Raw genomic sequence first — 57671 nt, 5'->3', positions numbered from 1 at the left:
CATTACAAACTAAAATCCCTCTTTGAGACTTATCTCTTAGAAAACGCAAAGCTTCAACCCTAGAAAAAATCTTTTCCTGAGATGATACCAAAAATTCGACCATTGGTGAATCATCTACTAGAAATGGATAAACCAGATCCGAACCTAGTATGGAGATTAGATCATTGACCAGACGATCAGCCTCTCCATATGTAGAAGTCATCACTAAAATCTTATCCTGACTCTTCATACTACTAGCAATCGCTAAAGATTTTGCTGAGCCAGAAAGACCTAGCAATAATTGTCTTTGTTTCTGTGGTAGGTTCTCATGCCAAGATAGGATTTGTTTATTCTCTAAAAAGAAATCTAATAAATTCATTGGTCTACCCATTGTATTTCTGCATTGTTTTTTCAAATTTTTTCTCTTGTAAATAATAATTTACAGCATCGTCAACCTTGTCAATAGATTGTAAAATACCTATATAGTCATCCTTGTCAAATTTACTCAAAACGTGGTGAACAACAGACATTCCTTTTTTAGGTCTACCGATACCAATCTTTACACGATTGAAAACCTGTGTACCAATATGTTGGATAATTGACTTGATACCATTATGACCGCCAGCTGATCCTTTAGCGCGAAGTCGAATTTTTCCGACTTCCATGTCAAGATCATCGTAAATAATCAGTAAATCTTCAATATCTAAACCATAGTAGGTTAACAATGCATGAACAGCTTTTCCACTTTCATTCATAAAAGTCATCGGTTTCACCAGATAAATTTTTTCACCGTTAAGAAAAAATGAGGCTAACTCAGCTTGGAATATCTTATCGTGTGTAAAGGTAACATTCTGTTTTTTTGCTAGTTGGTCAATCAGCATAAAGCCAACATTATGTTTAGTTTCAAAATATTTATCCCCTGGATTTCCCAATCCTACAAGTAATTTCGTCATTTATATTTCCTTTCAAAAGTCAAAAGGGTTGGAATTTTTTTCCAACCTAATTGACATTATTTTAAATATTGATTAAACGTTAAAGCGGAATTCCATAATATCGCCATCTTGCACGACATATTCTTTTCCTTCTTCACGCAAACGTCCAGCTTCTTTTACAGCCTTTTCAGAGCCATATTTTACCAAATCGTCATAAGACATGGTCACTGCACGAATAAATCCTTTTTCAAAGTCAGAGTGGATGATACCAGCTGCTTGAGGAGCTTTCATGCCACGTTTAAAGGTCCATGCACGAACCTCCTTTTCACCAGCTGTGAAGTAAGTTCCAAGTCCAAGCAAGTGATAAGCCGCTCGAGTCAATTTGTCAACGCCTGATTCTGTCAAACCAATGGCTTCAAGAAACTCTTTTTTATCTTCATCGTCCAATTCAGAAATTTCTTCTTCAGCACGCGCTGAAATTACTACTACCTCTGCATTTTCTGTCGCTGCAAATTCACGAATTTGCTTCACATAATCGATAGATTCTGGGTCGCCAACCACATCCTCATCAACGTTAGCTACATAAAGAACTGGTTTCGTGGTCAAAAGGAAGAGGCCTTTAACTACTTTTTGTTCTTCATCAGTAAATTCAATGGTACGTGCTGATTTACCGTCTTCAAGAACTGGTTTAATCTTTTGAAGAACGTTAAATTCTGCAACTGATTCCTTATCTTTTTGAGTACGTGCCATCTTTTCCACACGTGCATAGCGTTTATTGACTGATTCTAAGTCAGCAAGAATCAACTCTAGGTTAATAGTGTCAATATCTGCTAGAGGATCCACAAAGGCATCTTCACGACCTTGCTCACGCATGACATTTTCATCATCAAAGGCACGAACCACATGAACAATGGCATCAACTTCACGAATGTTAGCCAAGAATTTATTCCCCAGACCTTCTCCTCTTGATGCTCCTTTTACAATCCCCGCAATATCTGTAAATTCAAAGGTTGTTGGAACTGTCTTTTTAGGAGTGATCATTTCAGTCAATTTTTGTAGGCGTTCATCTGGTACTTCTACCATTCCAACGTTTGGATCAATGGTTGCAAATGGATAGTTTGCAGCCTCTGCTCCTGCTTTTGTAATTGCATTAAATAGGGTTGATTTACCGACGTTTGGCAAACCCACAATACCTGCTGTTAAAGCCATAATTTCTCATTCTCCGTTCACATTTCAATCCCTAATATTATAACACAAAAAGGGAAAACTTGCTAACCCTCTAACCAAGGGTTCTTAGTCGATAATTTTACTCATTTTTCTTTCAAAATCATAGCGACTCATCATAACTACATGTTCACAATTACTGCATTTTATCTTGATATCTGCCCCAACACGGGTAATTTCCCAGCAATTTGCTTTTTTGCCTGTTGACTTTATCGTACAAGCATGTGGTTTTTTCATTTCAACAAAATTTCCAACTTGATACATGGTTAGTCTCCTTTTTCTTTTTCGATTATATCATAAAAGAGGCGAGCTAGGCTCAACCTCTTTCCATTAATTTGTACGAACTGGCGTGATGAGCTGCATGAAATCTTCATCAATGTCTGCTGGAACAAGGGTGAAAGGACGAACTGCAGAGATAAAACTGATTGTAACTTTTTCGCTATTCAAAGCTTTCAGTGCTTCAATCAAATAAGTTGGGTTGAAACTTATTGTCAAATCAGCACCACTTACATTTTCAGTATCAATTTCTTCATGTACTTTCCCTACTTCTGGAGAGTGAACATGGGCACTTACAATTCCTTCTTTGATTTCTAATTTAACAGTACCATTTTGTGTTGCACTTGATAAGAGGCGAGCACGTTCCATAGATTGACGTAGTTTAGCAACGTCAAAAGTCACTGTTGTATTGAAATCTGTTGGAATCAAACGATCTGTATCTGGATAATTCCCTTCTAAGAGACGTGTGTAGAAGCTAATATTTTCACTTCTAAAGAGAATTTGATTATTGGCGAAGAAAATCTCTACTGTTTCGATATCATCCGTAAAAACAGCTGAAAATTCTCGTAGCGAGCGACTCGGGATGACAACATCAAAATCATCACTATTTTTTTCAAGAGTCAATTTCTTCTGACTGAGACGGTGAGAGTCTGTTGCAACTGTTTTTAATTCTTTGTGGTTGCTTAAAACAAAGTGGACACCCGTCAAAATAGGACGACTTTCTTGAGTGCTAGCTGCGAAAGCAGTTTCGTTGATAATCTTTTTAAGAAGTTTTGTTTCAAGAACTAAAGGATTGCTTGCAGAAATTTCCTGAATACGTGGATATTGCTCGCTATCTTTTCCTTTAAGAGTAATCTCTGATTTTCCACTAGTTAAGACAATTTGCTTTTGTTCAATCTCTTTAAAATCAAGTGTTACATCTGGAAGACTTGAAACAACATTTATAAAGAAAGAGGCTTCCAGTAGAACTGAACCTAAAGAATTAATCAAGAGACCTGCATTTTCATTTTTTTGCGAAATGAAATTTTCAATTGAGATTTGACCATTTGATCCAATCAAGGTAATTCCTTCATTGGTAACATCAATTTTTACAGTTGATAAAATAGGAATAGCATTTTTTGAGCTAATAGCTCTTTTTGTTGTATTTAAAGCTTGTAAAAATAAATTTTTATTAATTGAAAAATGAATCATGGATTCTCCTTTATTCTTTTTATTATTAGAAGGATAATAGTAATAATAGAGCGTGTGAAATGTGTGGAAAACAGATGTTAATCAAGAAAACTCAAGGACAGAGCCTTGTTTAAAAAGTGTGGATAAATAAAGAAATTTTTCTAAAGTTATCCACAAGTTATTTAATTTTCTTTTTGATTGCTTCGATTTCTAAACGTAAATTATCATCTGTTTCAAGCATGGATTTGATTTTTCCATGGGCATGAATGACCGTTGTGTGGTCTTTGCCACCAAACTCTTTTCCAATTTTAGGAAGGCTATTATCTGTCATTTCTCTGGCTAGGTACATGGCAACTTGACGGGCTAAAACGATATTTTGAACACGTCTAGTTCCCTTCATTTCCTTGACACTAACACCATAAAAGTTTCCAACTTCTGTTTGGATTTTATCAATTGGAATCACAATCATTTTGCTGACGTCTTGTTTACGAGCACGAATAGCTTCAGCGGCAATGTCAACTGTGATATCGTTAATCTTTTTGACTTTGGCCATTAGGCTGATATCATTGAGTGCACCCTCGAGTTCTCGCACGTTAGAGTCAAATTGTCCAGCCAAATATTCGAGTGTATCATTCTGAAAATGATAATTGAGACGTTCAGTCTTACTCTGTAAAATCGCAATACGTGTTTCAAAATCAGGTGGTGTGATATCTGTTGTTAATCCCCACGAGAAGCGCGTGACCAGACGTTCAGGAAGACTCTCTAAATGTTCAGGTCTACGGTCGCTTGTCAAAACAATCTGCTTATTATTATTGTGAAGGGCGTTAAATGTATTGAAAAACTCTTCCTGAGTCTGAACTTTCTTTCCACTAAGAGATTGAATATCATCAATGAGTAGGAGGTCTAAACTACGATAAGTTTTTTTGAATTTTTCCATATCATTGAGTCTCAAATGCTCTAGGAATTCATTAATGAAGCTTTCAGCAGGTATATATTTAACACGCGCATTAGGACTTTTTTTTAGAATTTCATTACCAAGGGCATTTAGTAGGTGGGTTTTTCCAAGACCAGGCCCTCCATAGATAAATAGAGGATTATAAGTTAGTCCAGGATCTTCAGAAACTGCTAAAGCTGCGGACTTAGCCCAAACATTACCATTTCCTTGGACAAAATTATCGAAAGTATACTTTTCCTTGAGTCCTGTTTCAGAATATGGAATAGTGGACGGACTTGTCTGATAATCATTAATAGAATCAGGTTCTATAGCTATTTGAGAGGCAGTTTCTTCAACTTTCGTGAAGACATAATGCGCCTTTATTTCAGTATCATAGATTTCAAAACCTGCTGTTAAAAGGATTCCATTGATATTTCTTTCCCAAAATATCTGCATCTCATCTCGGGGTAAGAAAATCGTTGCAGTGGCATTTTCTACTTTAACTAGGGTGGCATCTAAGATGTAAAAATCATAAACTGATTGAGTCAACCGATCATGCGCAAGTTCTAAAATACGATTCCAAAATTGTTTTTCTTTCAATGACTTTCTCCTCCTTTACTATAAAATTTTAAAGTTTTATTGATAGAATCATTTTACCATAGATAAGATTATTTTTCCACAAGTTGTGGAAAACAATTAACAATGTTTTTAGTTTTTATCCACAAGATGTGGATAACTAAGGAGAAATCTGAAATATAAGGCTTTTTAAAAAGATAAATCGGTGGATAACCATGTTAGTTAAGAATAATAAAATAACAGCCTTATTTCAGGCTGTTAATAAATTGTTGATATTCATCTTGGTTATGGAAGGAAATTGAAATTTTACCGCTATCTTTTTTTTGAAGGCTAATCTGAACATCTAATCCGAGTATTTTTTTCAATTTTTGCTCTTCCTCTTTGACAAAGTGGTCTTTTTCTTTTTTACTACTCTTCTTATTTTTTTGTAGTATTTGTTCAACTTGTCTAACTGAAAGATTTTCTGTTTGAATACGATTCAAGAGTTTATCTTGTTTATCACTTGATAATTGAATGAGGAGTCTAGCATGAGCCTGGGAAAGCTTCCCACTTTCGACTTCTGTCAGGATATGTTTAGGTAGCCCTAACAATCGAACTAGATTTGTAATATAAGGTCTAGATTTCCCCATTTTTTCAGCAATTTCTGTGTGGGTAAAACCTTTATCGATTAAGGATTGATATGCTTTAGCTTCCTCGATAGGATTTAAATTTTCGCGTTGGAGATTTTCAATGATAGAATGAAGCATCATATCTTGATCAGAAAGTTGCTTAACAATGACTGGAACTTCTGAAAGTCCAGCAGCTATTGAAGCACGATACCGCCTTTCTCCAGCTAGGATTTCATATCCAAGTACTGGAGATTTTCTAACGATAATAGGCTGAATCAAGCCGTTTTCCTTAATAGATTGTGCCAGTTCTTGTATTTTTTCTTCTGAAAATTCCTTCCGAGGTTGATAGGGATTTTTTTGAATATCTTTTATTTGAACAATTTTAAATTCTTCCATAATTCTACATTAACACAACTTAGATATTCTGTAAAGCAACTTTACATATCTGTAAACTATTGTTCCAAATCACTAGTACTCTTATCTAATTTAATGGTAGTTGTTTCTTCCTTGCCATTACGGTAGTATGTAATGGTCATGCTATCTCCGATAGAATGGCTATATAGAGCACTTTGTAATTCAGTAGTTGAAGAAATAGCTTTATCATCCACTTTTGTAATGACGTCATATTGTTGTAGATGTCCATTGGCAGGCATACTAGTTATAACAGAACGAACAACTACTCCTGCAGTGACACTTGATGGTACATTCAATCTTTGTAAATCAGTGCTACTAAGATTTGAAAGGTTTACCATTTGAATGCCCAAGGCTGGTCGAGTGACTTTTCCATTCTTTTCCAATTGATTGATAATATTGATGGCATCGTTTGAAGGAATGGCAAAACCAAGTCCTTCCACAGACGTTCCACCGTTTGTGGCGATTTTACTAGATGTAATTCCGATTACTTGTCCCTGAATATTGATTAAGGGACCGCCAGAGTTTCCAGGGTTGATGGCTGTATCTGTTTGGATAGCCTTTGTAGAGATAGCTTGTCCATCTTCAGATTTTAAAGAAACATTTCTATTCAAACTTGACACGATGCCTTGTGTCACGGTATTGGCATATTCAGAACCTAGAGGGCTTCCGATTGCAATAGCTGTTTCTCCAACTGTTAGTTGATCAGAATCTCCAAATTCGGCTACTGTAGTCACCTTATCTGCAGCAATTTTTACAACTGCAATGTCAGAATAAGTATCAGAACCAACAATTTCACCTGGAACTTTAGTCCCATCTGCTAAACGAATATCAACTTTTTTAGCGCCATTAATAACGTGAGTATTGGTTACGAGGTAAGCAAAGTTACCTTCTTTTTTATAAATAACTCCAGAACCTTCACTAGATACTTGCTCAGTATTTGTATCTGTATCAGTCTCTGTAGATCCAAATAAACTATTTTGGGAGTTTGCGGAGTAAGTAATGACAGATACCACAGCATCTTTAACTTTATCGACTGCCTGTGTGGTTGAGTTTTCATTTTTTACAGCTGTTTTGCTGACAGTGGTTGTATTTGTTGGACTAGTGTTTTGTTTTTGACTGAGCTGCAATGTTGTAAAAGTACCTAAAACACCACTAAAAAAGCTAATGAGAATGACTAATAAAAGTTGTCCCCATTTTTTGGAACTAGTTTGTAAGTTTTTCATAGAAGCCTCCATGTTTTTTTAATCAATGAAAGTATAAAATAGCTAGCTTAATCCAAGCTTAAAGACAAAAAAGTTTTTCACAATCTGTGGATAACTTTCAAAAACCTGTGAATTTATTGAAGTTTTTCAAAATCTTATCTGTGAATAAGATGTGAAATTGAGTGTGAATATGTTAGAATAGAAGAATGAAAATTAAAGTGGTAACAGTTGGAAAACTGAAAGAAAAATATCTCAAAGATGGCATAGCAGAATACTCTAAGAGAATTTCACGCTTTGCTAATTTAGAAATGATTGAGTTGTCAGATGAAAAAACACCAGATCGGGCCAGCGAATCTGAAAATCAAAAGATTTTGGAGTTGGAAGGGAACCGCATTCTTTCTAAAGTAGGAGATCGTGATTTTGTAGTTGTTTTAGCTATTGAAGGAACAACTTTTTCTTCTGAAGAATTCAGCAAGCAGCTTGAAAGAGCCTCCATTAATGGATTTTCGACAATCACTTTTATCATTGGTGGGAGTTTAGGACTCTCTCCAGAGGTGAAAAAGAGAGCCAATCTCTCTGTTAGTTTTGGGAGATTAACGCTTCCTCATCAACTGATGAGACTAGTCTTAGTAGAACAAATCTATAGAGCATTTTCGATTCAACAAGGCTCACCCTATCACAAATAGATGATTGACTAAGCTAGCTTTTTTTGATAAGATAGATAGGTAAGGTCTCATAGCTCAGCTGGATAGAGCATTCGCCTTCTAAGCGAACGGTCGCAGGTTCGAATCCTGCTGGGATCAGTTAAATCGTAAGCTGGGAAAAAATCCCAGCTTTTTTTGTAAAAATTTGACATTTCAGAATAAAATTTGAGCATTTGAGAAATAATTCTCTATAGGTATCGTAGATTTTATATAATATTTTTGTAAGTTAATTTACAAGAAAAACATTATAGGAGTTTATATTATGAAAAAGAATACAGATTTTGCTCAAATGAAAGATTTCCAAGAATTGAATGAAAAAGAACTGCAGGAAATTAGAGGTGGGGAATGGAGACCTATGTATACAATAAATAATTTTCTTTTTTCAAAAAGTAAGTAAGTAAAAATAAAGGTGGGAAATAATGGATTTATTCGGATTAGTAATTGCTATTGTTTATGTTTTTATTATTAGTAAAATTCATGAATGGGTTTGTAAAGCAACTAGAAAAGACCAATATTTTTTTAGTCTTTATATCTTTCTACTACCATTAGTATTAGAAGTAACTCTCCATTTCTTGAACTTAGATAGTTTTGGTTTGTCTAAATTGTTATTTCCTTTCCTCCTATTTGGTTACTTTGTTGGATTTAAGAAGTATGAGAAATCTAAGGGAATTTTTATCAGTCTATTATTTTCTCTTTTATATAATAGTACTAATAACTTTTTATCAGTAACCTTATCATCTATTACAGGAGATGAGTTTGCATTGAAGTATAACAATTATTTTTCTCTATTTATCCTGATCTTAACTTATTTGGTTATTAAAGTTGTTGTTTCTTATTTCCATCTCGAATTTAAATATTTTGATAAAGACTATCTATATCCTTTTCTGAAAAAAGTGCTCTTTACATTTATTTTTCTACACGTTGTCTCTTTCACTTCAGATATTGTGAGTACGATTCGTCACTTAAATGGTTTTGGAAGTATTTTATCATCCATTATTTTTGTTGGCCTACTTTTGACTTTCTTTTCTATGAATTCTCACAAGGTTCAAATAGAAAAAGAGATTGAATTGGAACAAAAGAAGTTTGAGCAAAAACATTTACAAACTTACACGGATGAGATTGTTACTTTATATAATGAAATTCGTGGTTTTCGCCATGATTATACAGGCATGCTTGTCAGCTTAAGAATGGCGATCGAAAGTAAAGATTTACAAGAAATTGACAGAGTTTACAGTGAAGTTCTTGTAAAGGCGAATCAAAAATTACGTTCAGACAAGTATACCTATTTCGATTTGAACAATATTGAGGATTCAGCACTTCGTAGTTTGATTGCTCAATCTATTGTCAATGCGAAAACGAATGATGTAGAGTACACATTAGAGGTAAAAGATATCATCACACCTTTGTCTATGGAATTATTAGACTTGGTGCGCGTGATGAGCGTTCTGCTCAATAATGCTGTTGAAGGGGCAGTTGAAAGCTATCAAAAACAACTAGAGGTAGCTATCATCAAATTGGATCTTGAAACCCTAGTTGTTATCCAAAACTCTTGTAAAAAAAGAAAGGTAAAATCCGAAGATTTATTTGAATTAGGATTTTCAACTAAAGGAAGACATAGAGGACTTGGACTCAATAATGTTAAAGAAATTTTAGGAAAATATGACAATGTTATTTTAGAAACAGAAATTGATAATGATGTATTTAAACAAGTGATTAGATTTAAGAGGGAACTGATATGAAAGTATTAATTTTAGAAGATATTATAGAACACCAAGTAAGGTTGGAAACAACTTTGAATAAAATCTCTAAGGAAACAAATATTCCTATCTCCTATAAAACAACAGGAAAAGTGAGAGAGTTTATGGAATATGTAGAGCATGATGAAGTTAATCAGCTTTATTTTCTAGATATTGATATCAATGGGATTGAGAGAAAAGGATTTGAGGTTGCTCAATTTATTCGTCATCGCAATCCTTATGCCATTATTGTTTTTATTACAAGTCGATCTGAATTTGCTACCTTGACTTATAAATACAAAGTTTCAGCATTGGATTTCATTGATAAAGAAACCAGTGATCAAGTTTTTAAAAATAGAGTTGCCGACTGTGTGCTTTACACTAAAACTACTTTACTTGAAAACCAATCAGTCGTTGATTATTTTGATTATAGTTATAAAGGAAATGATCTTTGTATTCCTTATCATGATATTCTCTACATTGAGACAACTGGAACTTCTCATAAATTACGAATTGTAGGTAAGAATTTTGCAAAAGAATTTTATGGAACAATGACAGATATTCAAGAAAAGGATAAGGAAACCCAACGTTTTTATCTAGCTCATAAGTCATTTTTAGTCAATATCGGTAATGTGAGAGAAATTGATCGTAAAAAAATGGAAGTTGTATTTTATGAAGATCATCGTTGTCCTATCTCTCGCCTAAAAACTAAAAAATTGAGAGAACTAATGGCTAAAAACCAAAAAAAGTAATTGACAATTTTTGATAAATTGATATAATGGTTATATCTGCTACAGGTAGAGGGTCCGTTGGTTAAGAAATCGTCTTTTCATAGCGGTAACACGGGTTCTAATTCCGTACGGACTATTTAATCCGCCATAGCTCAGTTGGTAGTAGCGCATGACTGTTAATCATGATGTCGTAGGTTCGAGTCCTACTGGCGGAGTCAGATGAAAGGAACACTAATTTGGTGTTCCTTTTTTTGATTCTTTGTTCGATGTAATGAGGGGAGGCATACCTAACATACGGAGAGATAATGATTTTTGTCCTAAAATAAAACTAAGAAAATTGTATTGCCTTAGCCTAATAAGAACAACAAAATAGGCTCCATAATATCCATAGGGGTTTGATTCCCTATAACTATTATAGAGCTTTTTATTAATTTGTATCCCCTAACATTTTCATTAAAAAGTCCGTGATTTCTTGTGGACTTTCTTTTTTTCCGTGGGCAATCCAGGTTTGACAGACTCCAAAGAGAGCATTTGTTAAGTAGACGCTACTGTATTCTAATTCTATTTCATTTAGTTTGAGTTGCATAAAACGTTTTTGAAGGTCCGTGCTCAGTAGGATGTGAAGCTTATTTCGCAGGAAATTTTGAATTTCCTTGGTTCCATTTTCAGATAAAAGAGCTGCTAGGAGTGGTTCTGATTCTAAGTATTCAAATACTTCTAGAATAGCATCTCGTTTGTGATTAGCATGTTTTTGAAAGATATATTCGAAGGTATGAAATAGTTTACTTTGGTAATGTTCAATCATGTCGTATTTATCTTTGTAATGAGTATAGAAACTGGAGCGGCTAATTCCAGCTTTTTGCGCTAATTTAACAGTTGTAATCTGATCGAATGGTTGTTCCATCAATAATTCTACCATAGCATTTTCGATAATGCGCTTGGTTTTTAATCGTTTATTACTTTCTTGCATGTTCCCTCCAGATGAACATTTTTAGACAATATGTTCAAAAATAGATTTTTTATCTTGTCTTTTTAATTTTTTTATGTATAATCTATTATATCAGAAATTTAGACAAGTAGTTTAAAAAAAGGAGACAATATGTTTAAAGAATGGAAAGCAATCTTTAAAAAACCGACATTTATTATTGTCATGATAGGAATTTCCTTAATTCCAGCTCTTTACAATATCATTTTCTTATCATCAATGTGGGATCCATACGGTAAACTTTCGGAGTTACCTGTAGCAATTGTTAATAAGGATCAAGCTGCTACTTATAACGATGAAAAACTCACTATTGGTGAAGACATGGTGTCTAATTTAAAAGATAGTGATAGTCTGGATTTTCATTTTGTAGATGAAGGTGAGGGAGAAAGAGGACTGCGGGATGGAGATTATTACATGGTTGTAACGTTGCCAAGTAATCTTTCTGAGAAAGCTTCTTCTATTCTTACAAATCATCCTGAACAGATGACGATTGACTATCAGACATCAAGTGGTCATAGTTTTATTGCAAGCAAGATGAGTGATTCTGCCATGACACAAATCAAACAGACTGTGGCTACTAATGTTACTCAATCTTATACCAAAGCTTTATTTGAGAAGATGGGTGATTTAAAACTTGGTTTATCTCAAGCGGCAAATGCAAGTTTACAGTTGGCTGATGGTTCTAATAAGCTTTCTGATGGTAGTCAAACCTTATCAACCAATCTTCAAACCCTAGCTCAATCAAGTCTCATATTTTCTAATGGTGCTGATCAATTATCTACAGGATTAGGAAGCTATACAGCTGGCGTAAATCAGTTAAATCTTGGTCTTGGTAATTTTAATACTGGTTTAAATCAATATACAGGCGCTATTTCACAAATCGATAATGGATTAAAACAACTGAACTCAAAGACACCAGCTCTGGTATCAGGATTGACTCAACTTGATGCAGGCACACAAGCCTATACAGGTGGTGTTTCTCAACTTAATTCAGGATTAAATCAATTTTCACTTGGTATTGATACTTATACAAATAGAGTTCAAAGTCTATCATCAGGTGCAAATCAGATTTCTAAACAATCAGAGACTCTACGTACAGGATTAACACAACTTAATCAAGGAATTCAAGAACTGTCTAGTCAATTAAGTTTATCAACTCAACAAAGAGATCAGATTCATCAATTAGTTTCTGGCTTGGAGCAACTGAATCATGATATTCAAACGTCAGACACAGGAGAAATAACAGAGTTAACAAATCAGCTTTCTAGTAGTCTATCAACGATTGCAAATTCAGCACAAAGCATCGTTACTTCAAATCAATCTGAAAAAGAAACTACTTTATCAGCTATTCAATCTACGAGTGCTTATCAAAGCTTAACTCCTGACCAACAGGCAGAGATAACTTCTGTGGTTTCTAATCAATCATCTTCTACTAGTGAGTCAGCACGAACAATTTTAACTACAGTTCAAACGTTACAATCTTCTTTAGAGAATGTAAATAATCAAGCAAATAGCCTTAGTCGCTTAAAAACAAGTTCAGCGAAATTGTTGCCAACTACTACTGCTACCTTGACAAGTTTGTCAAGTGGATTAACACAGATTCAAACAGCAATTGATGGTCAGTTATTGCCAGCTCGTCAAACTCTATCTGGTATTGACAGCTATACAAAATCTGTAGACCAAGTAGCTTTAGGAGCAAGTCAGTTGAGTTCGAAAAATTCGAACTTGACAGGAAGTTTCAATAAGTTGCTACAAGGCTCTAATCAGTTGACAGAAAAATCTTCTACATTGACAGGTGCAACTGCTAAGTTAGCAGCGAATGGGCCAGAATTAGCAACAGGAATTGATAAACTTGCATCAGGTGTCAACCAAGTAAACAATAAAACATCAGATTTAACTGCTGGATTTAATCAATTACAAGCGGGTTCTCAACAATTGGCTGATAAATCAGACCAGCTAGTTTCAGGAGCAAATCAACTGGCTAATGGTTCTGAAAAAATAGCTAGTGGAGCAGATCAACTTGCTCAAGGCTCAGAAATTCTACAATCAGGACTTGGAAAATTAAGTGATGGTTCAAGTCAATTAAATCAAGGTTTGATAGAGGCTGAGGGACAATTGAAACAGGCTTCAACTGAACCAACAAATGCAGATTTACTAGCTGATCCTCTAAGTCTTTCAAAAACTGATAAGGATCAAGTAGCAGTTAATGGAATTGCTATGGCTCCATATATGATATCAGTTGCTCTTTTTGTTGCTGCTATTTCAACTAATATGATTTTTGCTAAATTGCCTTCTGGGCGCCATCCAGAAAGTCGCTGGGCTTGGTTTAAGTCTCGCTTTGAAATTAACGGTATCATTGCTGGTTTGGCAGGAGTATTAGTTTATGGTGGAGTACATTTAATCGGACTGACTGCAGTTCACGAATTCAAGACCTTTGCTTTGATTATTTTAACCAGTCTTGCTTTCATGGCGATGGTAACAGCATTGACAACCTGGAATTCTCGCCTAGGCGCCTTCTTCTCTTTAATTTTATTACTCCTTCAATTAGCATCAAGTGCAGGAACTTATCCTTTAGCTTTGACGAATCAATTCTTTAAAACTATTAACCCATGGTTACCTATGAGTTATTCAGTTTCAGGTCTACGACAAACCATTTCTATGACAGGTAATATTCATAGTCAGATTATTTTCCTTATCTTTACAATAATGATTTTTGTTGCTTTAGGAATGCTTGCCTACCAACCTAAAAAAGTTGAAGAAGATTAAAAACTATCGACCAATTCGGTCGATAGTTTTTTTATCTAGAATATTTTTTTCTTTGAAAATCGTAAAAGATAAAGATAATAATGGCTATAAGAGAACAACTTGCACCAGCAATAAATCCTTTTGGAATAAATGAAAGGGTAATAGTTCCTTCACCTTCAGGAACATCAATTTTCATAAATCCAGTTTGTGCCTGTTGAATTTGTAATTTTTTACCATTTTGATAAGCAGACCATCCTTGGTCATAAGGAATTGTGAAAAAAATTGATGTCTCATTCTTTACCTTATAATTAACAATGACTTTATTTTTATAAGAGCTCACTTCTACTGGATTTTCTTTTATTTTAGTAATTGCCTCCGTATACTTTTTAGTATCTAATCGATAGAAAGTTGGAGATTCAAATGATACTTGAGCATTTCCTGGGAACTTAACTTGGATATCAAAAGTTTGTTTATGGTCTGTATACCCAAGATTAAAAAATGTAAAAGCATTATCTGTGGTAAAGGATTTTTTTTCACCATTGACAATGATGTCAACTTGCTTTTTCTTATCATTAGAGAAATTTAGCTTTGTCATTGAAAGATAAACCTGACTATTATCAGGTACTTCAATGCTGTAGTTGATAGTTGCATCTTCGATAGAAGTTCCGTTTAAATTGACCAAACTATCACTAGAGTCTTTATAATAATTTATTGGAGAATAGTACTCTTCATTTAAATCAGCAATTTGATTTAAAAATTGAGTTTGGTTATCAAGAGTATGGTCATTGAAAGTGACATCTTTGTAAAGAGACTGTGTAGCAAAAGCAATTGGCAGAGCAAATTGATTTTTATAAAGGGTTAGATTATCTTTTTGATAGCTAGGATGAAAACCAAATTTATCTGGATAGGTTTCAGAAATATTATAGCTGATTCCAAATAAACTATCTGCAATGATACTGTTATTTGCATAACGGAGATTAAGGTTGGTACCTGAAGATTTAAAACCCAACTTGTCTAAAGTTGTACTTGCAGAACGATTACGAACAGATGAAAATTGGGAAATGCCATTGTAGTTAAATTTCATGCTGTCATTTCCAGTCTGTGTCTGCAATTTTTCAGTTCGTGTAAATGTATCTGGTTGCTGTTTGATATACTCCAAAATAGCTTCCATACTTGGAATATCTTTATCATAGGTAGTACGAGAAGCAAATCCCCATTCTTTCGTAATTCCATTGAATTGCGATGAAGCATTAAAACTAATTTCACTTATTGTAAAGATCAAAATAAGAATTGAAAAGATTTTTGGAGAAATCAGTTTTTTAATAAGTGCTAATAACAACAGCAAGTATACCACTAAGAATTCAAGCGTTAAGAGTATATTTAATTTAGTTAAAAACGAATAATGATTTTTAAAATAAATGGTTGCCAAATAACCAGCTAAAATGAAGGCCATTGAGCATAAAACATTCCACAATTTTATATCTTTAACCCTATTTAAAACTTCTGCTGATATATAAATCAAAAGAGTGGAGAAAATCCACGCATAGCGATGAAGAAACATATTTGGTGCGTGCATTCCTTGCCAAAATAGATCTAAGGCTTCTAGATAAAAACTAGCAATGATGATAATGAGTAGAGTTGTATAGCATAGTTTCACGTGAAACTTAATTGATCTTAATGTAAAGAATACAATTGTTAAGATGAAAGGAAGGAGGCCAACAAAAATCATAGGGATGGAACCATATTTAGTTGTATCGAAAGCACCAATGAATTGTTTAGCGAATAGATCTAGATACCAACTGGCATCTGTTTTTATTTTTGTAATAGCGGTTAGTTTTTCACCATGAGTTCTTAAATCAAACAAGGTTGGGAGTGTCATGATGAAACTTGTTAAACCAGCGAGTAAGGAAGTTATAATGAAATCAAGGAAAGAGAACTTACGTCTTTTAAAATCCCAGGAAAGTTGGCAAAAATACCAAACAATCAAAAACAGGGCAGTCATATAACCAAAATAGTAGTTTTGGATAAATAATATTGACAAACTTGTAAAGTATAAAATACGTTTTTTATCCGTTATGAGTAGATGTAAACCTGTTAAAATCAAGGGGATTAAAATAAAAACATCTAACCAAGTTTTTATTTCGAGTTGACTAACTGTAAAGCTCATTAAAGCATAAGAAGTAGATAGAGCAAATCGAAGTGGGGCTAGTATATTTTTAAATAGTTTACTCAAGCTAAAAAAGGTTGACAGACCTATCAAGCCAAATTTCAACAAGGTTGACAGATAGACTGAATCTGGCATGCCTGATACATCAAAAAAATAAACAAGAGGAGATAGAAAACTACCAAGATAATAACTGGACAAGGCATAAAAATTGAGACCTAGACCGCTGGTAAAGGTATAAAATAAACTACCACTTCCATGTAAAATATGACGGAGATTAAGATCAAAAATAACATATTGATGAAACCCATCCCCTAATAAAGGTGAAGTATCACTGTTCCAGTAGATACCTTGGGAGAGATAGACTCCTGACATAATCACTAGGGGAATGATGAAAGAAATAAGATAGGTCCAATAGTTTCTAAAAAATGTTTTCATGTTACCTCATAGAATGATAGAAAACTCAGTTGGTTAATCCAACTGAGTTTTAAAGTATTATTTAGTCTTTCCAAAGTTCTTTAACTTTTGCTTGTACTTCAGCATTTTCTAAGAATTCATCATAGGTTTCATCGATACGGTCAATTACACCATTTTTAGATAGGACAATAATGTGGTTAGCCAATGTTTGAATGAATTCATGGTCATGACTGGCGAAGATGATAGATTCTTTGAAGTTTTTCAAACCATCGTTTAAACTTGAAATAGATTCCAAATCTAAGTGATTAGTAGGATCGTCAAGTACTAGAACATTTGATTTCAAAAGCATGAGTTTCGATAGCATCACGCGCACTTTTTCTCCCCCTGACAAGACATTTACAGGTTTGTTAACCTCATCTCCAGAGAAGAGCATACGACCAAGGAAACCACGCAAGAAGGTATTGTCATCTTCTTCTTTACTTGCAAATTGACGGAGCCAGTCAAGGATAGATTCACTCCCAGCAAAATCAGCTGAATTGTCTTTTGGTAAGTAAGAGCGACTAGTTGTAACCCCCCACTTGACAGTTCCCTCATAGTCAATATCACCCATAATAGCACGAATCAATGCAGTTGTTTGAATGTCGTTTTGACCGATAAGAGCTGTCTTGTCACCTGGACGCAAGATAAAGCTGATGTTGTCAAGAATAGTTTCACCATCAATCTTGACAGATAGATTTTCTACTGTCAAGAGATCGTTTCCGATTTCTCGTTCAGCTTTAAAGTTGATAAATGGATATTTACGACTAGATGGCACAATTTCTTCAAGTTCAATCTTATCAAGCATTTTCTTACGTGATGTTGCTTGTCTTGATTTAGAAGCATTAGCAGAAAAACGAGCAACGAATTCTTGGAGTTGCTTAATTTTTTCTTCTGCTTTAGCATTACGGTCTGCTAGCAATTTAGCAGCAAGCTCAGAAGATTCTTTCCAGAAGTCGTAGTTTCCGACATAGAGTTTGATTTTTCCAAAGTCAAGGTCGGCCATGTGAGTACATACTTTATTTAAGAAGTGACGGTCATGGGACACAACAATAACGGTGTTATCAAAATCAATCAAGAAATCTTCTAACCAAGTAATAGATTGGATATCCAAACCGTTGGTCGGCTCATCCAAAAGAAGGACATCTGGTTTACCAAATAGAGCTTTAGCAAGGAGTACTTTCACTTTGTCTCCATTTGCAAGTTCACTCATATTTTGGTAATGAAGATCTTCAGGGATATTCAAGTTTTGCAAGAGTTGTGAAGCTTCACTCTCAGCTTCCCAACCACCTAGTTCAGCAAATTCACCTTCAAGCTCAGCTGCACGAACTCCATCTTCATCAGTAAAGTCTGCTTTCATATAGATAGCATCTTTTTCTTTCATGATGTTGTATAGTTTTTCATTACCCATGATAACAACATCAATAACACGTTCATCCTCATAGTCAAAGTGATTTTGACGAAGCACAGAAAGACGTTCATCAGGTCCAAGAGAAACATGACCAGTTGTAGGTTCGATATCACCAGCTAAGATTTTTAAAAATGTTGATTTACCTGCACCGTTAGCACCAATTAAACCATATGTGTTTCCTTCTGTAAATTTGATGTTGACCTCATCAAAAAGTTTGCGATCACTAAAACGTAGTGAAACATCAGATACTGTTAGCAATTTTTTTCTCCTATTATATATAATACTCTAATTCTACTAGAAAATCAGCAAATATTCAAATTTTTATCTGTCAATTATTTGTAAAGGATGTTTACAGATAGTTTACAGCTGAGGAGTTGAAATCGTAATTATTTGATAAAAAAAATTACCTGTCTTTTTATCAAAAAAATGCTATAATTGAAAGGACTATATCAAAGGAGAATAAGATGAATAAACCCATTATTTTAACAGGAGATCGTCCAACGGGGAAATTACATATTGGGCACTACGTTGGTAGCTTAAAAAATCGTGTCTTATTACAGCAAGAAGATAAATATGACATGTTTGTTTTTTTGGCTGACCAGCAAGCTTTAACTGACCATGCAAAAGATCCACAAACAATTGTAGAGTCTATTGGGAATGTTGCTTTGGACTATCTTGCAGTGGGATTGGATCCTAACAAATCAACGATTTTCATTCAAAGCCAGATTCCAGAATTGGCAGAGCTTTCTATGTATTACATGAATCTAGTGTCTTTGGCTCGTCTGGAGCGTAATCCTACTGTAAAGACAGAAATTGCTCAGAAAGGATTTGGAGAAAGTATTCCAACTGGATTTTTAGTTTATCCAATTGCTCAAGCAGCAGATATCACAGCTTTTAAGGCTAACTATGTTCCTGTAGGTACAGACCAAAAACCGATGATTGAACAAACGCGTGAGATTGTGCGTTCATTCAACCATGCCTATAATTGTGATGTTTTAGTAGAACCGGAAGGAATTTATCCTGAAAATGAAGGAGCAGGTCGCTTACCTGGTCTTGATGGAAATGCCAAAATGTCTAAATCGCTTAATAATGGTATCTACTTGTCAGATGATGCAGATACTTTGCGTAAGAAAGTAATGAGTATGTATACAGATCCAGATCACATTCGTGTTGAGGATCCAGGTAAGATTGAAGGAAATATGGTTTTCCATTACTTAGACGTATTCGGACGTCCTGAAGATGCTCAAGAAATTGCTGACATGAAAGAGCATTATCAACGTGGAGGTCTAGGTGATGTTAAGACAAAACGGTATCTACTTGAAATCCTAGACCGTGAACTTGGTCCAATCCGTGAACGTCGCCTAGAATATGCTAAAGATATGGGTGAAGTGTATAATATGTTACAAAAAGGTAGTGAAAAAGCTCGAGAAGTTGCTGGCCAAACGCTATCAGAAGTAAAATCAGCAATGGGTCTAAATTACTTTCATTAATAGATAAAATACGAACTCTAAAACTATCTCTTCTTTAAAATTAAAGGGATAGTTTTTTACATTATCTATTATCAATATAATTGACAAATTTTCATAGAATGGTATGATAGATACAATACAAAAAGCGTCAAGCTCAAAAAGAAAGAAAAGAGGAAACTTCAATGTCTAATTGGGACACTAAATTTTTGAAAAAAGGTTTTACCTTTGATGATGTATTGCTTATTCCAGCAGAGAGCCATGTGTTGCCTAATGATGCGGATTTAACAACGAAATTGGCTGATAATCTGAATTTAAATATCCCAATTATTACAGCTGCGATGGATACTGTAACAGAAAGCCAGATGGCCATTGCTATCGCGCGAGCAGGTGGTCTTGGAGTTATCCATAAAAACATGTCTATTGAACAACAGGCAGATGAAGTTCGTAAGGTAAAACGTTCTGAGAATGGTGTTATTATCGATCCATTTTTCTTGACTCCAGAGCATACAATTGCAGAAGCAGACGAACTCATGGGACGTTACCGTATCAGTGGTGTTCCAGTGGTAGAAACTCTCGAAAACCGTAAGTTAATTGGTATATTGACCAATCGAGATCTTCGCTTTATTTCTGACTACAACCAACCAATTTCAAAACACATGACCAGTGAAAACTTGGTTACTGCTCCAGTTGGTACAGACTTAAAAACTGCTGAGAGCATTCTTCAAGAACACCGTATTGAAAAACTTCCACTGGTTGATGAAAAAGGTCGTCTTTCTGGCTTGATCACAATCAAAGATATTGAAAAAGTAATTGAATTTCCAAATGCTGCAAAAGATGAATTTGGTCGTCTTCTTGTTGCTGGTGCGGTAGGTGTTACTTCTGATACATTTGAACGTGCTGAAGCCCTCTTTGAAGCAGGGGCTGATGCCATTGTTATCGATACTGCTCATGGTCACTCAGCGGGTGTTCTTCGTAAAATCGCTGAAATCCGTGCGCATTTCCCAGACCGTACACTGATTGCTGGGAACATCGCTACTGCTGAAGGTGCGCGTGCCCTTTATGACGCAGGAGTTGACGTTGTTAAAGTTGGTATTGGACCAGGTTCAATCTGTACAACTCGTGTTATTGCAGGTGTCGGAGTTCCACAAGTTACAGCTATCTATGATGCGGCAGCAGTTGCGCGTGAATATGGCAAAACAATCATCGCTGATGGTGGAATCAAGTATTCTGGCGATATTGTAAAAGCTCTTGCTGCTGGTGGAAATGCAGTAATGCTTGGTTCAATGTTCGCGGGAACAGATGAAGCTCCAGGTGAAACTGAAATCTTCCAAGGACGTAAGTTCAAGACATACCGCGGTATGGGCTCAATTGCTGCTATGAAGAAGGGGTCAAGCGACCGTTACTTCCAAGGTTCTGTCAATGAAGCAAACAAACTGGTTCCAGAAGGAATCGAAGGTCGTGTTGCTTATAAAGGTGCAGCAGCCGATATCGTCTTCCAAATGATTGGTGGTATTCGTTCTGGTATGGGTTACTGTGGTGCTGCTAACCTAAAAGAATTACATGACAATGCTCAGTTTATCGAAATGTCTGGTGCTGGTCTAAAAGAAAGCCATCCACACGATGTGCAAATCACAAATGAAGCACCAAACTACTCAATGTAATAAAAAAATCTCCTGTTTGACAGGAGATTTTTTTATTACAATATTGTAAATATTAGTTTACAGACAATTGACCATCTTTTACTGTAAATACACTGAGATTATCAGGTAAGTTCTGAAGATGCTCTAAACTAGTTGTAGTAATAAAGGTTTGAATGTTTTGAGATATAGTCTCTAATAATTTAAGTTGACGAGTATTGTCAAGTTCACTCATAACATCGTCAAGTAAAAGAATAGGCGCTTCCTTGGTAATACTCTCCATCAACTCAATTTCAGCTAGTTTGATAGAGAGGACAAGGCTACGATGCTGTCCTTGACTGCCAAAACTTGCTTCTATACCGTTGATTAAGAAAATCATATCATCTCGATGAGGACCAACTCCAGTATTCTTCTTAAATAAATCTCTTGATCTACTTTTTTGAAGTGCTGCATAGAAAGATTCTGCTAGTTTTCCCTTGTCAGTGAAGTTTACGGATGGTTGATAACGAATTGACAACTCTTCTAATTGGTCTGAAATATCAAAGTGCTTTTCACGACCAAAAGATTCCATTTTTTTTATAAATTCTTCTCTGTGGACCATCACCCGACAACCGTAGTCTACTAGCTGGTCATCTAGAACAGATAAAAATGTTTCGTCAATCTGATTCGCTGATTTTAAGTAGGTATTTCTTTGTTTGAGCACATGGTTGTAGCTTGACAAGTCTGACAAGTATATGGGTTTGATTTGTCCTAGTTCCATATCTATAAACTTACGTCGGATAGCAGGTGCTCCTTTGACAAGTTGTAAATCTTCGGGTGCAAATAGAACAACATTCATGTGTCCAATATAGTCAGATAGCCGAGCTTGTTTTAAGTGATTAACTTTAGTAATCCGACCTTTTGGAGTCAAGTCAATCTCAAGTGGAACAGTAGCCGTTCGTTTTTGAAGAATTCCAGAAACTTGAAGCTGTTCTTCTTCAAATTGAATTAAATTTTTGTCTGTCTTTGTCCGATGGCTTCTAGTTAAAGCTAAAAAGTAAATACTTTCCAGGAGATTGGTTTTGCCTTGTGCATTTCGACCAACAAATACATTCAATTTAGGATTAAATTCAATTTCAGTATCCTGATAGTTTCGAAATTGTTTGATGGATAAATTTTTCAGCCACATACTTATCTACCTGGGAAACGTGGCGCAGTTTTTGTTTCAGCTTTCTGGGTCTTTTTTGTTGGCTTTTTTTTGACCGTCTTATTCATTTCTTTGACAAGTTTAGCCACACGTTCTTTCTCAAGTTTTTCTTGAAGATATTCTTCCTGTTCTTCTTGACTAGGTTGAGTCAAAATGATGTGGATTTTCAAATCAGGAATGTCGATGGAGTCTCCGATTCTTACTTTTTTCCCACGACGATTTTCCAATTCGCCATTAAAGTAGACAAGATGCTCAGCTAAAAAGGATTTAATGGCTCCGCCACTGTGTATAATACCAAGTTCTTTCAAGAGAGCTTGGAGAGTGATAAATTCTTCAAATAATTTGTATTCCATAGTTCACCTCAATCTTTGGTATTATACCATATTTTACCTTGAAATGGCAGAGGTAAATTCATTAGAAATGAAAGCGATTTTAATTCTAAAAGGAATAAAGAGAACAAGAAAATTTTCTCTTTTCATGGTATAATAGAACTCTATGTAGAAGGAGGTAAGCGATGGAGTTAGTACCTGGAATTGCAGTGCATTTTATCCAATCAAAAAAATTTAAAACTAATAAAATTACTGTGCGTTTCACAGCTCCATTGTCTTTGGATTCAATTTCAAGTCGCATGTTAAGTGCCAGTATGTTTGAAACTGCCAACCAAAGTTATCCAACTGCTCAACTGTTTAGAAAACGTTTAGCAACCTTGTATGGAACTGATTTGTCAGCGCACGCCTATCGAAGAGGACAAAGTCATCTTGTGGATTTGAATATTACCTATGTGCGTGATGAATTTTTAAGTAAGAAAAACGTATTAACTTCTCAAATTTTAGAATTACTGCACCAGGTTCTGTTTACACCATTGTCGGATGAGGATGGATTTGAGAAAAATGCTTTTGACATCGAGAAAAAACAGATCTTATCAAGGCTAGAATCAGAATTGGAAGACCCATTCTTCTTTGCACATAAAGAGTTAGATCAATTGTTTTTCCAAGAAGAATCAATGCAGCTAGTTCCAAAAGATTTGATTTCTAGAATTTCAGAAGAGACTTCAAAAACATGTTTTTCAAGCTATCAAAAAATGCTAAAAGAAGACCAAATAGATATTTTCTTCTTAGGCGATTTTAATGAAATTGAAGTTTTAGAGTTTTTACATAAATTTCCTTTAACAGGTCGTAAATTAGCTGTAAACATTCAATATCAGCAACCCTATTCTAATATTCTTAGAGAAGGTATTGTTAGAAAGAGATTAGGACAGTCTGTTTTAGAGATGGGCTACCATAGTTCAGTGGCATATGGTGATGAAGAACAGATGGCAGTGCTTCTTGTAAATGGTCTTTTAGGAGCCTTTCCTCATTCGAAACTATTTACCCAAGTGCGAGAAAAAGAAGGACTGGCCTATACGGTATCAAGTCATTTGGATCTCTTTAGTGGATTTTTACAACTATTTGCTGGAATTGATCGGCAAAATCGAAACAAGGTAAGAAAATTGATGAATCATCAGTTACTTGACATAAAAAATGGCAAGTTTACAGATAAGGAAATTGATCAGACCAAACAAATGATTCGTCGCTCTTTACTACTAGCTCAGGATAATCAAGATTCTATCGTCGATAAATATTATTTGTCAACTTTTTTTGGGAAGGCGAATCTTGATACAAAAACTTTAATCGATAAGCTTGAACAAGTTGATAGAGAAGCAATTTGTGAAGCAGCAAACAGTTTTAAGTTGCAGGCTATTTATTTTATGGAAGGAGCAGAATGACCAGACCTACTTTTCAAAAGAAATATTATCCTGCTGTAAAAGAAACTTTGTATCAAACTAGCTTAGAAAATGGTTTGACAGTTACTTTACTACCTAAAAAGGACTTTAACGAGGTTTATGGCGTTGTAAGTGTCCAAGTTGGTTCTGTTGACACAAGGTTTACAGTGGATGGTAATGACTTACAACAATATCCACAAGGAATCGCTCATTTCTTAGAACATAAGCTTTTTGAAAGAGAAGATTCTGGAGATGTTATGGCAGCTTTTACAGAGTTGGGTGCTGAAAGTAATGCCTTTACGAGCTTTACGAACACTAGCTATCTTTTCTCGACTTCTGAAAATGTTCTAGAGTGTTTAGATTTGCTAGAAGAACTTGTCACTACTTTCAATATGACTGAAGAATCTGTGGAGCGCGAAAAGGATATCATTCAACAGGAAAGAGAGATGTATCAGGATGATCCGGATTCTTGTCTATTTTTCAAGACTTTGGCAAATCTCTATCCAGAAAGTCCTTTAGCTTCAGATATTGTTGGTAGTGAAAACTCTATTGATGCTATTTGTTTGGAGGATTTAGAAGAGAACTTTAAAGAGTTTTACAGACCTGTCAATAGTAATATCTTTTTAGTGGGGAATTTTGATTTTGAACTGCTTGAAGATTATTTTGCTACGAAATCTCATCCTCAAGAAAAAAAACATGAGTTTAAGAGAGAAAAAATACCTTTACATCCTGTAAAGACTACTGAAAGTTTACGGATGGACGTGGCTTCTCCAAAATTAGCGATCGGTATTAGAGGAAATGAAGACATAGGAAATCGAGATCAGTATCGTTATCATCTTTTATTGAAATTGTTGTTTACAATGATGTTTGGTTGGACTTCACAAAGATTTCAAAAATTATATGAGACAGGTAAACTGGATGCTTCCCTGTCTCTAGAAATAGAAGTAGATCCTCGTTTCCATTTTGTGATATTAACAATGGATACAAAGGAACCTGTGGCACTTTCTCATCAATTTCGTAAAGCTATTCGCAATTTTGTTAAAGATGAGGATATAACTGAGGATCACTTGGATATTGTAAAAACTGAGATGTATGGAGAATTTCTTCATAGTATGGATTCTCTTGAATACATTGCTACTCAGTATCATCCAACTGATACAGGTTCTACCCTGTTTGACCTTCCTAAACTTTTGCAGGAAATTACTTTAGAAGATATTCTAGAGGCTGGACATGATTTGATAGATAATAGCGATATGGTTGATTGTACAATTTTCCCGATATAATCGCTAGAAAATACACTAGAAAGAAGGAATGTTAAGTATGAGAAAAAAAACAATTGGTGAGGTCTTACGTCTTGCAAGAATTAACCAAGGACTGAGCTTAGAGGAATTGCACAGAAAGACAGATATTCAGCTGGATTTGTTGGAGGCAATGGAGTCAGATGATTTTGACAAACTACCGAGTACTTTTTATGCTCGTTCATTTTTGAGAAAGTATGCTTGGGCTGTTGAATTAGATGAAAATATTGTTCTAGATGCCTATGATTCGGGAAGTATGATTACTTATGAAGAAGTTGATGTAGATGAGATTGAACTTTCAGGACGTAGACGGTCTAATCGAAAGAAAAATTCATTTCTCCCGCTATTTTACTTTGTTCTTTTTTCTTTATCAATTTTAATTTTTGTAACCTACTATGTGTGGAATTATATTCAAACCCAACCAACTGCGTCTTCTGCGGCAACTTATAGTGTTGTGAGTTCAACAAGTAGCTCTAGTAGTGTAGCATCAAGTAGTAGTCAAGCTACTAGTTCATCAAGTTCGAGTGAGGCAACTACTTTGACTGTTTCAGGTCAGGGAGATGCTTTATCAGTGGAATATAAGACATCTAAAGATTCTGCGGATCTTCAATTATCTGTAACAGATACAACAAGCTGGATTAGCGTTTCGGATACTGATTTAGCAGGGGGAGTGACTCTTGAACCTAATAATAAAACAGCCAAAACAACCATTTCTAAAGGATCTCCAGTAACCATAACATTGGGTGTTGTTAAAGGAGTATCGGTGAAAATTGATAATAAGGAAATTGACACTTCAAAATTAACTGGTCAAACTGGTTGGATTACTCTAACATTAAGTTCAAACTAAGGAAGGATAATATGAAAAAAGAAAATATTCCTAACATACTGACGCTTGGTAGAATTTTATTTATTCCGATTTTTGTTCTCCTTCTATCATTTGGACCATCTCCTGTGTTACATAAAATAGCAGCAGTTATTTTTGCTATTGCCAGTATCACTGATTATCTAGATGGTTATTTAGCTAGAAAATGGCAAGTGGTTAGTAATTTTGGTAAATTTGCAGATCCAATGGCTGATAAATTATTGGTTATGTCAGCCTTTATCATGTTGGTCGGTCTAAAGATGGCACCAGCTTGGGTGGTAGCAGTTATTATCTGCCGTGAACTTGCAGTCACTGGTTTGCGCTTGCTCTTAGTTGAAACAGGTGGAACTGTTTTAGCTGCAGCAATGCCAGGAAAAATTAAAACATTTAGTCAGATGTTTGCGATTATATTCTTGCTACTTCACTGGAATGTGCTTGGTCAGATAACTCTTTATATTGCCTTGTTTTTCACAGTTTATTCTGGTTATGATTATTTCAAGGGAAGCGCATATTTGTTTAAAGGAACCTTTCGTTAGATATGGAATCGATTATTGAGATAAAAGACCTGTCTTTTCGATATCAGACAGATCAAGAACATTATGATGTTCATAACATTTCGTTTCACGTGAAACGTGGAGCATGGTTGTCTATCGTTGGTCATAATGGTAGTGGAAAATCAACGACAGTTCGCTTGATTGATGGTTTGCTCGAGGCTGAATCTGGAGAAATTTGGATAGACGGTGATTGCCTAACTCCAGAAAATGTCTGGGGAAAAAGACGTAAGATTGGTATGGTCTTTCAAAATCCTGATAACCAATTCGTAGGAGCAACTGTTGAAGACGACGTTGCTTTTGGACTGGAAAATCAAGGAATCCCACTTGAAGAGATGAAGAAACGCGTTTCTGAGGCTTTATCATTGGTTGGGATGGCTGAATTTGCTAAAAAGGAACCATCTCGTTTATCAGGAGGTCAGAAACAGAGAGTAGCTATTGCAGGAGTTGTAGCTCTGCGACCAGATATTTTAATCTTGGATGAGGCTACAAGTATGTTGGACCCAGAAGGACGACTAGAGTTGATTAAGATAGTCCAGAAAATTCGCCAAGACCACCAGATAACAGTTATCTCCATTACGCATGATTTAGATGAGGTTGCTATGAGTGACCGTGTTTTAGTAATGAAAAAAGGGAAAGTCGAGTCAACAAGCACTCCTAGAGAATTATTTTCTAGAGCGGATCTAGATCAAATTGGCTTAGACCAACCCTTTGTCAACCAATTAAAACAATCACTGCGTGATAATGGCTTAAAATTACCAGAGCACTACCTGACCGAGGAGGAGCTCGAGGAGGCTTTATGGGAATTATTCTAGACAATGTTAGTTATACGTATCAGGAAGGAACACCCTTTGCCTCAGCTGCTTTGTCAGATGTCAGTTTGTCAATAGAGGATGGTTCTTATACTGCCATTATTGGGCATACAGGAAGCGGAAAGTCTACAATCCTTCAACTTTTGAATGGTTTGTTGGTTCCTACAGAGGGAAGTGTTCGTGTTTTTGATACATTGATTACACCAACATCAGTTAATAAGCAAATTCGTCAAATTCGCAAACAAGTTGGCCTGGTATTTCAGTTTGCAGAGAATCAAATCTTTGAGGAAACTGTCCTAAAAGATGTGGCTTTTGGCCCTCAAAATTTTGGAGTTTCTGTAGAAGAGGCAGAAGCTATTGCGCGTGAAAAACTAGCTTTAGTAGGAATCGATGAATCACTCTTTGAACGAAGTCCATTTGAACTCTCGGGTGGACAAATGAGACGGGTTGCGATTGCTGGAATTTTGGCAATGGAGCCAAGAATTTTGGTCTTAGATGAGCCAACAGCTGGTTTGGACCCAATTGGTCGAAAAGAGTTGATGACCTTGTTTAAAAAGCTTCATCAAGATGGCATAACAATTGTTTTAGTAACCCACCTTATGGATGATGTGGCCGAATTTGCTGATCAAGTTTATGTGATGGAAAAAGGGAAACTAGTTAAAGGTGGGAAACCAGGTCTTGTCTTTCAAAATGTCGAATTTATGGAAAAAATCCAATTGGGTGTTCCTAAAATCACACGATTTGCTCAAAGGCTAGTTGACAGAGGAATTTCTTTCGAACAATTGCCGATAACGATAGAGGAGTTTAAGGAGTTTATCAATGGATAATATGATTTTAGGTCAATACATACCAGGAAATTCGATTATTCATCGTCTAGATCCTCGTAGTAAGTTAGTAGCAATGATTTTATTGATCATCATCGCTTTTTGGGCCAATAATCCAATTACAAATCTCATACTCTTCATTGCAACAGGCATATTTGTCGTTTTATCAGAAGTTCCCTTATCTTTTTTTATAAAAGGTTTGCGATCTATGTTTTTTCTGATTGCTTTTACAACCCTTTTTCAACTGTTCTTTATCTCTGGTGGTCACGTCTTGTTCGAGATGGGATTTATAAAAATCACAAGCTATGGTATTGAGCAAGCAGGAATTATTTTTTGTCGTTTTGTGTTGATTATTTTTTTCTCAACTTTGCTTACTTTGACGACCATGCCACTAAGTTTGGCAACAGCAGTTGAATCCTTGCTTGGACCTTTAAAAAGATTTAAGGTTCCAGTTCATGAGATTGGGCTCATGTTGTCTATGAGTTTGCGATTTGTACCAACCTTGATGGATGATACGATTCGCATAATGAATGCTCAAAAGGCGCGTGGTGTTGATTTTGGAGAAGGAAATGTAATCCAAAAAGTTAAGGCTATGATACCTATTTTGATTCCTTTGTTCGCTACGAGTTTGAAAAGAGCAGATTCTCTTGCTACAGCCATGGAAGCTAGAGGCTATCAAGGTGGAAATGGACGCAGTCAGTATCGACAGTTAAATTGGATGAACAGAGACAGTATAGCGCTATTATTTGTTTGTGTATTGGGTGCAATTCTATTTTTGCTAAAATCTTAGAATGTAATATAAGGTAGAGGTATGAACCGTTTTAAAAAATCAAAATATATCATTGTTCTATTTGTCGTTGTATTAGTAGTATCCGTTTTTTTAGTGACAACACAATCAAGTGCAGTTGTAACAAAAGCTGGAGATGGAATTTCATTAGTCGATAGAATAGTGCAAAAGCCTTTTCAATGGCTTTCTTCCGTAAAATCTGATTTAGGTCGTTTGACCAGAACCTATAACGAGAATGAAACTCTCAAAAAAGAACTCTATCAGATGAAGAAGGAAACGAATGAAGCAGACAGTTTGAAGGAAGAAAATGAGCAACTACGTCAGTTATTGGATATGAAGTCAAAATTGAATGCAACCAAGTTAATTGCTTCTGACGTCATCATGAGAACTCCTGCAACCTGGAAACAAGAGTTGACAATTGATGCAGGTTCTCAACAAGGCGTGACAAGCAATATGCTTGTTATAGCTGGTGGGGGACTAATTGGAAGCGTGGGAAAGATTGAAGATAACTCTACTGTAGTCAACTTATTAACCAACGCTGAAAATACAGAGAAAATATCTGTTAAAATCCAGCATGGATCTACCAGTGTTTATGGAATTATCATTGGCTACGATAAGGAAAAAGATCTACTGAAAATTAGTCAATTAAATAGCAGTAGCGACATTAGTAAAGGCGATAAGGTCGTAACTGGTGGTCTTGGTAATTTTAATGCTACTGACATTCCAGTAGGTGAGGTCGAATCTGTGACGCATAGCAATGACTATCTGACAAGAGAGGTGTTAGTCAAACTTCAGTCTGATTCAATGAATACCAAAGTTGTAGAGTTAGTGGGGAATCCATCATGAGACTGTTGAAGCAGATAGGGATGTTTTTACTCTTGCCTATAGTTGTCTTAATAGACAGTCATTTAGGGCAATTTGCAAATAGTTTTTTTCCACATTTTCAAATTGTTAGTCACTTTATCTTCATATTCTTGTTGTTTGAAACTATTGAAGTATCGGAGTATCTATTTTTAGTTTATTGCTTATTTATTGGTCTTATATACGATATTTATTTTTTCCATTTAGTAGGGATTGCTAGTCTTCTTTTTGTGATTATTGGTGCAATCATTTATAAAAATAATGCGATTATTTTATCAAATAGATGGACTAGACTATTAGCTATTTTAATGATGACTTTCTCTTTTGAATTTGGTAGTTTTCTTCTAGCGCAAATGATTGGATTAACTGCTGAAAGTATAACAGTCTTTATCGTTTATGGTCTAGTTCCGTCAATGATATTAAACTGTCTATGGATGTTAGTTTTCCAGTTTATTTTTGAAATAATATATCTATAAGAAAGAAACAAAACTGTAATAAAGGCGTAATATTTATTAGGCCTTTTTTTGATATACTAGTATTGTCTTAAAAGAAGGAGTATTCACACTTATGAAGAAAAAAATCCTAGCATCACTTTTGTTAAGTACAGTATTAGTCTCACAAGGAGCTGTTCTTTCAAGTGTTAAAGCAAATACAACAGATGAAAAAATTGCTGCTCAAGATAGTAAAATTAGTAACTTGACAGCTCAACAGAAAGAAGCTCAAAAACAAGTAGACGAAATTCAAACTAAAGTTTCAGCTATTCAATCAGAGCAAGAAAAATTGCAATCTGAAAACGAAAAACTTCAAGAAGAATCTAAAAAACTTGAAGGTGAAATCGCAGAGCTTTCAAAAAATATTGTAGCTCGTAATGCATCGCTTGAAAACCAAGCTCGTAGTGCACAAACGAACGGAACTGCTACAAGCTACATCAATACGATTATTAACTCTGACTCAATCACAGAAGCTATTTCTCGTGTAGCAGCTATGAGTGAAATCGTATCAGCAAACAATAAAATGTTGCAGCAACAAAAAGAAGATAAGAAAGCTATCTCTGAAAAACAAGTTGCAAACAACGAAGCAATCAATACAGTCATTGCTAACCAACAAACACTTGCTGACGATGCTCAAGCTTTGACAACAAAACAAGCAGAATTGAAAGTAGCTGAGTTAAATCTTGCAGCTGAAAAAGCTACAGCAGAAAATGAAAAAACTAGCTTGTTGGAGCAAAAAGCAGCAGCAGAGGCAGAAGCTAAAGCGGCAGCAGAGGCAGAAGCAGCTTATAAAGCTAGACAAGCAAGTCAACAACAATCAGTTGCAGCATCAGCAAATACAAGCTTTGCTGCACAAGTGCAAGCAACTTCAAGTTCTTCATCATCAGATGATGATTCAAGCTACACACCTGTAGCTACTCGTACAACATCACGTCCAACATATAGTACAAATGCTTCAAGTTATCCAACTGGTGAATGTACTTGGGGAGCTAAAACATTGGCACCTTGGGCTGGAGATTATTGGGGTAACGGAGCGCAGTGGGCAACAAGTGCAGCTGCAGCAGGATTCCGTACTGGTTCTCAACCACAAGTTGGTGCGATTGCATGTTGGAATGATGGAGGATATGGACACGTAGCGGTTGTTACAGCTGTTTCATCATCATCAAGTATTCAGGTATCTGAATCTAACTACGGTGGAGATCGTACAATTGGTAACAAACGTGGATGGTTCAACCCAACTACGACTTCTGAAGGTTATGTTACTTACATCTATCCAAACTAATGAAAAAAACCGAGACTCAATTTGAGTCTCTTTTCTTATTTATAAGATGGTGAAATCCCAAGTTTGAGTTTTCGCTAAATACCCAAACTAAGTTCCACTATGGTAGAAGTTAGTGTGAGACGTTTGAGTTTTCATTGAAAAACTAGCAAAATTACTTGAAAAAAAGGCTCAACTATGATACAATGTAAATTGTCGTGTAAACGATAATACTCATTCTTGATGAATTGTGAAGCTGTTGCCTTCGGGTCGTTTTGCAAGCTGAAATCAAGAAGAGGAAAAAAACAAAAAGGAGAAATACTCATGGCAGTAATTTCAATGAAACAACTTCTTGAGGCTGGTGTACACTTTGGTCACCAAACTCGTCGCTGGAACCCTAAGATGGCTAAGTACATCTTCACTGAACGTAACGGAATCCACGTTATCGACTTGCAACAAACTGTAAAATACGCTGACCAAGCATACGACTTCATGCGTGATGCTGCAGCTAACGATGCAGTTGTATTGTTTGTTGGTACTAAGAAACAAGCAGCTGACGCAGTTGCTGAAGAAGCAGTACGTTCAGGTCAATACTTCATCAACCACCGTTGGTTGGGTGGAACTCTTACAAACTGGGGAACAATCCAAAAACGTATCGCTCGTTTGAAAGAAATCAAACGTATGGAAGAAGATGGAACTTTTGAAGTTCTTCCTAAGAAAGAAGTTGCGCTTCTTAACAAACAACGTGCACGTCTTGAAAAATTCTTGGGTGGTATCGAAGATATGCCTCGTATCCCAGATGTAATGTACGTAGTTGACCCACATAAAGAGCAAATCGCTGTTAAAGAAGCTAAAAAATTGGGAATCCCAGTTGTAGCGATGGTTGACACAAACACAGATCCAGACGATATCGATGTAATCATCCCAGCTAACGATGATGCTATCCGCGCAGTTAAGTTGATTACAGCTAAATTGGCAGACGCTATCATCGAAGGTCGCCAAGGTGAAGATGCTGTTGCAGCAGTTGAAGCAGAATTTGCAGCTTCAGAAGCTCAAGCAGACTCAATCGAAGAAATCGTTGAAGTTGTAGAAGGCGACAACGCTTAATTCATATAAATAGTAATTACCTAGGAGGGCGGGGCTTAGCCCGGCTCTCCTATTTTTAAAAAATATAGGAGAATCAAAATGGCAGAAATTACAGCTAAACTTGTTAAAGAGTTGCGTGAAAAATCTGGTGCTGGTGTTATGGACGCTAAAAAAGCATTGGTTGAAGTTGAAGGCGATATCGAAAAAGCGATCGAATTGCTTCGCGAAAAAGGTATGGCAAAAGCAGCTAAGAAAGCTGACCGTGTTGCTGCAGAAGGTTTGACTGGTGTTTATGTTGACGGTAACGTTGCAGCAGTTGTTGAAGTAAATGCTGAAACTGACTTCGTTGCGAAAAACGCTCAATTTGTTGAGTTGGTAAACGCAACAGCTAAAGCAATCGCTGAAGGAAAACCAGCTAATAACGAAGAAGCTCTTGCTTTGACAATGCCTTCAGGTGAAACTCTTGAAGCAGCTTATGTGTCTGCAACAGCAACTATCGGAGAAAAAATCTCATTCCGTCGCTTTGCTTTGATTGAAAAAACAGATGCACAACACTTCGGAGCATACCAACACAACGGTGGACGTATCGGTGTTATCTCTGTAATCGAAGGTGGAGACGAAGCACTTGCTAAACAAATTTCAATGCACATCGCTGCTATGAAACCAACAGTTCTTTCATACAAAGAATTGGATGAGCAATTTGTTAAAGATGAGTTGGCACAATTGAACCACGTTATCGACCAAGATAACGAAAGCCGTGCTATGGTTGGTAAACCAGCTCTTCCACACTTGAAATATGGATCAAAAGCTCAATTGACTGATGAAGTGATTGCTCAAGCTGAAGCTGATATTAAAGCTGAGTTGGCTGCAGAAGGCAAACCAGAAAAAATCTGGGATAAAATCATCCCAGGTAAAATGGATCGTTTCTTGCTTGACAACACTAAAGTTGACCAAGCATACACACTTCTTGCACAAGTTTACATCATGGATGACAGCAAGACAGTTGAAGCTTACCTTGAATCAGTTAATGCTTCAGTAGTTGAGTTCGCTCGCTTTGAAGTTGGTGAAGGTATCGAAAAAGCTGCAAACGACTTTGAAGCAGAAGTTGCAGCTACAATGGCAGCAGCCTTGAATAACTAATAAAAAGTAAGGAAGCAAATCAGCTTCCTTTTCTTTTGTTGGAGGGGAACTTAGAGGAATCTCTTTGAAGGTAAACAAAAAGCCCCATACTTAGGGCTTAATGTATTTAGGAGACTATACTTCAAACTCATAGAGTGCTGTAGATAGATAACGTTCTCCGTTATCTGGTGCAAGCGCAAGGACTTTTTTACCTGCTCCAAGTTTTTTAGCGACTTCAATTGCTGCATAGATAGCTGCTGCAGAAGAAATACCGACTAAGAATCCTTCTTTTCCACCGATTTCACGGCCAAGTGCTAGAGCATTATCTGATGTTACACGAACGATACCATCGTAAGCTTCTGTATCAAGTGTATCTGGAATGAATCCAGCAGAGATACCTTGAATTTTGTGAGGACCTGGCTTTTCACCAGACAAGATAGCTGACTCGTCTGCCTCAACAGCAAAAACTTGAATGTTTGAGTTAGCAGTTTTAAGAGCATGAGAAACACCAGAAATAGTTCCTCCAGTACCAACACCGGCAACAAAGGCGTCTAAACCATCAGCTCCGAAATCAGCTAGAATTTCAGCTCCTGTTGTTCTTTCGTGAACCTCTGGGTTAGCTTGGTTATTAAACTGTAATGGTAGGAAACCATCACGCTCAGCAGCAATTTCCTGCGCTTTTGCAATCGCACCTTTCATTCCTTCGCTACCAGGAGTGAGGACTAGTTCAGCTCCATAAGCTTGGATAATTTTACGACGTTCCACGCTCATTGTTTCAGGCATAACGATAACAACTTTGTAACCTTTAGCGGCACCAACCCATGAGAGACCAATACCAGTGTTCCCACTAGTTGCTTCTACAATGGTAGAACCAGGTTTCAATTTACCTTCTTGTTCTGCTTTTTCAATCATGCTTAGGGCGATACGGTCCTTAACTGACGATCCTGGGTTAAAAGCTTCAAGTTTTACATAAACATCTGCTGCACCTTCTGGTACAATGTTATTCAATTTAACAATCGGTGTTCTACCGATGAGTTCTGTGATATTGTTATAAATTGCCATATTAGCACCTCTTTATATAAGATGCTACTAGTATAACGCTAACTTTAACTTTTGTAAAATATAGAAATCCTATCGGAGTGATAGGATTTTTTTATATCAATGATTCAAACCATTCATATTCAAACGATTATGATAAGCTAAGTCAAATAGATAGGTGTAAAGAGGTACAATATCAGTTTTCTTTGGAAATTCAAATTTGTGAGAATTAAAATGCTCATTGTGAGATTTTAAAAAGGCATTTTCTAAATAAGTAATCGTAATCTCACTATCATCAATCCCAAGTCCAGCAGTTTCCATTTCAACATTGACAATGTTCATGAGGAAAATTGATTTGATAGACATCTTCCGTCCGGTTGCCCCTTGTTTATCTGTAAAGATGATTCGGATATTTGTAAAGATAATTGAGTCACGAATGAGTTTATATCCGCTTTGAATTTCTTCATTTTCTAATAAATATTGTCCAAACTCCTTGGTAAGAGTTTCTTTACTTTGCTCACTGAAGTTTCCAGCGAGTCCCTGAATTAATCTTCCAAAAGCCATATGATATTTCCTTTCTTTACGATAGGTTTACAGGTACTTCAACTTCACGTAAACCTTTGTCAGTTAGAGTAACTTTTCCATTGAAAAATTCAATGAGATCAGCCTTGATATCGTCTTTCCTTTCTTTGTCAACGAAAATCATTGTGTCAACTTGGTCTGTAAAGTTTGTCTCTAATTCTATAAGATTATTCTCTTTAAGAAAATTACCGTATTCTTGATATTGGGCATAAGACATTTGAATGGAGATGCCAGCTTGCTCTTTGATTTCAATAATGCCAATTTCCTTAACTGCTAGAGCAACGCTACCAGCATAAGCGCGAATCAAACCACCAGCTCCTAGTTTGATACCACCAAAATAACGAGTAACTACCACACAGACATTAGTAAGGTTGTGATTCTCCAGAACTCCTAGCATAGGAACGCCAGCAGTCCCACTAGGTTCTCCATCATCACTAGTTCGCTTGATTTCACTACGCTCACCGACAATAAAAGCAGAGCAGTTGTGGGTAGCTTTATAGTGTTCTTTTTTGATAGCTGTGATAAAGTCACGAGCTTCTTCCTCACTATAGACACGTTTGGCATGACAGATAAAGCGTGATTTTTTGATTTCTTCTTGGACTTGTCCGTCCTCTTTTATAGTTCTGTATTCCATATTTTTATTGTACTAAAAAATAGCGTAAAGTTCTACATTTTACGAATAAAGAAATATGAAAGTAAATCCAAATTATCTCGGTCGCCTTTTTACCGAGCAAGAATTAAGTCATGAGGAGAGACAACAAGCAAAACAAATTCCATCCATGAAAAAAGAAAAGGGTCAACAATATTGTCAGCGTTGTGGTAGTCAGATAGAAGAAGAATGGCATTTGCCTATTGGTGCTTTTTATTGCCGAGAATGCTTGATTATGAAGCGAATAAGAAGTGATCAAAATCTCTATTATTTTCCGCAAGAAAGGTTTCCACAGCAAGATGTACTAAAATGGTCAGGTCAACTGACTCCATTTCAAGAGCGGGTATCACAAGGACTCCTTCAGGCGGTAGATAAGAAGGAGGCTACCTTGGTACATGCAGTGACAGGAGCTGGTAAGACAGAGATGATTTACCAAGTTGTTGCCAAGGTGATTGATCAAGGTGGAGCTGTTTGTTTGGCCAGTCCACGAATTGATGTTTGCCTAGAGCTCCATAAACGACTACAAAATGATTTTGCATGTGATATTGCGCTATTACATGGGGAGTCGGATCCCTATTTTCGTACTCCTTTGGTTATAGCAACCACTCACCAGCTATTAAAATTTTATCAAGCTTTTGATTTATTGATTGTGGATGAAGTAGACGCCTTCCCTTATGTTGATAATCCTGTACTTTACCATGCTGTCAATAATTGTGTAAAGGAGACCGGATTGAGAATATTTTTAACAGCAACGTCAACTGATGAGTTAGATAGAAAAGTTAAACAAGGGGAGTTAAAGCGTCTCAGTTTACCTCGTCGTTTTCATGGAAATCCTCTCATTGTTCCCAAGCCAATCTGGTTATCGCATTTTAATAGATATTTAGAAAAAAATGGCTTACCTCCAAAATTAAAACTTTACATTGAGAAACAGAGAAAGACGGCCTATCCCTTACTAATCTTTGCCTCTGAGATTAAAAAGGGAGAAAAACTAAAAGAAATTTTGCAGGAGAAGTTTCCGAATGAGAAAATAGGCTTTGTATCCTCAATTACGGAAGACCGATTAGAGCAGGTACAGGCCTTTCGAGATGGAGAGTTGACGATATTAATAAGCACAACTATATTAGAGCGTGGAGTTACCTTCCCTCGTGTAGATGTTTTTGTGGTGGAAGCCAATCATCAACTCTTTACCAAGTCAAGTTTAGTACAAATTGGTGGGCGAGTTGGAAGAAGCATGGATCGTCCTACCGGAGAACTGATATTTTTCCATGACGGACTCAATCTGTCCATTAAGAAAGCCATAAAGGAGATTAAGCAAATGAATCAGGAGGCAGGAGTATGAAGTGTTTATTGTGTGGTAAAAGCTTGCAAACAGAGATAACCTTTACTAACCTGCTCTGTTTTAAAAAGGAGGAGGAAATAGTCTGTGAATCCTGTATTTCGTCTTTCGAGAGTATCGGTGGTAATCATTGTCCTACTTGTTTTAAAAAAGGAATGTCAATCATCTGTCAAGATTGTCAATTTTGGTGTAAAAAAGGTGTAAAGGTTGATCATGTGGCTCTTTATTCCTATAATCAGGCCATGAAAGAATATTTTAGTCACTATAAATTTGATGGTGATTATCTTCTTAGAAAGGTATTTTCTGAGATATTGCAAAAAGAGTTAAAGAAGTATAAGGACTATCAGATTGTGATTGTTCCTCTGAGTGACGAGCGTTTTACAAGTAGAGGATTTAATCAAGTTGAGGGTTTGATAAAGGATACTGGGTTAGCATATCTGGATATTTTGGTTAAAAAAGAAGTTGAGGCTAGTTCTTCAAAAAATCGATCGGATCGCTTACTTGCAGAGTTTCCATTTTTATTGAAAGATGGAGTGAAGCCCCCAGAAAATATCTTACTCTTTGATGATATTTATACAACTGGAACTACCTTGAATCGTCTTAAAAGTATGCTTTTAGCAGCTGGTTGTCAGAATATTAAAACTTTTTCCCTCGCAAGATGAGGAAAAAGTTTGCAAAAAAAATATGAAAGCGTTATAATATAATTAGAAAAACAAATATGTTTAGAAAGAAGGTACTTATATGATTAAATATAGTATCCGTGGTGAAAACCTAGAAGTAACAGAAGCAATTCGTGATTATGTAGTTTCTAAACTCGAAAAGATCGAAAAATACTTCCAAGCAGACCAAGAATTGGATGCGCGTGTTAACTTGAAAGTTTACCGTGAAAAGACTGCTAAAGTAGAAGTAACCATTCCGCTTGGATCTATTACTCTTCGTGCAGAAGATATTTCTCAAGATATGTACGGCTCTATTGATTTGGTGACAGATAAGATTGAGCGTCAGATTCGTAAAAACAAAACTAAAATTGAACGTAAGAACAGAAATAAAGTATCTACAAGTCAACTCTTTACAGATGTTTTAGTTGAGGACTTAGATGTAGCACAACCAAAAGTTGTTCGTTCAAAACAAATTGATTTGAAACCAATGGATTTGGAAGAAGCTATCTTACAGATGGATTTATTGGGACATGACTTCTTTATCTATGTAGATGTTGAAGATGAAACAACAAATGTTATCTATCGTCGAGAAGATGGAGATATCGGTCTTCTAGAAGTTAAATAATCAAAAAAATTAGCCTTTTAAAGTGGTTTACACTAGTGTAAACCACTTTTTAGTTATGTGACTATTAGTCCGTCTCGCTCCGTGAGGTGCGAGACAAATAAACCATCCGCTATGCGGGTGCGCGTCGAAGGTTATACCAAAAAAACTCCAAACGCGATACAATAAAGGTGTTCAAGCCAATTGTAAAGCGAAAGGAGAAAACCATGGTACAAAAGTCTCATAGTTTATCACACACAAAGTGGCACTGTAAGTATCACATTGTGTTCACCCCTAAGTATAGACGAAAAGTCATCTATAATCAATATCGGAGTAGTTTAGGTGAAATATTTCATCGCTTGTGTAGTTATAAGGGAGTTGAAATTATCGAGGGTCACTTAATGCCAGACCATGTACATATGTTAGTAAGTATTCCACCAAGGATAAGTGTTTCGAGTTTTATGGGTTATTTAAAAGGTAAAAGTGCACTCATGATGTTTGACAAACACGCCAATTTGAAATATAAGTTTGGGAATCGGCATTTCTGGGCAGAAGGTTATTATGTGAGTACAGTAGGGCTTAATGAAGCCACGATAAGGAAATACATACAAGATCAGGAAAAGCATGATATAGCACTAGATAAATTAAGTGTAAAAGAATATGAGGATCCCTTTAGGGATAGTGGCAAGTAATACTCACACCTCTTTAAGAGGCAAGTGACGAGTCAAGAGCAATGAGGCTTGAACAACGTGAAAGCCAGCTTCTTTAGGCGCTGGCTGGTAATTTGGGCTTATAGCCCTGGTGTAAACCACCCGTTTGACGGGTGGTTATGATTTGGATGTTTTATTATTATTTGAAAATAGGGTTTCCTCTTTAAAAGTCGCTTTTTGGCTACATTTGTGGTATAATAATGCGCAAGAGGTTTGTAATGAAAAAAAATGAAATAAATCCCTTTTTTATGTATCTGATTGCTATAGTAACCTTTACGATTATGACCATTTTGATTGTGTTAGTAAAGGATAATCTTATCACTATAGCAAGTCTATTTTTATTTATCGTATTCTATGTTCTGCTATTTAATTTCCAGAAAAAATATTACAAAAAAACAGATATCGAGCAAATCCAGTATGTCAATCATCAGGCTACGGATAGTTTGAGTGCCCTCCTAGAGCAAATGCCTGTCGGGGTTGTTAAATTAAACATGGACAGCAGTGAGATTGAATGGTTCAATCCCTATGCTGAGTTAATTTTGACAACCGAGGATGGAGAAATTGATTTTCCTCAATTTCAAAAGATTTTGAAGAGTTCGATTTCTACTCCAGGGGCTTATGCCATTGTTGGGGAGAAACGTTATGCAGTGCATTTGGATAGAAATTCGGGTGTCTTATACTTTTTTGATGTTTCTGGTGAGTATGAGGCGACTGCTGAATTGGTAACAAGTCGTCCTGTAATTGGAATTATCTCAGTTGATAACTATGATGATTTGGAAAATGAAACGTCTGAATCAGACATTAGTCATATTAATAGCTTTGTTGCAAATTTTGTTTCAGAATTTGCTGGGAAACATGCCATGTTTTCTCGTAGAGTGAGCATGGATCGCTTCTATTTATTTACGGACTATACCGTACTTGATCACTTGATGCAGGATAAATTTTCTGTGATTGATATCTTTCGTGAGGAAGCTAAGCAACGAAATTTGCCACTAACGATGAGTATAGGAGTTTCCTATGGTGATGGGAATCATGACCAGATTGGGAAGGTTGCTCTCCTCAATCTCAACTTAGCGGAAGTTCGTGGTGGTGACCAAGTAGTTGTAAAAGAGAATGATGAAACCAAAAATCCAATCTACTTTGGAGGCGGTTCAGCAGCATCTGTTAAACGTACTCGGACACGAACTCGTGCTATGATGACAGCTATCTCAGATAAACTTAAAAGTGTCGATCGAGTTTTTGTTGTTGGTCACAAGAATCTTGACATGGATGCTCTTGGTTCAGCAGTTGGAATGCAGTTGTTTTCGAGTAATGTACTAGAAGATAGTTATGTGATTTATGATCCTACACAGATGTCTCCAGATATCGCTCGAGCGGTCAATTATTTGGAAGATGAGGGTGTTTCAAAACTTCTTCCTTTAAATCAAGCGATGACAATGGTTACCAAACGCTCCTTACTGGTGATGGTTGACCATTCTAAGACAGCTTTAACCTTATCCAAAGAGTTTTATGACTTATTTACCCAGACGATTGTCATTGACCATCATCGTCGTGACCAAGATTTTCCAGATAATTCGGTCATTACCTATATCGAGAGTGGAGCTAGTAGTGCTAGTGAACTTGTAACTGAGTTGATTCAATTTCAAAACTCTAAGAAGAAACGTTTGAGTCGTATTCAGGCTAGTGTTCTTATGGGAGGGATGATGTTGGATACTAAAAATTTCACCTCTCGGGTAACTAGTCGAACTTTTGATGTTGCAAGTTATCTCAGAACTAGAGGGAGTGATAGCATTGTCATTCAGGAAATTTCAGCCACTGATTTTGAAGAATATCGATTGGTAAATGAATTAATTTTACAAGGGCAAATGGTACAGCCATCAATCCTGGTTGCTCAAGCTTTGGAGGATAAAGAGTACGATACGGTTGTTATTAGTAAGGCTGCTGATGCTATGCTTGCCATGTCTGGTATAGAGGCCAGCTTTGTACTTGCTAAGAATAGTCAAGGAGCAATCTCCATTTCTGCGCGAAGCAGAAGTAAGATCAATGTCCAACGAATTATGGAAGAGTTAGGTGGCGGTGGTCACTTTAACTTAGCTGCGGCACGTTTGACAGATATGAGCCTGCAAGAAGCAGGAGATAAACTGAAAACAGTTATTTTTAATGAAACAAAAGAAAAGGAGTCAGAAGAATGAAAGTAATCTTTTTAGCAGATGTTAAAGGTAAAGGGAAAAAAGGTGAAATTAAAGAAGTGCCAACTGGATATGCACAAAACTTTTTAATTAAGAAAAACCTTGCTAAGGAAGCTACAGCTCAAGCTATTGGTGAATTGCGCGGTAAGCAAAAATCAGAAGAAAAAGCACATGCAGAGATGCTTGCAGAAGCGAAGGAAATTAAAGCAAAACTGGAAGCAGAAGAAACAATCGTTGAGTTTGTCGAAAAAGTTGGTCCAGACGGACGAACATTTGGGTCAATTACTAACAAGAAGATTGCAGAAGAATTGCAAAAACAATTTGGTATTAAAATTGATAAACGCCACATTCAAGTTCAATCACCAATCCGAGCAGTTGGTTTGATTGATGTTCCGGTTAAGATTTATCAAGATGTAACAAGTGTAATCAATCTTCGTGTCAAGGAAGCTTAATTTACGATTGGTTGACAATATTGTAAAAGGAAGGAAAGTCTGATGGCAGAAGTTGAAGAACTGCGTGTTCAGCCTCAAGATATCCTGGCAGAACAATCTGTTTTAGGAGCCATTTTTATTGATGAGACTAAACTCGTTTTTGTCCGAGAATATATCGATTCACAGGACTTCTTTAAGTATGCTCACCGTTTGATTTTTCAAGCTATGGTTGATTTGTCTGATCGTGGAGATGCTATTGACGCAACCACAGTTCGGACGATACTAGATAGCCAGGGTGATTTACAAACTATTGGAGGCTTGTCTTATCTGGTTGAGATTGTCAATTCAGTGCCGACCTCTGCAAATGCGGAATACTATGCTAAAATTGTAGCAGAAAAGGCTATGCTTCGACGCCTAATCGCTAAGTTGACAGAGTCTGTAAACCTAGCCTATGAAGCTTCTCAACCTGCTGACGAAATTATCGCTCGTGCAGAAAAAGGTTTGATTGATGTCAGTGAGAATGCCAATCGAAATGGCTTTAAAAATATTCGCGATGTATTGAATATCAACTTCGGAAATCTAGAAGCTCGTTCTCAACAGACTTCTGATATCACGGGTATTGCGACAGGTTATCGAGATTTAGATCACATGACGACAGGTCTCCATGAGGAAGAATTAATTATTTTGGCAGCTCGTCCTGCGGTTGGTAAGACAGCCTTTGCTTTGAATATTGCGCAAAATATCGGAACCAAACTAGACAAGACAGTTGCTATTTTCTCTCTGGAAATGGGTGCTGAAAGTTTGGTCGATCGTATGTTGGCTGCGGAAGGATTGGTAGAGTCGCATTCTATCCGTACAGGTCAATTGACTGAGGAAGAATGGCGCAAGTATACGATTGCTCAGGGGAATCTGGCTAATGCAAGTATCTACATTGATGATACACCAGGGATTCGGATCACAGAAATTCGCTCTCGTTCCCGTAAACTGGCTCAGGAAACAGGTAATCTAGGCTTGATTTTGATTGACTATCTTCAGCTGATCACAGGGACTGGTCGAGAAAATCGTCAACAAGAAGTATCTGAGATTTCCCGTCAGTTGAAAATCCTAGCAAAAGAACTCAAAGTTCCAGTTATAGCTCTTAGTCAGCTTTCTCGTGGTGTAGAGCAACGTCAAGATAAGAGACCAGTTTTGTCTGATATTCGTGAATCTGGATCTATTGAGCAGGATGCTGATATCGTAGCCTTTCTCTATCGTGATGACTATTATGAGCGCGGTGGTGAAGAAGAGGAAGGCATTCCAAATAATAAAGTAGAAGTGATTATCGAGAAAAACCGTAGCGGTGCTCGCGGAACGGTAGAATTGATTTTCCAAAAAGAATATAATAAATTTTCAAGTATTTCGAAGATGGAGGAACCAAGATGACAGACGCATTTACAGATGTGGCTAAAATGAAAAAAATCAAAGAAGAAATTAAGGCGCATGAGGGACAAGTGGTGGAAATGACCTTAGAAAATGGTCGTAAACGTCAAAAGAATCGTTTGGGAAAACTAATTGAGGTTTATCCATCGCTCTTCATCGTTGAGTTTGGAAATGTTGAAGGAGACAAACAGGCTAATGTCTATGTTGAATCTTTCACCTATTCAGATATTTTAACAGAAAAGAACTTAATTCATTATTTGGATTAAGGATAATCATGAAAGTGAGAAATACTCTCACTTTTTTCTTTTTCTTTCGAATGATATAAATGAGGTCAACCTCAAAAATCTAATTATTTGAAGGAGAATGCATGACATTTACTAAAGCAGGACATAAAAAGGGAACTTTTCTCAGAAAGACAGCTGTAGGCTCAGCTTCACTAGTTTTAGCAGGTATTTTTTTATTTAGTGGAGGAACTGTTCATGCCAACCAGGCAAACAATGGATCACAGGCGCGTGGAGATGATTATCCCTATTATTATAAAAATGGGAGTCAGGAGATTGATAAATGGCGCATGTATTCTCGTCAGTGTACTTCTTTTGCAGCCTTTCGTTTGAGTAATGTCAATGGTTTTGAAATTCCGGCGGCTTATGGAAATGCTAATGAATGGGGATATCGTGCTAAACGAGAAGGTTATCGCGTAGATCAGCGCCCAGCAATTGGTTCTATCGCTTGGGATACAAGTGGACAGTATGGTCATGTCGCTTGGGTATCCAATGTTTTTGGTGATATGATTGAAATTGAAGAATACAATTATGGAGTCAGAGAAAGGTACAATCGACGAACGGTAAAGGCCAATTCTATGACTGGATTCATTCATTTTAAAGATGTGGGGAATACTAGCTCAGGAAATTATCAGTTATCACTCGTATCTAGTGGGACACATGTTTTTACAGAAAAAGCAGCCATTATGGATCAGCCATCACTAACAGCAACGATTATCGATTATTACTATGCGGGAGAAAGTGTTCATTATGATCAAACTCTTGAAAAAGATGGGCATAAATGGATTAGTTATATTTCACGAAGCGGGAACAGACGTTATATCCCCTTAACTAAAACAAGTAGCTCTAAAAATGGTTGGGAAAAAGAAGGAACTGTTTGGTATTATTATGAAAATGGTCAGAAAGCAGTCGGTTGGAAGAAGATTAATGGAAACTGGTATCATTTGCAAGCTGATGGTACAATGACGACAGGCTGGTTAAAAGATGGTTCTAAGTGGTATTATCTGAAGTCGTCTGGCGAAATGCAGACAGGCTGGTTAAAGGATAATGGAACATGGTACTATCTTGAAAGCTCAGGTGCTATGAAGGCTAGCCAGTGGTTTCAGGTTTCAGGGAAATATTACTATGTGAATGCATCGGGAGCTTTAGCAGTCAATACGACTATCGATGGTTTCCAAGTTGATAGCAGTGGTGCACGAGTAGAAAATCCAGCATCATAAGTGTTATTCAGTATTTGGGCTCTTCCTAATGGTATTTTTCCCTGCTTTCCTTTATAATGGGTGTATGGACAAGAAAAAATTATTACTAATTGACGGCTCTTCAGTTGCTTTTCGGGCATTCTTTGCACTTTACCAGCAACTGGATCGTTTTAAAAATGCTAACGGTCTTCATACAAATGCTATCTATGGTTTTCAACTTATGTTGAATCATTTGCTAGAGCGTGTTGAGCCTAGCCATATCTTGGTGGCATTTGATGCGGGGAAGACGACTTTTCGTACAGAGATGTATGCAGACTATAAGGGTGGTCGTGCTAAAACTCCAGATGAGTTTAGAGAGCAATTTCCTTTTATTCGTGAGTTGCTAGACCATCTTGGAATTCGCCATTATGAGTTAGCCCAGTATGAAGCAGATGATATCATCGGGACTCTTGGTCGTTTGGCTGAAAAGGATTCATTTGATGTAACTATCGTCAGTGGAGACAAGGACTTGATCCAGTTGACAGATGAACATGCAGTGGTTGAGATTTCTAAGAAAGGTGTAGCTGAGTTTGAGGCATTTACACCAGAATATCTCATGGAAAAGATGGGCATCACACCAGCTCAGTTCATTGATCTTAAAGCCCTCATGGGAGATAAGTCGGATAATATCCCTGGTGTAACTAAGATTGGTGAAAAGACGGGTATCAAGCTATTGTTAGAATATGGCTCGCTTGAAGGTATTTATGAAAATATTGATGAGATGAAGGCATCGAAGATGAAGGAAAATCTCATTAATGACAAGGAACAAGCCTTCCTATCTAAAACACTGGCTACCATCGACACGAAAGCGCCGATTGAGATTGGACTGGATGACTTGTTTTATAGCGGTCCAGATGTGGAAAATCTTGGGAAATTCTACGATGAGATGGGCTTCAAACAACTCAAGCAGGCTTTAAATGTATCATCAGCTGATGTGGCTGAGAGTTTGGACTTTACTATGGTTGACAAATTCAGTCAAGATATGCTAAGTGCGGACTCCATCTTCCACTTTGAACTCTTTGGAGAAAACTACCATACAGATGACTTGATTGGTTTTGCCTGGTCATGCGGAGACAAGCTCTACGCCACAGACAATCTTGAACTTTTGCAAGACCCGATTTTTAAGGATTTTCTAGAAAAAACACCTCTGAAAGTGTATGATTTTAAGAAAGCAAAAGTCCTCTTAAATCGCTTTGGCTTGAATTTGCAGGCTCCTGCTTTTGACAGTCGCTTGGCCAAATACCTTCTCTCTACTGTCGAGAATAATGAAATTTCAACCATCGCTAGTCTCTACGGCCAAACTTATTTGATGGATGATGAGTCCTTCTACGGCAAGGGGGTCAAGAAAGCTATCCCTGAGCGAGAGAAATTCTTGGAACACTTGGCTCGCAAGGTTGCTGTGCTGGTTGAAACTGAACCTGTTTTACTTGAAAAATTAAGTGAAAACGGACAGTTAAACCTTCTCTATGATATGGAGCAGCCTCTGGCCTTTGTGCTTGCTAAGATGGAAATCGCTGGGATTAAGGTTAAAAAAGAAACTCTACTCGAGATGCAAGCTGAAAATGAGCTAGTCATTGAAAAGCTGACTCAAGAGATTTATGAATTGGCTGGTGAGGAGTTTAATATCAACTCACCTAAACAGTTGGGCGAACTACTTTTTGAAAAGCTAGGTCTCCCTATAGAATACACCAAGAAAACTAAGACAGGTTACTCGACAGCAGTGGATGTGTTAGAGCGCCTAGCTCCTATTGCCCCAATCGTCAAGAAAATTTTAGATTATCGTCAGATTGCTAAGATTCAATCCACTTATGTGATTGGTTTACAGGACTGGATTTTAGCTGATGGTAAGATTCACACGCGCTATGTACAAGATTTGACTCAGACAGGGCGTCTGTCTAGTGTGGATCCAAACTTGCAAAATATTCCTGTTCGCTTGGAACAAGGTCGCCTTATTCGTAAGGCTTTCGTGCCAGAGTGGGAGGATAGTGTTCTTCTCAGCTCGGACTATTCACAGATTGAGTTGCGAGTTTTGGCGCATATCTCTAAAGATGAGCACTTAATCAAGGCTTTCCAAGAGGGAGCGGATATCCATACCTCGACAGCCATGCGTGTCTTTGGAATTGAACGTCCTGAAGATGTGACTCCAAATGACCGTCGCAATGCCAAGGCTGTCAACTTTGGAGTGGTTTACGGAATTTCAGACTTTGGTTTATCCAATAACCTAGGTATCAGTCGTAAAGAGGCTAAAGCATACATCGATACCTACTTTGAACGTTTCCCTGGTATCAAAAATTACATGGATGAAGTCGTTCGTGAGGCGCGTGATAAGGGTTATGTAGAGACTCTCTTCAAACGTCGTCGTGAGTTGCCAGATATCAATTCGCGTAACTTTAACATTCGTGGTTTTGCAGAGCGTACAGCGATCAACTCACCTATCCAGGGTTCGGCCGCTGATATTCTCAAAATTGCTATGATCCAGCTAGATAAAGCCTTGGTTGCAGGTGGTTACCAGACTAAGATGCTGTTACAAGTACACGATGAAATTGTTCTTGAAGTGCCTAAGTCAGAATTAGCTGCTATCAAAAAACTTGTCAAACAAACCATGGAAGAAGCAATTCAACTGAGTGTTCCATTGATTGCTGATGAGAATGAAGGCGTGACTTGGTATGAAGCCAAGTAAAAAATAAATTAGCAGACAAAAAATCCCCTTTGAACAGTAACGTTCAAGGGGATTTTTGCTGAGAAAATTCTTTCAAGCAAAGATAAAATCGATTTTATCTAGCTAGTAGTAGAATTTATTTGATTTGTTTCTTTTGTTCTTTTTTGGCAAGTACTGGTAGAATCACACCTAATCCAATCAGAATAATTGGGGTTAAGATGTTTGTAAGAAGAGAGAATTGCCAAGCAGTTGGATTCTCAGCATAGTTAATTTTTGGAACCATACCAAGGATACAAGCAAAGGCTGTGAAGAGGAAGCACCAAGTACCGATAACAAAACCAAGCTTAGGATTGTTCACAAACTTGTATTCGGCATTTTTGTATGTCTTCCAAGCGCGATTGAGCATCATGTAGGCAAGGAATACCCAGAGGTAACGCATTGGCATTACGATAGAATTGAGGTTTGTCATCCATTTTACAAGTCCATCAATTTCCTGAATACCAAAAATTGGAAGAATGATGATAAGGCTAACGAGGACACCTGTAAGAAGGTAGCCGTTAATGAGGACACCCTTTTCAGTACGTTTACGAAGCCAGCTTGGGATGTAGTTTTCATCAGCATTATTGAGAAGGATTTGTAATGGTGCATCAATAGAGAAGGCAAGTGCCGCGATTTGTCCGACCATATTTGTAAGAGCATAGATCACGACAAAGAGGTTTCCAACTCCCCAAGAATTTCCTAACATTTGGAAGGCTTGATAAGCACCATTACGCATGAGGTCTTCAGGGATATTATTGCCATCAAATAGCATTCCCATTGCAACTGAACCAAGGATAGCAGAGAGACCTACCATGATGGCCATGACAATCATACCTTTTGGAAATTCTTTTGCAGGATTGCGAGTTTGATTCACATAAGGGGAAATTTTTTCACAACCACCAACGGCAAAGACTAGTAGTGAGATGGTTGTAAAATAAGAAAAATCAAAGTTTGGAATGTAGGTGCTCAGTTGATCCATGTGCGGAGTCGCAAACTGGATGTCTGGTTTAATGAAAGGCAGACCGACTGCCAAAAGCACGAAGAGTAAAGACATAATCAGCATAGCACTTCCTGCCAAGCTACCGATGACTTTTAGAGTTGCCAATCCCTTTGTAGAAAGGTAGAGGAAAAGTCCAAAAATTAGTAAGCAGAGAATAACAATCCAGTGGATGTCAATTTGTTTTAGAAATTGTCCGTTACCTTGCAAGGCCCATCCAAGCGGAATCAGGATCCCTTGTGGTTTTTGTGCGAGGTAAGGAATGTGAACAACCCAGTAAGTCCAAGCAGCAAAGTAGGCGAGACGTTTGGTTGATGTTTTTTCAACCCAGTCACTCACACCACTTCCGCTTTCCTTAAAGGTAGAACCTAGTTGTCCGACAATGAGGGAATAAGGGATGAAGTAGAGTGCGAGGATTAAAACCCAAGATACGACGACGGAAATTCCCTGTTGAGAATAGTTGTTGACGACGTTTCCTAGCCCCCAAACCATGTTGAAGGCAATCAGAGAAACCATCAGCCAATTAAGTTGGTGTTGATCTTTTTTCATAATGTCTCCTTTTCTATTAATTTCAGTATATCATGTTTTTTTGAAAGCGCCTAACAAAATCCGAAATTTCCTATAAAAAATGTAGGGGGAATTTATCAGCTGGAGTTTGTAATTGAGTAAAAGTTATACACAATCTGTGGATAACTTTGTAAAATAAAAAATTGTTTTCTAAATGTTAGTTTAGAAAAAAGAGATAGAATGTGTGAGTTGAGTACTAAGCTAGTCAGTTATAAAGACTGATAGAACAGGATATTACGGTGTTTAACTTTAGAATGTAAAAAAATGGTTGAGAGAAATCGTTTGGAAGTACATGAAATTGATTTGAAAGTTAATTGAAAGTTATACACAATCTGTGGATAACTTTGTGGAGGATTTGGTATAAATCAGAAAATCCCCTTGTACATGACAAAGGGATTTGAACTATCAGTGATTTGGTAACCAACTGAGGGTAAAGTTGAGATTTTGGGCGTTTAGCAAATCCTGGTGACCAATACTCTGAACTTCTTTTCCGTCAAGATGACAGTCTTGTACAAAGTGGAAGTGTTCATGATTTTGCTGAGTACGAACATCCAACCACTGATCTTTTTCTGCAAGATAGACACGAAGGTGATCAAATAGCGGAATCCCAAGGTCATAAATAGCTTTTCCTGGGCAGGTTGGGTAAAGCCCAAGAGTGGACCAGACATACCAAGCCGATAAACTGCCGTTATCCTCATCTCCTGGATAAGCATCCCAGCCAGCTCGAAAGGCTTTTTGACGGAGAGGCTTGATTAAGAGACTGGTATATTGGGGATAATTACTGTAGCGGAACAGATAAGGGATGTGGAAACTTGGTTGGTTTGAAATGGCTAGTTGACCAAATGGCGCTGTTGCCATTTCGCTCATCTCGTGAATTTCATATCCATAACCCGTCGTTTCAAAGAGTGGGAGACTTTGACAAGATTTTAAGAGATAGTTGCTAAAGGCTTCTTTTCCACCCATGAGTTGACTAAGTCCAGAAATATCGTGTAAGACACCGAGACTGGCTTGGATGGCTGAACACTCAGCATAATCACGGCCCCAACTATAAGGAGAAAAGTCAGGACGGAAGTTGCCATCTACATCACGCGCCCTCATATATCCTGTCTCAGGATCAAATAGATTCTGATAGTTTTTAGAATAGTGGGCATAGGTTTGTGCCAGCTCTTTTTGACCCAATTTTGCTGCGCAGGTAGAGATACAAAAATCACTGTAAGCATAGTCTAGTGTGTGACTGACACTTTCATGGAAGTCTGTGGATAGGTATCCTAGCTTTTGGTACTGGGCCAGGCCGTGTCGTCCGTTGATAGCTTTTGGATCTGCCTTGGTCGCAGTTTCAAGCATGGCTTTGAGAAATTCCTCCTCAAGTTCAGGAGCCATGTTTTTGCAGGCGCTATCTGCAATAAGACCATCGATCAAAGTACCAGGCATCATGCCTCGTTCGTCAGGAGCCAGCCACTTAGGGAGGTATCCGGTGTCACGGTAGCTATTGAGGAAGCCTTCGAGAAACTGGCGATAGTATTCCGGAATAATCAAGGCAAAGAGTGGGAAAGAAGTGCGGAAGGTATCCCAAAAACCATTGTTGGTAAAGAGAAGACCTGGTTTAACTGTTCCTGAAGCGAGGTCCATATGGATGATTTCGCCCTGCTCAGTTACCTCGTAGAAGGTTTGAGGGAATAGAAAGAGTCTATAAAGACAATGATCAAAAAATGCTTGGTCTACTGACCCAGTTTCTACGACATCAAAGCGACCTAGAAGATTTTCCCAACTTGTCTTGGCGTCTTGTTTTGTTTCTTCAAAATCCTGTTTAGGAAGATTAAAGAGGGCCTGTTCTTTGGAAATAAAGGAAGTTGCTAGTTGAACTTGAGTTTCCGATCCGTCTAAGTCAATTCGCCAGTCCTGTCCCTCTTGCGTAATAGAAAGGATTTCTACAGAAAATCCGAGAGCAGTATACATGACGAGGGGACGTTTATTGGTTTCGGTTTCACCTTCTTGTCTCAGGGCCAGAGTTCGCTGATCGACTTGTTCAACTGTCAGTTCATCTGCTGCGTGAAGATAGAGGGAGAGTTCTTTTCCCTGTGTCTGTCTTAGTTGGGCAGAAGCACCGTAGCAAGTAGGAGTTAACTGAGTTTCAATCTGATAACGCTCAGAAAAAATTTTGAGATAATGGGGATTGAAAATAGCACGACCAAGGTTATAGGAAGACTGACGATGGAAGAGAGTGTCACCACTGATTTCTCCTGTAACAGGAGTCAGTAGTAACCAAGAATAATCGCCAATCCAAGGACTAGGCTGGTGGGTTAGTCGAACACCCTGAAATATGGGAAGATGGGGATCAAAAAACCAAGAACCTTCCTGGTCACTAGTTTGTGGAACGAAGTAATTCATCCCAAAAGGCACTCCAGTGTATGGTAGTGTATTACCTCGTGAAAATGCATGTTTACTGGCTGTTCCAAAACGCGTATCAATGGTTTCAAGTATGGGTTTCATAGCAGTTCCTTCAGTAGTTTTCTACATTATATCAGAAAAAGGAGACTTTTAGAAAGCGACTTCAAAATATAACAATTTTGTAGAAAAATGAGCCTTTTGACAAAATAAATCTCACAAAACACCGTTGTTATTGGCTTTTTGCTTTGTCTTGAAGCGTTGATTTTTGAATTTGCTCCCCTTTTTGCTCCCCTTATAGTGCTTTTAGTGCAGCTTCGTAGAATGATACTGCTTTTTTTGCGTTCTCTTTTGAGAGGTGGCTATATGTGTCCATGGTCATTGATAAAGTTGAATGACCTAGGCGGTGCTGGAGTTCCTTGTAAGGTATTCCAGAGTTAAGCAGTAAACTAGCGTGAGTATGACGGAAACCATGAAAACCTATATTCGGAACATCAGCGTGTTTAAAATGTGTTAGTAATCTTTTTTTAAGTTTTACGATGCTAGTATATTCATGAATGAAGTCAGAAAATACTACACTTTCACGTTGTCCGATCTTCCAGGCCTCTTTAGTTTGGCGTAGTTTGTACTGCTTCAGCATGCTAACAGTCTCTTGATCTATATCTATATCCCGATAACTAGACTTTGACTTTGGGCTGTTAATTTCTAAATACCGATTTAGTGTTTTGGTGACGTGTACAATGGCATTATCTAAATCTATATCAGACCAAGAAAGGGCTAAAGCTTCATTGATACGACAACCAGTAGCAAGTAAGAACTTATAGAGCGTTACATCATAGTAATAACGATATTTACAACTATCTAAATTATCAAGATAAACAAGAAACTTTTTTAATTCTGGATTATCAAAGTGTTTTACTTTTTTTCGCTTTGCTTTCTGAGTGTTACGAGGTAAAACAACATCACGGGCAGGATTGGACGGTATCGCTTGCATGGTTACGCCATACTGCAAGATACGTTTGTTTAAAGCGTGTATCATATCATAGTGTAGAAAAGCCCCTTTTTCCCCTCTATTTGCCTTGTCAGCAAGTTTGTTGATAATTGACTGGATAAGTGGAGTAGTGAGTTTGTCGAGCTTGTAAGCCCCGAAAATCGGCAATATATGATTATCGATTAGCTTTCTAACATTGCCTTGAGTGTTTGGCTTAACAGTATTTTTATAACTTTCCCACCAGAGAGTGGCTAATTCTTGATAGTTTTTTATGGTACTAGCTTTTTGTCTAGTACAACCGTCTTTCTGAAAAGCAATTTTTTCTTGAGTAGCTTTCTGTTTAACTTCCTTTTGTGTCCGCCCTGTTACCTTAGTTTTAACTTTCTTTCCTGTTATCTGGTCAATTCCTAGATATACATTAGCACGGTAAACTTTACAACCGTCTTTTTTTATAACTTCAGTTATTTTCATGATGATAAACCTTTCTAAAATACATCAGCAGGCAAGCTATTATTAAAAAGGTTTTAGATTGTGGTTTATATCATGCTAGGGCTTCACAGATTACCCTGTATTCAATTTTAAAGAGTCAGATGGTAAATAATACCAGAGTATGAAACAAGGCAAATATGGGGCTAATATTGCCCGCTATTACATATCATCAAAGAGCGAAAGTTGGTTATTATCAGCTTGTTTTTCAAGTTCTTTCTGTTTATTTTTCAACTCTTGTATACTTTCACGAGGAGTAGGGAGATTCTCCGGCATGGTTGTTCCGAGTTCTTTCATGGTATTTCTAATGGTTCGGCCTACGTTGAAATGGGTATCATTTGCGAGATCTTCGCCTTTTATGTTTCTACGTCGTAGAACTTCGTCGGTCTGAGTGGCACGGAATAAATTAGCAGCTAATTCAGCACTCCCCATAAAATCCAGAATATGCTCCCCTTCGTTTAGTTCTTTGAGGTTATGGATATCCTGCATAGTCAATCCACCATATAACCCCTGATATCCTGAGTTGTGAAATCGGCCAAAGTTTTTAACGCCAGCATTGCCAGCGGATTCGGCTAATGATTTGTTGTGGCGTTTAATTTCATCACGAATAGCTATTCGTTTTTGATCTTCGGTCAGTCGATTAAAATCATCGTGTAATTCTTGCTGACGAGTTTTAATAGCAAAATATGATTGCCCTAGTGCAATGACTTCTTTTCTAGGATCGCCATTTTGTACAATTAAATAACAGGCATAGCGTGATAGTTTAATATCTGCAATTTCTCGCGTTCCAAAATTAAGTTGTACAGTTTTGTTGACGTCAACAAAATTGGTAACCACGCGCTCTCCGGAGTTTTCACAGGCTATTTTTGCTTTGTCTATAACTTGGTTAAAGTTACGCCACTCCATATATTCTAGAATGGTTTGTAGTTCTCTGGCATACCAAAATTCTACTCCATTTTCGTCTATATGTTTGATATTTTCAAAAGTTAATTCATCGTACTGTTGGAGTTCCATAATAAAGTATCCTTTCTAAAATATTGTTAGCAGTTAAGTTACAAGCCTAGTATGGGATTGTTTGTGATAGGTGCTTTTGATATAATGTTTTTTGTCATCGGTTACCGATTACGTTCCTTACGGTTCGTGAGAGGAGGTGAAACTAATGAACCTTATCCCAGAGCTCGCTTTTACCATTATAGCGGATGTTATAGCAGGAATTATCTTGTATTTCGTCTGCAAATGGCTAGATGGTAGGAAGTAAACCGAGTGACTAGCCTAAAAACACCCGTTAAATCTATAAGATACGTCAAAAAAGCCCTTAACTACTGCAATAGTTAGGGGCTTTGGTGTTCTAATGAACCTTATCCATTAAGTTCATTCTAGCATACAAGCCCCAATATTTCAAGAGTTTTATTTTGTTAGAGTGTATTAGCTCCCTTTTAGACGTGAAAACATTTAAAATTATCAAAGCTTACCGTTTTTAGAGTGTATTAGAGAGCATTGAACTCCGAGAAAGCACGCGCTGCAGGATTGTTGGATATTGTGGCGCGTGGGTATGCTATAGGTCGTATAATCGGCACTTTCGGCTACCCTAAAAGAAAAATAGTAGTGCTAAGGTTTGCTATTGGCGAATATGGGGGATTTTTATCTCCCTCTCATAGCTAATAATTCAATAGTTTTACCTATATTTTCTTGTTCAGTTTCTGTTAGTATGCTCCATAAAGCTATAAATTTTTGTAATCTAGCAGGGAGAAATAGAAACGAGCTATAAAAGTCTTCACGGTGTTTTACAACTATTTCGGGAGGTACGGCAGTATTTTTATAGCTTTCATAAAATTGTTTATCAATATACTCATAAAAATCTTTTGTTCTTTCTCCGATTAGCTCTTTTATCTCTTGAGTGAGGAATGTATCAACATCAGGATAGTTTGAAAAAATTGTTTTATCCAATGCTTTTTCTAATTCTCTATGCTCACTATACCCCAACAGATATCCAACGCTTACCCCGAAGAAGTCAGCTAGTTGCTGGGCTTTTTCTGGTTTAATTTGGCGTTCCTCGTTTTCCCATCGCAATACGGTGATTTTAGATACAGAAATTTCATCAGCTAATCCTTGTTGGGTTAGCCCTTTTTGTTTTCTCAGTTCTTTCAATCTATTCATAATTTATCACACCTTTCACAGATGATTATATCTGATTTTTATAAAAGTATCAAGAAATGATACAAAAAATTCTAAAAAACAGTTGACAATTAACCAAAACGGATATATAATAAAACGAAAGTTATCCAAATTGGATACCACTCCCTCCAACCTTTCACACTTTCAATCTATTCATGGAGGGGGATTTTTTAGAAAGGGGGAAAGCTATGAATAAACTACGAGGCTATCGGGTTATGTTAGGATTAACTCAGCAACAAATGGCGGACAAGCTAAAAATTTCTTTGCAGTCGTACAACAACAAAGAATTAGGTAAAACGCCATTCAATGACAAAGAACGTCTAGAGATTAAGTCAATGGTTGCAGAAATCAAATCAGATATAACCATAGATGAACTATTTTATAGCTAGAAAGGCAGGCAAGCAATGAAGAGGAACTACACAAGGGTCATCGATGAAATGCGAACTACTCACGGGCTGAACTTGGTAGCTATTGGCCAACGGATAGGCATAGATCCCCGAACAGTTGGCAAATGGGCACAGGGCAAACATAAGCCCAACAAGGAAAGCAGAAAAAGACTAAACAAGTTATACAGAGAGGTCAAGAAAGACATGACAACACAGCAAAAAGATTTATGTGATTTTTTTGGGAACTTCTATCCCAAAGGAGAACCACACAACAAAAAGGAAGTTTTGGAAGTTGTAACAACTCAACGATTTGGATCTAAACACTTTGATGTTTATGGAGACATTCAAAATCCGTTATTTGTAGCGGTAGAGGTTGCTGAGATGATTGAAATTCAAAACACCACGGATTTACTAAAACGGGTAGATGATGATGAAAAGCTGACCTATGTAATATCTAGGGCAGGTCAAAAAAGAGAAATGAATATGCTGACAGAGTTCGGAGTCTATGAAGTTTTATCGCAGTCACGCAAACCACTAGCAAAAGAGTTTAAAAAAGTGGTCAAGCACATTCTGAAAGAAATCCGACTAAACGGCTACTACATGGATGGGGAACTGGTGGAAGAACCACAGACCACTATAAAAGCCCCTGACACATTGGCAGAGGCAGAGCGGTATTATATCGATACACTAGCCAAAGCCATTGCAGAGGCTCAAAATATGGACGAGAAGAGCCGTCTGACAAGCAAGCTAACCCGATTCATGCAGGAGGTAGAACCACAATGGAATTAGTCTACATGGACGGCAAGAAAGAGCCGTATACACTGAGCAGTATTGTGGCAGAATGTGCAGAAATCAAGCACAGACATTTGAAGATTTTGCTGAATAAGCACCGAGAGGATTTTGAAAGCTTCGGAAAGGTGCAATTTAAAATTTCACCTTCAGAAAGTGGGCAAAATGTACGGGACTATATTTTAAATGAACAACAAGCAACATTGCTGATCACTTACTTACGAAATACTGAACCTGTACGGCAGTTCAAAATGAACCTAGTCAAAGCCTTCTTTGAAATGCGTGAGGAGGTTTCTAAGTTTCGTATGCAGAGGGCGCTAGAAAAGCCAAAAAGAAAAACCTTGCATGACAGTATAGAGACTTGGAGGAATGCACCCAAGCATGCACACAGTACCATGAACAACCTGATACTGAAGGCAGTGACCGACAGGAACGCTAAGCAGTTAAGGGAAGAACGTGGGGGCTATAATGGCATCGATAGCTTGACCAGTGACGAGCTAGAGCAATACCAGGCATTTGAGGATATGGTAATAGCCATGATTTGCTTGAATATGAGTTATCAGGAAATTAAGTCCCTGGTATTCAGAAATAAAAAAACACGCCATAGAAGCGCGTGAGAGCAACAAAAAAAGGCTTAGCAATAACCACACCGCAGAGCCTTTCACACTAACACTAAAACGAATTTAACAAAAAGCAGGCAAGCTATTATCAAAGAGGTTTTAGTAAAGATTTATAACTAGATTATAGCATATCTAGGACATTTTGACCATACGGAGAGAGCCAACTCTTAAAACTGGTACTTTCTCACGCTTTCAAA

The 57671-nt window shown here is 37.0% G+C and carries 53 protein-coding genes and 2 tRNA genes (1 of these 55 running past the window's edge); 34 read left to right on the top strand and 21 right to left on the bottom strand.

The window, feature by feature from the left end; all coding sequences use genetic code 11:
- The 8 genes from mfd to QM867_RS07405 all read right to left on the bottom strand — a co-directional run.
- Window positions 1-358, bottom strand: the beginning of a protein-coding gene (gene mfd, locus QM867_RS07440; protein ID WP_414315456.1) for a transcription-repair coupling factor. Its footprint begins 3134 nt before the window's first position; only the first 358 of its 3492 coding nucleotides appear in the window; the start codon lies at window positions 356-358; its stop codon lies off the left edge, out of view.
- A 4-nt stretch (window positions 359-362) separates the two neighbouring features.
- A complete protein-coding gene (gene pth / locus QM867_RS07435; protein ID WP_414315455.1) occupies window positions 363-932 on the bottom strand; it encodes an aminoacyl-tRNA hydrolase in 570 nt (189 codons plus the stop codon).
- A gap of 72 nt (window positions 933-1004) precedes the next feature.
- A complete protein-coding gene (gene ychF / locus QM867_RS07430) occupies window positions 1005-2120 on the bottom strand; it encodes a redox-regulated ATPase YchF (protein ID WP_045762398.1) in 1116 nt (371 codons plus the stop codon).
- Window positions 2121-2204: 84 nt separating this feature from the next.
- Window positions 2205-2399, bottom strand: coding sequence for a DUF951 domain-containing protein (locus QM867_RS07425; RefSeq protein WP_414315454.1), 195 nt, complete (start codon window positions 2397-2399; stop codon window positions 2205-2207).
- A gap of 66 nt (window positions 2400-2465) precedes the next feature.
- Window positions 2466-3602: a DNA polymerase III subunit beta gene (dnaN, locus tag QM867_RS07420; RefSeq protein ID WP_414315453.1), complete on the bottom strand. Its 1137-nt coding sequence runs from the start codon at window positions 3600-3602 to the stop codon at window positions 2466-2468.
- Between the two features lie 157 nt (window positions 3603-3759).
- On the bottom strand, window positions 3760-5115 hold the full coding sequence (gene dnaA / locus QM867_RS07415; RefSeq protein ID WP_414315452.1) for a chromosomal replication initiator protein DnaA: 1356 nt from the start codon (window positions 5113-5115) through the stop codon (window positions 3760-3762).
- A 221-nt stretch (window positions 5116-5336) separates the two neighbouring features.
- Window positions 5337-6095, bottom strand: coding sequence for a ParB/RepB/Spo0J family partition protein (locus QM867_RS07410; protein WP_414315451.1), 759 nt, complete (start codon window positions 6093-6095; stop codon window positions 5337-5339).
- 56 nt (window positions 6096-6151) lie between these two features.
- Window positions 6152-7336, bottom strand: a complete 1185-nt coding sequence (locus QM867_RS07405; RefSeq protein WP_075231096.1) for a S1C family serine protease — start codon at window positions 7334-7336, stop codon at window positions 6152-6154.
- Between the two features lie 185 nt (window positions 7337-7521).
- Here QM867_RS07405 and rlmH point away from each other — a divergent pair, with 185 nt between their 5' ends.
- The 6 genes from rlmH to QM867_RS07375 all read left to right on the top strand — a co-directional run bounded on the left by rlmH (window position 7522) and on the right by QM867_RS07375 (window position 10701).
- Window positions 7522-8001, top strand: a complete 480-nt coding sequence (gene rlmH, locus QM867_RS07400; RefSeq protein ID WP_075228914.1) for a 23S rRNA (pseudouridine(1915)-N(3))-methyltransferase RlmH — start codon at window positions 7522-7524, stop codon at window positions 7999-8001.
- Between the two features lie 43 nt (window positions 8002-8044).
- Window positions 8045-8118: transfer RNA gene (locus tag QM867_RS07395), tRNA-Arg, on the top strand.
- 163 nt (window positions 8119-8281) lie between these two features.
- Window positions 8282-8416 (top strand): ComC/BlpC family leader-containing pheromone/bacteriocin, encoded by a 135-nt coding sequence (locus tag QM867_RS07390; protein WP_080979250.1) that lies wholly within the window; start codon window positions 8282-8284, stop codon window positions 8414-8416.
- Between the two features lie 22 nt (window positions 8417-8438).
- Window positions 8439-9758: a competence system sensor histidine kinase ComD gene (gene comD, locus QM867_RS07385; protein ID WP_414274057.1), complete on the top strand. Its 1320-nt coding sequence runs from the start codon at window positions 8439-8441 to the stop codon at window positions 9756-9758.
- Window positions 9755-10507 (top strand): competence system response regulator transcription factor ComE, encoded by a 753-nt coding sequence (gene comE, locus QM867_RS07380; RefSeq protein WP_049530388.1) that lies wholly within the window; start codon window positions 9755-9757, stop codon window positions 10505-10507. Before comD ends, comE begins: the two co-directional genes overlap by 4 nt.
- Window positions 10508-10627: 120 nt before the next feature.
- Window positions 10628-10701 (top strand) — tRNA-Asn (locus tag QM867_RS07375).
- A 212-nt stretch (window positions 10702-10913) separates the two neighbouring features.
- Here QM867_RS07375 and QM867_RS07370 read toward each other — a convergent pair.
- Complete coding sequence (locus QM867_RS07370; RefSeq protein ID WP_414261039.1) at window positions 10914-11456, bottom strand: TetR/AcrR family transcriptional regulator C-terminal domain-containing protein; 543 nt, start codon at window positions 11454-11456, stop codon at window positions 10914-10916.
- Window positions 11457-11585: 129 nt separating this feature from the next.
- On the opposite strand from QM867_RS07370, the gene QM867_RS07365 reads away from it, so the two are divergent.
- A complete protein-coding gene (locus QM867_RS07365; protein ID WP_414315450.1) occupies window positions 11586-14237 on the top strand; it encodes a YhgE/Pip family protein in 2652 nt (883 codons plus the stop codon).
- A gap of 31 nt (window positions 14238-14268) precedes the next feature.
- On the opposite strand, the gene QM867_RS07360 is transcribed toward QM867_RS07365, so the two are convergent.
- Complete coding sequence (locus QM867_RS07360) at window positions 14269-16818, bottom strand: YfhO family protein (protein ID WP_414315449.1); 2550 nt, start codon at window positions 16816-16818, stop codon at window positions 14269-14271.
- Between the two features lie 61 nt (window positions 16819-16879).
- Window positions 16880-18502, bottom strand: coding sequence for an ATP-binding cassette domain-containing protein (locus QM867_RS07355; RefSeq protein WP_000958799.1), 1623 nt, complete (start codon window positions 18500-18502; stop codon window positions 16880-16882).
- Between the two features lie 206 nt (window positions 18503-18708).
- On the opposite strand from QM867_RS07355, the gene trpS reads away from it, so the two are divergent.
- Together trpS and guaB are read left to right on the top strand one after the other, a co-directional pair.
- Window positions 18709-19734 carry a tryptophan--tRNA ligase gene (gene trpS, locus QM867_RS07350; protein WP_248035091.1) on the top strand — a complete coding sequence of 342 codons (1026 nt, stop codon included), beginning with the start codon at window positions 18709-18711 and terminating at the stop codon, window positions 19732-19734.
- A 161-nt stretch (window positions 19735-19895) separates the two neighbouring features.
- On the top strand, window positions 19896-21374 hold the full coding sequence (gene guaB, locus QM867_RS07345; protein WP_414315448.1) for an IMP dehydrogenase: 1479 nt from the start codon (window positions 19896-19898) through the stop codon (window positions 21372-21374).
- Between the two features lie 52 nt (window positions 21375-21426).
- Here guaB and recF read toward each other — a convergent pair whose 3' ends face one another.
- Together recF and yaaA are read right to left on the bottom strand one after the other, a co-directional pair.
- On the bottom strand, window positions 21427-22518 hold the full coding sequence (recF, locus tag QM867_RS07340; RefSeq protein WP_371608106.1) for a DNA replication/repair protein RecF: 1092 nt from the start codon (window positions 22516-22518) through the stop codon (window positions 21427-21429).
- A 2-nt stretch (window positions 22519-22520) separates the two neighbouring features.
- On the bottom strand, window positions 22521-22889 hold the full coding sequence (gene yaaA, locus QM867_RS07335; protein WP_075231086.1) for a S4 domain-containing protein YaaA: 369 nt from the start codon (window positions 22887-22889) through the stop codon (window positions 22521-22523).
- Between the two features lie 161 nt (window positions 22890-23050).
- On the opposite strand from yaaA, the gene yfmF reads away from it, so the two are divergent.
- The 12 genes from yfmF to tsf all read left to right on the top strand — a co-directional run bounded on the left by yfmF (window position 23051) and on the right by tsf (window position 34268).
- Complete coding sequence (gene yfmF / locus QM867_RS07330) at window positions 23051-24301, top strand: EF-P 5-aminopentanol modification-associated protein YfmF (RefSeq protein ID WP_414315447.1); 1251 nt, start codon at window positions 23051-23053, stop codon at window positions 24299-24301.
- Window positions 24298-25581, top strand: coding sequence for an EF-P 5-aminopentanol modification-associated protein YfmH (gene yfmH, locus QM867_RS07325; protein WP_414311363.1), 1284 nt, complete (start codon window positions 24298-24300; stop codon window positions 25579-25581). Before yfmF ends, yfmH begins: the two co-directional genes overlap by 4 nt.
- 37 nt (window positions 25582-25618) lie before the next feature.
- Entirely contained in the window at window positions 25619-26443 is an 825-nt protein-coding gene (gene rodZ, locus QM867_RS07320) for a cytoskeleton protein RodZ (protein WP_414311362.1), read from the top strand.
- Between the two features lie 11 nt (window positions 26444-26454).
- The gene (gene pgsA, locus QM867_RS07315; RefSeq protein WP_414315446.1) at window positions 26455-26994 is read left to right on the top strand and encodes a CDP-diacylglycerol--glycerol-3-phosphate 3-phosphatidyltransferase; all 540 of its coding nucleotides are present in this window, start codon (window positions 26455-26457) and stop codon (window positions 26992-26994) included.
- Between the two features lie 2 nt (window positions 26995-26996).
- Window positions 26997-27824: an energy-coupling factor ABC transporter ATP-binding protein gene (locus QM867_RS07310; protein ID WP_281335765.1), complete on the top strand. Its 828-nt coding sequence runs from the start codon at window positions 26997-26999 to the stop codon at window positions 27822-27824.
- A complete protein-coding gene (locus tag QM867_RS07305; protein WP_414315445.1) occupies window positions 27809-28648 on the top strand; it encodes an energy-coupling factor transporter ATPase in 840 nt (279 codons plus the stop codon). Before QM867_RS07310 ends, QM867_RS07305 begins: the two co-directional genes overlap by 16 nt.
- Window positions 28641-29435, top strand: a complete 795-nt coding sequence (locus QM867_RS07300) for an energy-coupling factor transporter transmembrane component T family protein (protein WP_414311359.1) — start codon at window positions 28641-28643, stop codon at window positions 29433-29435. Before QM867_RS07305 ends, QM867_RS07300 begins: the two co-directional genes overlap by 8 nt.
- Window positions 29436-29456: 21 nt before the next feature.
- A complete protein-coding gene (mreC, locus tag QM867_RS07295) occupies window positions 29457-30278 on the top strand; it encodes a rod shape-determining protein MreC (RefSeq protein ID WP_414315444.1) in 822 nt (273 codons plus the stop codon).
- The gene (gene mreD, locus QM867_RS07290; RefSeq protein ID WP_414315443.1) at window positions 30275-30769 is read left to right on the top strand and encodes a rod shape-determining protein MreD; all 495 of its coding nucleotides are present in this window, start codon (window positions 30275-30277) and stop codon (window positions 30767-30769) included. Before mreC ends, mreD begins: the two co-directional genes overlap by 4 nt.
- A gap of 91 nt (window positions 30770-30860) precedes the next feature.
- The gene (pcsB, locus tag QM867_RS07285) at window positions 30861-32066 is read left to right on the top strand and encodes a peptidoglycan hydrolase PcsB (RefSeq protein WP_153224650.1); all 1206 of its coding nucleotides are present in this window, start codon (window positions 30861-30863) and stop codon (window positions 32064-32066) included.
- A gap of 300 nt (window positions 32067-32366) precedes the next feature.
- On the top strand, window positions 32367-33149 hold the full coding sequence (rpsB, locus tag QM867_RS07280; RefSeq protein ID WP_000268462.1) for a 30S ribosomal protein S2: 783 nt from the start codon (window positions 32367-32369) through the stop codon (window positions 33147-33149).
- Between the two features lie 78 nt (window positions 33150-33227).
- On the top strand, window positions 33228-34268 hold the full coding sequence (gene tsf, locus QM867_RS07275; RefSeq protein ID WP_000808094.1) for a translation elongation factor Ts: 1041 nt from the start codon (window positions 33228-33230) through the stop codon (window positions 34266-34268).
- 114 nt (window positions 34269-34382) lie between these two features.
- On the opposite strand, the gene cysK is transcribed toward tsf, so the two are convergent.
- From cysK to QM867_RS07260, 3 genes are all read right to left on the bottom strand, one after another.
- A complete protein-coding gene (cysK, locus tag QM867_RS07270) occupies window positions 34383-35309 on the bottom strand; it encodes a cysteine synthase A (protein WP_371608097.1) in 927 nt (308 codons plus the stop codon).
- 96 nt (window positions 35310-35405) lie between these two features.
- A complete protein-coding gene (locus QM867_RS07265; RefSeq protein WP_153224652.1) occupies window positions 35406-35849 on the bottom strand; it encodes a PH domain-containing protein in 444 nt (147 codons plus the stop codon).
- Window positions 35850-35865: 16 nt separating this feature from the next.
- A complete protein-coding gene (locus tag QM867_RS07260; protein ID WP_153224653.1) occupies window positions 35866-36501 on the bottom strand; it encodes a YigZ family protein in 636 nt (211 codons plus the stop codon).
- Window positions 36502-36556: 55 nt separating this feature from the next.
- Between QM867_RS07260 and QM867_RS07255 the strand changes: the two genes are divergently transcribed.
- From QM867_RS07255 to polA, 10 genes are all read left to right on the top strand, one after another.
- Window positions 36557-37855 (top strand): DEAD/DEAH box helicase, encoded by a 1299-nt coding sequence (locus tag QM867_RS07255; RefSeq protein WP_153224654.1) that lies wholly within the window; start codon window positions 36557-36559, stop codon window positions 37853-37855.
- Entirely contained in the window at window positions 37852-38514 is a 663-nt protein-coding gene (locus QM867_RS07250) for a ComF family protein (RefSeq protein WP_414315442.1), read from the top strand. The genes QM867_RS07255 and QM867_RS07250 overlap by 4 nt, the downstream gene beginning before the upstream one ends.
- 79 nt (window positions 38515-38593) lie before the next feature.
- Window positions 38594-39136 (top strand): ribosome hibernation-promoting factor, HPF/YfiA family, encoded by a 543-nt coding sequence (gene hpf / locus QM867_RS07245; RefSeq protein ID WP_049509978.1) that lies wholly within the window; start codon window positions 38594-38596, stop codon window positions 39134-39136.
- Between the two features lie 203 nt (window positions 39137-39339).
- Entirely contained in the window at window positions 39340-39804 is a 465-nt protein-coding gene (tnpA, locus tag QM867_RS07240; protein ID WP_311522332.1) for an IS200/IS605 family transposase, read from the top strand.
- Window positions 39805-40040: 236 nt separating this feature from the next.
- Complete coding sequence (locus QM867_RS07235) at window positions 40041-42014, top strand: DHH family phosphoesterase (RefSeq protein WP_414315441.1); 1974 nt, start codon at window positions 40041-40043, stop codon at window positions 42012-42014.
- Entirely contained in the window at window positions 42011-42463 is a 453-nt protein-coding gene (rplI, locus tag QM867_RS07230; RefSeq protein ID WP_000864204.1) for a 50S ribosomal protein L9, read from the top strand. The genes QM867_RS07235 and rplI overlap by 4 nt, the downstream gene beginning before the upstream one ends.
- 42 nt (window positions 42464-42505) lie before the next feature.
- Window positions 42506-43864: a replicative DNA helicase gene (dnaB, locus tag QM867_RS07225; RefSeq protein WP_000852500.1), complete on the top strand. Its 1359-nt coding sequence runs from the start codon at window positions 42506-42508 to the stop codon at window positions 43862-43864.
- Window positions 43861-44127, top strand: a complete 267-nt coding sequence (locus QM867_RS07220) for a Veg family protein (protein ID WP_000128621.1) — start codon at window positions 43861-43863, stop codon at window positions 44125-44127. Before dnaB ends, QM867_RS07220 begins: the two co-directional genes overlap by 4 nt.
- A gap of 101 nt (window positions 44128-44228) precedes the next feature.
- Window positions 44229-45362, top strand: a complete 1134-nt coding sequence (locus QM867_RS07215) for an SH3 domain-containing protein (RefSeq protein WP_414315440.1) — start codon at window positions 44229-44231, stop codon at window positions 45360-45362.
- A 64-nt stretch (window positions 45363-45426) separates the two neighbouring features.
- The gene (gene polA / locus QM867_RS07210) at window positions 45427-48060 is read left to right on the top strand and encodes a DNA polymerase I (RefSeq protein WP_414315439.1); all 2634 of its coding nucleotides are present in this window, start codon (window positions 45427-45429) and stop codon (window positions 48058-48060) included.
- A gap of 115 nt (window positions 48061-48175) precedes the next feature.
- Here the strand turns inward: polA and QM867_RS07205 are convergent, their stop codons facing one another.
- The 5 genes from QM867_RS07205 to QM867_RS07185 all read right to left on the bottom strand — a co-directional run bounded on the left by QM867_RS07205 (window position 48176) and on the right by QM867_RS07185 (window position 55661).
- Window positions 48176-49624 carry an APC family permease gene (locus tag QM867_RS07205; protein ID WP_301559903.1) on the bottom strand — a complete coding sequence of 483 codons (1449 nt, stop codon included), beginning with the start codon at window positions 49622-49624 and terminating at the stop codon, window positions 48176-48178.
- Window positions 49625-50047: 423 nt separating this feature from the next.
- Entirely contained in the window at window positions 50048-52132 is a 2085-nt protein-coding gene (locus tag QM867_RS07200) for a GH92 family glycosyl hydrolase (protein WP_414315438.1), read from the bottom strand.
- A gap of 190 nt (window positions 52133-52322) precedes the next feature.
- Window positions 52323-53489, bottom strand: coding sequence for a site-specific integrase (locus tag QM867_RS07195; RefSeq protein WP_371608091.1), 1167 nt, complete (start codon window positions 53487-53489; stop codon window positions 52323-52325).
- 177 nt (window positions 53490-53666) lie between these two features.
- Entirely contained in the window at window positions 53667-54518 is an 852-nt protein-coding gene (dinD, locus tag QM867_RS07190; RefSeq protein WP_371608090.1) for a DNA damage-inducible protein D, read from the bottom strand.
- A 627-nt stretch (window positions 54519-55145) separates the two neighbouring features.
- On the bottom strand, window positions 55146-55661 hold the full coding sequence (locus QM867_RS07185; protein WP_414315437.1) for a helix-turn-helix domain-containing protein: 516 nt from the start codon (window positions 55659-55661) through the stop codon (window positions 55146-55148).
- Window positions 55662-55867: 206 nt separating this feature from the next.
- Here QM867_RS07185 and QM867_RS07180 point away from each other — a divergent pair, with 206 nt between their 5' ends.
- From QM867_RS07180 to QM867_RS07170, 3 genes are all read left to right on the top strand, one after another.
- Complete coding sequence (locus tag QM867_RS07180) at window positions 55868-56068, top strand: helix-turn-helix transcriptional regulator (RefSeq protein ID WP_414315436.1); 201 nt, start codon at window positions 55868-55870, stop codon at window positions 56066-56068.
- Window positions 56069-56269: 201 nt separating this feature from the next.
- Entirely contained in the window at window positions 56270-56854 is a 585-nt protein-coding gene (locus QM867_RS07175) for a Bro-N domain-containing protein (protein WP_414315435.1), read from the top strand.
- Window positions 56845-57471 carry a Rha family transcriptional regulator gene (locus QM867_RS07170; protein ID WP_414315434.1) on the top strand — a complete coding sequence of 209 codons (627 nt, stop codon included), beginning with the start codon at window positions 56845-56847 and terminating at the stop codon, window positions 57469-57471. The genes QM867_RS07175 and QM867_RS07170 overlap by 10 nt, the downstream gene beginning before the upstream one ends.
- Window positions 57472-57671: the final 200 nt, after the last annotated feature.

This window comes from Streptococcus infantis, from assembly GCF_047463635.1.
GTDB classification, from domain to species: Bacteria; Bacillota; Bacilli; order Lactobacillales; family Streptococcaceae; genus Streptococcus; species Streptococcus infantis_W.
Note: the sequence above shows the minus strand (reverse complement) of the source record. Positions and strands in the feature narration are given on the sequence as shown.

What these genes read in the sequence shown, in the direction of transcription:
- QM867_RS07175 (WP_414315435.1), top strand. Translation starts at nt 56,270, where the DNA reads ATGACAACACAGCAAAAAGATTTATGTGATTTTTTTGGGAACTTCTAT.
- yfmH (WP_414311363.1), top strand. Translation starts at nt 24,298, where the DNA reads ATGACCAGACCTACTTTTCAAAAGAAATATTATCCTGCTGTAAAAGAA.
- ychF (WP_045762398.1), bottom strand. Translation starts at nt 2,120, where the DNA reads ATGGCTTTAACAGCAGGTATTGTGGGTTTGCCAAACGTCGGTAAATCA.
- pcsB (WP_153224650.1), top strand. Translation starts at nt 30,861, where the DNA reads ATGAAGAAAAAAATCCTAGCATCACTTTTGTTAAGTACAGTATTAGTC.
- QM867_RS07255 (WP_153224654.1), top strand. Translation starts at nt 36,557, where the DNA reads ATGAAAGTAAATCCAAATTATCTCGGTCGCCTTTTTACCGAGCAAGAA.
- trpS (WP_248035091.1), top strand. Translation starts at nt 18,709, where the DNA reads ATGAATAAACCCATTATTTTAACAGGAGATCGTCCAACGGGGAAATTA.
- QM867_RS07365 (WP_414315450.1), top strand. Translation starts at nt 11,586, where the DNA reads ATGTTTAAAGAATGGAAAGCAATCTTTAAAAAACCGACATTTATTATT.
- guaB (WP_414315448.1), top strand. Translation starts at nt 19,896, where the DNA reads ATGTCTAATTGGGACACTAAATTTTTGAAAAAAGGTTTTACCTTTGAT.
- polA (WP_414315439.1), top strand. Translation starts at nt 45,427, where the DNA reads ATGGACAAGAAAAAATTATTACTAATTGACGGCTCTTCAGTTGCTTTT.
- rlmH (WP_075228914.1), top strand. Translation starts at nt 7,522, where the DNA reads ATGAAAATTAAAGTGGTAACAGTTGGAAAACTGAAAGAAAAATATCTC.
- tnpA (WP_311522332.1), top strand. Translation starts at nt 39,340, where the DNA reads ATGGTACAAAAGTCTCATAGTTTATCACACACAAAGTGGCACTGTAAG.
- pgsA (WP_414315446.1), top strand. Translation starts at nt 26,455, where the DNA reads ATGAAAAAAGAAAATATTCCTAACATACTGACGCTTGGTAGAATTTTA.
- hpf (WP_049509978.1), top strand. Translation starts at nt 38,594, where the DNA reads ATGATTAAATATAGTATCCGTGGTGAAAACCTAGAAGTAACAGAAGCA.
- QM867_RS07250 (WP_414315442.1), top strand. Translation starts at nt 37,852, where the DNA reads ATGAAGTGTTTATTGTGTGGTAAAAGCTTGCAAACAGAGATAACCTTT.
- QM867_RS07215 (WP_414315440.1), top strand. Translation starts at nt 44,229, where the DNA reads ATGACATTTACTAAAGCAGGACATAAAAAGGGAACTTTTCTCAGAAAG.
- mreD (WP_414315443.1), top strand. Translation starts at nt 30,275, where the DNA reads ATGAGACTGTTGAAGCAGATAGGGATGTTTTTACTCTTGCCTATAGTT.
- tsf (WP_000808094.1), top strand. Translation starts at nt 33,228, where the DNA reads ATGGCAGAAATTACAGCTAAACTTGTTAAAGAGTTGCGTGAAAAATCT.
- QM867_RS07425 (WP_414315454.1), bottom strand. Translation starts at nt 2,399, where the DNA reads ATGTATCAAGTTGGAAATTTTGTTGAAATGAAAAAACCACATGCTTGT.
- QM867_RS07300 (WP_414311359.1), top strand. Translation starts at nt 28,641, where the DNA reads ATGGATAATATGATTTTAGGTCAATACATACCAGGAAATTCGATTATT.
- cysK (WP_371608097.1), bottom strand. Translation starts at nt 35,309, where the DNA reads ATGGCAATTTATAACAATATCACAGAACTCATCGGTAGAACACCGATT.
- QM867_RS07185 (WP_414315437.1), bottom strand. Translation starts at nt 55,661, where the DNA reads ATGAATAGATTGAAAGAACTGAGAAAACAAAAAGGGCTAACCCAACAA.
- rplI (WP_000864204.1), top strand. Translation starts at nt 42,011, where the DNA reads ATGAAAGTAATCTTTTTAGCAGATGTTAAAGGTAAAGGGAAAAAAGGT.
- QM867_RS07360 (WP_414315449.1), bottom strand. Translation starts at nt 16,818, where the DNA reads ATGAAAACATTTTTTAGAAACTATTGGACCTATCTTATTTCTTTCATC.
- rpsB (WP_000268462.1), top strand. Translation starts at nt 32,367, where the DNA reads ATGGCAGTAATTTCAATGAAACAACTTCTTGAGGCTGGTGTACACTTT.
- QM867_RS07180 (WP_414315436.1), top strand. Translation starts at nt 55,868, where the DNA reads ATGAATAAACTACGAGGCTATCGGGTTATGTTAGGATTAACTCAGCAA.
- QM867_RS07310 (WP_281335765.1), top strand. Translation starts at nt 26,997, where the DNA reads ATGGAATCGATTATTGAGATAAAAGACCTGTCTTTTCGATATCAGACA.
- dnaN (WP_414315453.1), bottom strand. Translation starts at nt 3,602, where the DNA reads ATGATTCATTTTTCAATTAATAAAAATTTATTTTTACAAGCTTTAAAT.
- QM867_RS07390 (WP_080979250.1), top strand. Translation starts at nt 8,282, where the DNA reads ATGAAAAAGAATACAGATTTTGCTCAAATGAAAGATTTCCAAGAATTG.
- recF (WP_371608106.1), bottom strand. Translation starts at nt 22,518, where the DNA reads ATGTGGCTGAAAAATTTATCCATCAAACAATTTCGAAACTATCAGGAT.
- QM867_RS07200 (WP_414315438.1), bottom strand. Translation starts at nt 52,132, where the DNA reads ATGAAACCCATACTTGAAACCATTGATACGCGTTTTGGAACAGCCAGT.
- mreC (WP_414315444.1), top strand. Translation starts at nt 29,457, where the DNA reads ATGAACCGTTTTAAAAAATCAAAATATATCATTGTTCTATTTGTCGTT.
- QM867_RS07220 (WP_000128621.1), top strand. Translation starts at nt 43,861, where the DNA reads ATGACAGACGCATTTACAGATGTGGCTAAAATGAAAAAAATCAAAGAA.
- QM867_RS07405 (WP_075231096.1), bottom strand. Translation starts at nt 7,336, where the DNA reads ATGAAAAACTTACAAACTAGTTCCAAAAAATGGGGACAACTTTTATTA.
- QM867_RS07205 (WP_301559903.1), bottom strand. Translation starts at nt 49,624, where the DNA reads ATGAAAAAAGATCAACACCAACTTAATTGGCTGATGGTTTCTCTGATT.
- QM867_RS07260 (WP_153224653.1), bottom strand. Translation starts at nt 36,501, where the DNA reads ATGGAATACAGAACTATAAAAGAGGACGGACAAGTCCAAGAAGAAATC.
- yaaA (WP_075231086.1), bottom strand. Translation starts at nt 22,889, where the DNA reads ATGGAATACAAATTATTTGAAGAATTTATCACTCTCCAAGCTCTCTTG.
- dnaB (WP_000852500.1), top strand. Translation starts at nt 42,506, where the DNA reads ATGGCAGAAGTTGAAGAACTGCGTGTTCAGCCTCAAGATATCCTGGCA.
- QM867_RS07265 (WP_153224652.1), bottom strand. Translation starts at nt 35,849, where the DNA reads ATGGCTTTTGGAAGATTAATTCAGGGACTCGCTGGAAACTTCAGTGAG.
- QM867_RS07370 (WP_414261039.1), bottom strand. Translation starts at nt 11,456, where the DNA reads ATGCAAGAAAGTAATAAACGATTAAAAACCAAGCGCATTATCGAAAAT.
- comD (WP_414274057.1), top strand. Translation starts at nt 8,439, where the DNA reads ATGGATTTATTCGGATTAGTAATTGCTATTGTTTATGTTTTTATTATT.
- QM867_RS07410 (WP_414315451.1), bottom strand. Translation starts at nt 6,095, where the DNA reads ATGGAAGAATTTAAAATTGTTCAAATAAAAGATATTCAAAAAAATCCC.
- yfmF (WP_414315447.1), top strand. Translation starts at nt 23,051, where the DNA reads ATGGAGTTAGTACCTGGAATTGCAGTGCATTTTATCCAATCAAAAAAA.
- QM867_RS07235 (WP_414315441.1), top strand. Translation starts at nt 40,041, where the DNA reads ATGAAAAAAAATGAAATAAATCCCTTTTTTATGTATCTGATTGCTATA.
- dinD (WP_371608090.1), bottom strand. Translation starts at nt 54,518, where the DNA reads ATGGAACTCCAACAGTACGATGAATTAACTTTTGAAAATATCAAACAT.
- rodZ (WP_414311362.1), top strand. Translation starts at nt 25,619, where the DNA reads ATGAGAAAAAAAACAATTGGTGAGGTCTTACGTCTTGCAAGAATTAAC.
- pth (WP_414315455.1), bottom strand. Translation starts at nt 932, where the DNA reads ATGACGAAATTACTTGTAGGATTGGGAAATCCAGGGGATAAATATTTT.
- QM867_RS07305 (WP_414315445.1), top strand. Translation starts at nt 27,809, where the DNA reads ATGGGAATTATTCTAGACAATGTTAGTTATACGTATCAGGAAGGAACA.
- QM867_RS07195 (WP_371608091.1), bottom strand. Translation starts at nt 53,489, where the DNA reads ATGAAAATAACTGAAGTTATAAAAAAAGACGGTTGTAAAGTTTACCGT.
- comE (WP_049530388.1), top strand. Translation starts at nt 9,755, where the DNA reads ATGAAAGTATTAATTTTAGAAGATATTATAGAACACCAAGTAAGGTTG.
- QM867_RS07170 (WP_414315434.1), top strand. Translation starts at nt 56,845, where the DNA reads ATGGAATTAGTCTACATGGACGGCAAGAAAGAGCCGTATACACTGAGC.